Source organism: Ochrobactrum teleogrylli (assembly GCF_006376685.1).
GTDB lineage: Bacteria > Pseudomonadota > Alphaproteobacteria > Rhizobiales > Rhizobiaceae > Brucella > Brucella teleogrylli.
On record NZ_VEWL01000004.1, the window covers coordinates 1 to 55,765 of the forward strand.

Sequence of the window (55,765 nt, forward strand, 5' to 3'; positions counted from 1 at the left end):
CACCAGAACTCAAGGACGAAGCAACCTGCCGCTAGCAGCGTCGCCGCCCTCGTTGTGGCGCTATATAGGCCCCGCACACCAAAACTGTCAACACGGCTTTCGATAAAAAAGCGATTTTCTTTTCCACAGCCAATATGGTGTCTTTTAACGTAAATTCAACCGATGAAACCTGTCGATTCGAACAGTTGCGACAAACATATGACAATCACGCACATACCGTATCGCATTGCCGTCGATGGCGGCGGAACCGGATGCCGGGCGGTCCTGACGGACGAAGCCGGGACTATTCTCGGCCGCGCCACCGGCGGGCCGGCCAATATCGGCGCCGATACGCCGGGAGCACTTACGCATATAATAGAGGCAGCGGAACAGGCCGCTGTGAATGCGGGACTGGGCGTTGCGATATTAAGTGAGGCGCGCGCGGTGCTTGGGCTGGCCGGGGCCAATTCGCTCGCCAACCGCGAGGCGCATTATAATGCGCTGCCATTCGGGCAGGTCAGGATCGTGTCGGATGCGGTGACCGCGCTGCAAGGCGCGCTCGGCGATGGCGACGGGGCCATGGTCATTGTCGGGACTGGCTCTGCCTTTATCAGGCGAACCGGCGAGACCATTGAGATTGTCGGCGGGCGCGGCTTCATGCTGAGCGATCACGCGGGCGGCGCGCGACTGGGGCGCGAACTGCTGGAAGAAGCACTGCTCGCCGCCGATGGCATGGCTGCGCGCAGCGGATTGATCGATGCCGTATTGGCGCAGTTTAACAATGACGCGCGTACGATAACCGCTTTTTCTCGGAAGGCGACGGCCGCTGACTATGCCACCTTCGCGCCTTTGGTCTTCGAATGGGCCATGGAGGAGGATCCCCTCGGCCTTTCAATCACCAAGCGGGCCTGCGATTTCATCCGTCGTGGACTGGATCGTTTGGACGTAGAGAAGCTTGGCCGCTTCAGCATGACGGGCGGACTGGCGAACGCCTATGCGGCGCTAGCGTTTCTGCCGCACCGCGCACTTTATAAGCAGCCGCTCGGCGACGCCTTACAAGGCGCATTGGCGTTGGCCATGAGAGACGACTAATAAGATGAGCCGCCAGGGGCAAAAAGACTTGTCGCAACGCGGTTTAGTCGCTACGTTTTTTATCTGAAAGTCTCGCAGGGGTGGCATGCTTACCAAGAAAGGCAAATACGGCCTGAAAGCCATGGTTCATCTGGCGGGAATAGCCGATGGACAACTGGCCTCAGCCAGTGAGATCGCCGAAAAGCATCATATTCCGCGGAAGTTCCTCGACAATATCTTTACCGAACTGCGCAATGCCGGTTTCGTCGTCAGCCGTAAGGGCAAGGGCGGCGGATTTTGTCTGGCGCGTCCGGCCAATGAAATCGCCATCGGCAATATCATTCGTGCGCTGGATGGCGCGCTGGCGCCCATCGCCTGCGCAAGCAAGACCGACTATCACCCTTGCGACGATTGCGACGAAGAAGAATGCGAAGTGCGCCTGATGATGCTGGAAGTGCGTGAGGCCATTGCCAATGTGCTGGACCACCGCACGCTTGCCGACAGCAAGACGCTCGCCTCGCTGTCGGTTTAGCATCTCAATCAAGCCGCAACCGACCAGTTCGGAAACGGATCGGCCAGAGCCGACCAGCGTTCCGGCGCAAAGGTTTCGTCTTCCACCAGACATGTATCGAGTTCGGCGGTCAGCGCTTCCTCGCGCATCGGATCAACGCCGATAAAGACGATCTCCTGACGGCGATCCCCCCAGACCTTGTGGAAATACGGCGCCATCGCGCTCGTCCAGCCCGGTTCCGTCGGCCAATAGTTCTTCGGCACCGCCGACCACCAGCGCCCGCGCTTGGCCGTGTGCACCGATGCGCCTGCCTGGCTGATCTCGCCGACGAAATCCGGCTGGGTCGCCAACCAGAAGAAACCCTTGGCGCGAACAACGCCCGGCCAGCTCTTATCTATAAAGGACTGAAACTTTGCCGGATCGAAAGGCCGCCGCGCGCGATAAACGAAGGAACGAACGCCATATTCCTCGGTTTCCGGCACATGATTGTTGAAGCCGTAAAGCTCCTTATACCACAGCGGATGTTCATGCGCCTTATTGAAGTCGAACAGGCGTGTATCCAGAATGGCATCGAGCGGAACCTGCCCGAAATCAACCTCTTCGATACGCGCATCGGGATTAAGCGAGTGAATGACCTTGCGGGCCAGGTCGCGTTCTTCCGGCGAGGCCGTCGAAACCTTGTTCAGCACCACGACATCGGCAAACTCGATCTGCTCGACCAGCAGATCAACGAGAGTGCGTTCGTCCTCATCGCCCAGCGACTCGCCCCGATCGCGCAGAAAATCATTCGACGCATAGTCCTTGAGCAAATTGGCCGCGTCCACCACTGTCACCATCGTATCGAGCCGCGCCACATCGGTGAGGCTCTTGTCGTTCTCGTCGCGAAACTCGAAGGTCGCGGCCACCGGCAGCGGCTCCGCGATACCCGTCGATTCGATCAGGAGATAATCGAAACGCCCCTGCTCGGCCAGTTGCGAGACTTCCTTCAGAAGATCGTCGCGCAACGTGCAGCAGATGCAGCCATTGGTCATTTCCACCAGTTGCTCTTCGGTGCGCGAGAGATTGGCCCCACCTTCGCGCACCAGTGACGCATCGATATTGACCTCGCTCATATCGTTGACGATGACCGCCACGCGACGATTTTCGCGATTGTTGAGCACATGATTGAGAAGTGTCGTCTTTCCGGCACCGAGGAAACCGGAAAGAACCGTAACGGGAAGCCTTTTTCTCATGACACCGTTCCTTGAATTCGGAGGTTGGGTTGGGGTCAGTCGTGCTGATGCTGATCGAGATTGAAGGTCAGCGTGGTGAAATAGCTGAGCTTGTCGGCATCGCTGGAATCCGTCGTCGGGCTGGAGTGAGCGGCCCCGATGACATTGAGACCCGCATTGCGGATTTTGATCGTGGCGATGCCCTCGGCATTGGTTTTCACCGGCGCGGCGTGGCTGTCATTGACATAATCCGCTGTGACGGAAACGCCTTCCACCGGGTTGCCGTCGAAAAGAACCTGCACCGGCAATTCGCTGCCCGCCGTCAGGATTGTCGGGTCCATCAGGGGGACGATTTCGAATGGCAACCCCTGAGCCTGTGGCTTCTTGCGCAAATGATCGAGGATCGCGACCGCAAATTTCTGGCTCTTGCTGGATTGTTTTGCGCCCGGCACTTCGGCTTTCGACTTGTTGACCCATTTGCCATCCGGGCCTTCGGCCCAGAAACCGTTATCGAAGGTGCCACTGACCACCACCGCATTTTTCGGCACATCGAGAAGGGCATGGTCATCCTGCCGCCTGATCTCGACGGCGACTTTCTTGCCATCGACATCCTTTGCCGACACCGCCTTGAGCTTCTGCGGATCGTAAGCCTCGTCGGTTGCGCCGTGACCGTAGACCACGGCCTGCGTGCCGTGGCGCTCGGCGATCCAGATACCATGAGCGTTGGCGGCAACCGGCGCCACCAAGGCCACCGCCAGACCGACCGACCACAGTTTTGCGAAGTGACGCATCTCTTTTTCCTATATGTTATATCATTACATTATGGGTTCAAAAAACAGGCGGCAGCGCCGCCTTCGACGGATCATCCTGCGTCGGGCCATTCGAGGGATGGCCCGACGCCGTTACGGTTGCCGACAGGCTGACGGGCAACCGCAGCTGTCAGGAAGACAGGCAGGCTTTCAGCGAATCCGCCAGATTGCGGATCAGCTGCGGATAAAGATCGGGGCCGTCCTTCAATTCAGCACCAAGCGGGTCCAGAACGCCGGTCTTGGCATCGGTTCCATCGATGACCGTATTGACGAGCTTCGGTTCGAACTGCGGTTCGGAGAACACGCAGGCCACCTTGAGCGATTTGATCTTGTCGTGGATTTGCTGGATGCGAGCGGCACCGGGAGCCTTTTCCGGGCTGACCGTGATGGAACCGGCTGCTTTCACATCGAAGCGATTTTCAAAATATTGATAGGCATCGTGGAACACGACAAACGGCTTGTCCTTCACCGGCCGCAATTCCGTCGCGATATCCTTGGTCAGCGCATCCAGCTTTTCGGCATAGGCCTTGGCGTTCTGCTCATATTGCGCGGCATGGGCCGGATCGCTCTCGCTCAGAACCTTGGCAATATTGGTGACCAGCACCTTGCCATTCTGCGGATCGAGCCAGAAATGCAGATCATATTCGCCGTGGCCATGATGATGCTCGTGCGCGCCTTCGCCCGCTTCAGCAGCGTGATCGTGACCGGCTTCCGCTTCCTTCTTGTCGCCGTCATCGTGGTCATGCCCATGCGCATGGTCGTGACCCTCATGACCTTCGCCCTCGTGGCCATGGTCATGCGCCTCGAACGGCCCGCCTTCGCGGAATTTCAGCCGGGTCAGACCTTCCGATTCACCGAGCGCCACAACCTTGGCGCCCTCGCCCAGCGTATCGATCGGCTTGTCCAGAAAGGTTTCCATCGACGGGCCAGCCCAGAAGATAACCTTGGCATGTTCAATAGCCTCGGCATCCGAGGGCTTGAGGCTATAGACATGCTCCGAGCCTGCGCCCTGCACGATCAGTTTTGGCTCGCCGACGCCCTGCATGACTGCGGAAACAAGCGAGTGGAGCGGCTTGATCGAAACGACAACACCGTCTCGGTCTGCGGCAAAAGCAGTGCTGCCGAGACCGGCCAGAAATGCGGAAGCGAGCAGCAGGGAACGCAAATGTTTCATATTATCTCTCTTGAATGAGCGGGGTGAGCGGCACATCTGGTGATATGTTATTTTATTACATCAGTTGCGTTATGCTATAACGTCTGCCATAAGGTCTAGCAACCCCTTTTTGGAGAAATTCACCCGGCATCTTTTTGGCGATATCGCATTCATCCTGAAATTGCTGTCCTGTGTGACAGCTTGGGCAGGTGGATTTCACAAACGGGATATGGCGTTGCGCACCGCCCGAAAAAGACACTGGGAAAAACTCCGAATCGGCAGATGATCCGTTGGAATGCGCACTAAGCGAAATGAAGATGCAGGCAGCGAAAGCCCCGATTGCAATGGCCAGAAAGAATAGAATCCCCGCCGACAGGGCGCGGGAAACGCTGATTGAACTGAAAAACGCCGGTGTTTATCGCGACGGGCGCTGGCTTGTGCGCAATGTCGATCTGAAAGTCGAGCGCGGCGAGATCGTCACGCTGATCGGGCCGAATGGCGCTGGCAAAAGCACCGCGGCCAAGATGGCGCTGCGTATCCTCAAGCCCGACGAAGGCGAAGTGATCCACAAGTCCGGCCTGCGCATCGGCTATGTCCCGCAGAAGATCAATATCGACCGCACCCTGCCGCTTTCGGTGGAGCGTCTGCTGACGCTGACCGGCCCCTTGAGCAAGCAGGACATCATGGCGGCCCTTGAAGCAGTCGGCATCCCGCATCTTTTGAAAGCGGAGACAGCCCATCTTTCCGGCGGCGAATTCCAGCGCGCCTTGATGGCGCGGGCGCTGGCGCGAAAACCGGATATCATGGTGCTGGACGAACCCGTGCAGGGCGTGGATTTTTCCGGCGAGGCCGCTCTTTATGAACTGATTGCGCGGCTGCGCGACGAAACCGGCTGCGGTGTGCTGCTGATCTCGCACGATCTGCATCTCGTCATGGCGGCAACCGACCGGGTCATCTGTCTCAACGGTCATGTCTGTTGCAGCGGAACCCCGCGCGACGTGACGGCAAGCCCGGAATATATGCGCCTGTTCGGCAGTCGCGCTGTCGGGCCGCTCGCGGTCTATGAGCATCATCATGATCACACGCATCTGCCTGACGGGCGCGTGCTACACAGCGATGGTTCGGTGACGGATCATTGCCATGCCGATGACGGCCATCATCATGAGCATGAGCATGAACATGCGCACGAGCATCACCACCATCATCACGGGAAAGGCGAACACCGTGCTTGACGATTTCTTCACCCGCGCCTTGATTGCCGGCATCGGGCTGGCGCTGACGACCGGCCCTCTCGGCTGCTTCATCGTCTGGCGGCGCATGGCCTATTTCGGCGACACCATGGCCCATTCCGCCTTGCTGGGCGTGGCGCTGGCGCTCATCTTCGACATTAATCTGATGATTGGCGTCTTCGCTGTGTCGGTCGCGATTTCCGCGATCCTGCTGCTCTTGCAGCGCCGCCACACATTGTCGGCGGATTCGCTGCTCGGCATCCTGTCCCATGCCACATTATCGCTCGGTCTCGTGATCGTCGCTTTCATGACGTGGGTGCGTGTCGATCTGCTTTCCTTCCTGTTTGGCGATCTTCTGGCCGTTTCACGGCTGGATATCGTCTATATCTATGCGGGCGGGGCATTCGTGCTTGCCGTGCTGGCCTGGTTGTGGCGACCCATGCTGGCCGCGACCGTCAGCGAGGACATTGCGCGCGCCGAAGGCATGAACCCCGCCGTCTCGCGCGTCATCTTCATGCTTCTTCTGGCCATCGTCATCGCCATTGCGATGAAGATTGTCGGCATTTTGCTGATCACATCGCTGCTGATCATTCCGGCTGCAACCTCCCGCCGTTTCGCGACCACGCCCGAGCAAATGGCGGTACTTTCATCGCTGATCGGCGCTGCTGGCGTGGTCGGCGGGCTCTACGGCTCCATTCATTTCGACACGCCGTCGGGCCCTTCCATCGTTGTCGCTGCGCTTGCTATTTTCATTTTCAGTCTTCTGCCCTTACATAAGAGAGCAGAGGCCCCATCGAAACGGATTGCTGAACAATGAGCTCGCATCACCACCATCACCACCCGCAACAGGATCTGACCCGCAACCAGACCCTCGTTTTCGATGCTCTGTCCAAGGCGGAGGGGCCGCTCAGCGCCTATACAATTCTAGACCAGTTGCGGGATGACGGCTTTCGCGCGCCGCTTCAGGTCTATCGTGCGCTGGAAAAGCTGCTTGATTACGGGCTCATCCATCGCCTCGAAAGCCTGAACGCTTTCGTCGCCTGCGCGCACCCGCAATGCCACCAGCAGGGCCTCGTCGCTTTTGCGATCTGCGAGAAATGCGGTCAGGTGACGGAATTTTCCGACGCGGCGATCGAAAATCTCGTCAGCGCCTGGAGCCTGCAAAGCGGCTTCAAGTCGCGCAAGACGACGCTTGAACTGCGTGGTCTGTGCCAGTCCTGCGGCGATCACTAACCCTTTGGAAGTAAGGTTCTCTGGCGGTCAGACTTTAAAAGTAACGCTTCGGAAATCGAAATCTGCTAAAAATACCTATTCAGGGGATTAGTGGGTAAGATTTTCATATGGCGCGCATGAAGTCGCCGCAGGAGCGGCGCAAGGAAGAAAGACAAAGGACAAGGTTACGTTCGGGAAAACTTATAGACCTGGACGGGCAGTTTATCGTTGAGTGCCAGTTCAGCGACTTGTCTCCCCATGGCGCCAAGCTTAGAACCATCGAAACACCTGCCCTGCCCGACCGGTTCTGGCTGTTCGACGATTATTACAAGCGCGCGCTGCTGGCCCGCATCGCCTGGCGCAATGGTCGCGAAATGGGCGTCGAACTGATCACCGATCCAACGGTCACGCCGCTGGATGCCGAACGTCTCGCCCAGCTTGGCGGAAAATATTATTCGCTGTGAGCCGCCTGCCCATCATTGATACTTGCATTGGCTTGCTTTCCGGGCGTCTGGTGGGCTGGTGCTGTCGATGTCGGCTCACCGCGCATGTTCATGGCGCGGATTTCTTCAGCCGAAATATAGTTGAACTGCTCGACCAGCAGGTCCTTGATCACCGGCTCGGGGAACCGCCCGTTCAGGTCTGAGATGATCGAGGCGCGCACGTCCTCGAACTGCACTTTCTCCACCTCTTTCGTATCCGAATAGCTGCCATAGAACTTGCGGAAAATCTCGTCGCTGATGAAAAGCTCCAGCGGCACGCTGAGCTTCTTGCGGATATTCGAATCGACCGTATAGACGAGCTGCGTCACGACATAGCCAGCAACCGCGCCGTTCGAAATGATCGGCACGCTCATCACGTCCGTCTTGACGTAATCCACGCCGCCGAAGCCGCCGACAGCGGCCTGCGCCCCACCGGACGATGACGCGTTCTGACGGGTCGCCAGGAACAACGACCCGAAGGCGACAGCGCAAATCCACAGGCCAATGACGAAAATGCGGATCATCGCGCGTGACCGAGCCTCGCGCTCTGCATGGAATAGGTGCCATCGGCTTCTTGCGTTTCCAATGCGCTGCGGATCACATCGGCGAGTTCGCCGACCGCGCGCAGATGCAGCTGCAACGCTTCGCAGTTCTTCTCAAGCTTTTGCTTCAGGCTGTCGAGCAGCGGCTGCAAGCCTTTCAGTGTCGCAGGCTCGGCCAGAGCGGCAGCCTTCTTGATCGCCTTGTTGAAATCATAGAGACCGCGGCTTTTGCGTGAATTGATTTCTGCGAGATCGGGATTGCCGCCTTCCATCAGAAGGCGCGTTTCAGTCTCGATGACGTCCTCAAGACGCTGGATGGCGCGAACCACCGGCTTCAAAGTCGGGTTTTCTACCGGTTCCATTGCCAGTTCCGGCTTCGCCAGATCATGCACCTGTTCGCTCGCCTTCGCGAGAACCAGCGGTTCTTGCGGGGGCAGGCTGGTTTCAGAGCTTGTCTCGGTCATTTCAAGGGTTCCTCAATTTCGGTGGACGTCACGTCGCGCGCTGCGGTATTTATCGTTCAGCCGCGCGCGCTATCCGCGTCGTCATTTTTCTCAAGCTGCTTTTGGATGAGCGTGCGTTCGAACCCGTGTATCAGATCGTTCGAAACCGCATCGTTGCTCATAGTCTCTCCCAGATTGTTGATCACATCTCCTAGTGCTGCAGTGGTCGGCGCATCTGCCCGCCCTTTGCGCGCCGCCTGCTCCTCAAGCAGTCTGGCAATGCCGACACCGCCGCCATCCGCCATCTTGTTCGCCATGGCTTCCGCCATCATCGACTTCCAGTAGTCACCCGCGATGCCCTTGCCGAAAGTCGCTGTCGTGTCACTGGTGAACATCGACTGGACAAAGGATTGCAGCATGAAGGCCTCGAATTTCCGATAGGCCGGATTGATCGTATTCTGCGCGTCGGGCCGCATAGTCACGCCCGCCGAAAAACTATCGGAAAAGCTTGCGAAATTATCCCGCGTCAGTCCCGTACCGGACGACGCCATCGCCGTTTGCATGGTGCCGGAGACCGACTTCAATCGCTCCGCCGCCATGCGATAGGCCTGCGGATCGGCCGCGCGGGCCACATCCATCACCAGATCCGACGGCGGGTTGATCGCCATGCAAGGTTTCCTTCTTCATCCTATGAGTGCACCATAATGGGTCAAACTTGACTGAAACTTGTGGACGAGTTCAGCGTAGCCCAGAAGGCGCTTTCGTGGTTTTACGGCTAACGAATTCCTCGATCAGACTGGCCAGTTCGTGCCGGTCCAACTCGCTTTTGGCTTCTTCCAGCCGATCTTCCAGCAGTTCAACCCGCCGTTGTTCCTTCAAAAGCGCGCCGCGCTCTGATTCGAGCCGTGATTCGAGCGCCGCCGATTCGACTGCATTCGCACCAAGACGCTTGATGAGCAGCGACGGATCGATATCGAAGACAGCGCCGTCATACCGACGGTCCTGCATGGCGATGAGGGCCAGACGCTCCTCCTCCAGCGCAAGCTTGCGCGCATTGGAAACGGCCAATGCTGATTCGAGCCGGGCGCTGCCAAGTTTCTGCAAATCGATCAGCTTCTTCAGATTGCGTGTGTTGGTCTGGGCCATGGCCACCTCAAAACAAAGCGCGCATTTGCGTGGCGGTTTCGTTGGTGAAAAAGCGCAGCAATTCCGGCAGGATGAAATAGACCACGAGCAACCCGCCCCCCAGCACGAAGGGCATCGACACGAAATAGATCGGGATCGACGGCGTCAGCTTGTTAACAAGACCGATCGCGAAATTGACCAGAATCGCAAAGACGATGAATGGTGCTGCTATGCGCAGTGTCGCCATGAAGGCCAATGACAGCGCATCGGTAAAATCGATCATCGCCGCGTCCGGGCGGAATCGCCCATCTACCGGGATTGCCGAATAGGAATTGAGCAGCGCGCGCAGAATTTCCAGATGCATGTCGGTGACGAAAAACAGCAACAGCGCGCTGAAGGTCACGATGGTCGCCAATGTTGCCTGCGGCTCCGATTCGGTAATCGCATCGGCGGGCGAGCCGCTAAAGCCAATGGCCATCGCCATGGTGTTGGCCATGAATTGCAGCGCCCAGAAATAGATATGCGCCAGAATGCCAATCACCGCGCCGATAAACATCTCGCTCGCTATCAGGCGAAACAGGGTCCACGGCGCGCCGCTGTCGACAGCCGTGACAATGCGCGGCAAAACCAGCGGCAGCACCGCGAAGGAGCACGCCAGCGCGATGAAGAGCCGGACCTGCAACGGAATGCGCGCGCTCGAAAGCCCCGGCATCAGCATCAGGCATGCGCCGACCCGGCAAAAAGCCAGAATGGCTGCCAGAATGATGTCGTTGAGCGGCAGTTGCGCGATCGGCACTCAGGCCCCTTTCCGCGTTTCAATCATATAACCGTCCTCCTGATTCCCTCGTCCTGAGGAGGTGCCCTGAGCGCAGCGAAGGGAACCGTCTCGAAGGATCGAAGGACGAGGGATCGAGAGGTCGAGGAAATCAAAGAACCGAACCTACGAAACCGCGCCGAGCGATTTCACCTCGACGCCGCGCGCGATTTCGACATGCGACAGCACCGGCAAGGTTGCGAACAAGCGCTCGATGATCATCCGGATATAGGGCCGCGCTTCCGGCGACGACACGAGGACGAATCGCTCGCCATTGTCGAAATGCTTGCGAATGACGGTCGATGCTTCCGTACCGAACTGTTCCAGCAGGCGCGGGTCGATATCGAACTCGACGATTTCGCCCTTGGCGTCTCGCTTGAGGCTCTGGTGGAACACCAGATCCCAGCGATTGCCGAGACGCAGCACATTCAGCACGCCATTGTCGGAAAGGTCGCCGCAGATTTGCTGCGCCATGCGCATGCGCACATGTTCGACAATCATTTCCGGGCGGCGCACCATCGGCGCGATTTCCGCGATGGCTTCAAGAATGAGGTGCAGGTTGCGGATAGAAACCCGCTCGGCCAGCAGAAGCTTCAGCACGGCCTGCAAACCGGAATAGGAAATATGCGCCGGGCTGATATCTTCCACCAGCTTGCGATATTCCGGCCCCAGACGATCCAGCAGAATGCGCATATCCTTGTAGGACAGGAGCTGCGCTAGATTGTTGCGCACGATTTCGCTGAGATGGGTGAGCAGGACGGAGAGATTATCAACCGTCATATAGCCATCACGGCGCAAATCGGAAGCGAAGGTTTCCGGCACCGAATAAGCGCGCATGCCGAAGGCGGGCTCGCGCATTTCCTCGCCGGGGATAGACGGGATCGGACGCTCGCCCAGCACCACCAGAATTTCACCGACGCGCAATTCATGGCTGGCCACCGCCGTGCCGTGTATCTTTATGCGATAGCTTTTCGGCGGCAGGGCAAGGTCGTCCGTCACCTTGATTTCAGGAATCACGAAGCCGTATTCCTGCGCGAATTTACGGCGCATCTTGTTGACGCGATGCGCCAGCTCCTGCTGCGACGCCATCAGGCGCGCGGAAAGCTGCTTGCCGAGGCACAGTTCAATCTGGTTGGTTTCGAGCGATGCCTTGACGGAATTGCGCTCCTGATCCGCGGCCTCGCGCTGCTTCTTGTCCGCCTCAGTGGCTTCTGCCTCGCGCTGGCGCGCCTGGCGGCGGGGCACAGCGATACCGATGAAGGCCATTGCGCCGCCCAGCATGAAGAACGGAAATGCCGGAAGACCCGGCATGATGCCAAGCACGAACAGCAGCATCGACGCGACCAGAAGCGCCTTTGGATAAGCGCCAAGCTGGCCGAAAATCGCCTGATCGGCTGAGCCCCGGGTTCCGCCCTTCGACACCAAAAGACCGGCGGCGAGCGAAACAATGAGGGCTGGAATCTGCGTGACGAGACCGTCACCAACCGACAGCTTGGTGAAGACGTCAGCCGCGTGGGAAATGTTCATGTCATGGCGGGTGACGCCGATGATGATACCGCCGAAAATATTGACGGCAGTGATGATCAGACCGGCAATGGCATCGCCGCGCACGAATTTCGACGCGCCGTCCATGGAACCGAAGAAGGAGCTTTCTTCTTCCAGTTCGCGGCGGCGGCGCTGCGCTTCCTTTTCATCGATCAGGCCCGACGAAAGGTCGGCATCGATGGCCATCTGCTTGCCGGGAATGGCGTCGAGCGTGAAGCGTGCGCCCACTTCCGCGATACGCGTCGCACCCTTGGTGATGACGAGGAAGTTGACGATGATCAGGATGCAGAAAACGACGAGACCGATGACGAAATCGCCGCCCATCACGAATTGCGAGAAACCGTGGATCACATGACCGGCGGCCAGATAGCCTTCATTGCCGTGGGTGAGAATCACGCGCGTCGTCGCAATATTGAGCGAGAGGCGCATCATGGTCGCGATCAGCAGGACGGTCGGAAAGGCGGAGAAATCCAGCGGCCGCTGAATCCACAGCGCCACCATCAGGATAAGCACCGAAAAGGCGATGGAAAAGGCAAGACCGATATCCAGCACCACGGCTGGCACGGGCAGGAACAGCACCGTCAGGATGATGATCATGCCTGCCGCCAGCCCCATATCGCTGCCGGTCAGAAATCCGCTTTTTATGAAGGGTTTAGCCGTTGCCTGCTGCACGTCCGTCTCCTGTTACGAAGCGGACCTTAACTTGCGAAGCTTGCGCGAAACCTGAAAGGAGGAGAGGTAGAGCATGTCCAGCAAAAGTGCGCAGCGCCTACGCGGGGAAATCAGTCCACTGGACTGATTTCTGATCCCGCTTCGATGCGTAGGATAATGCGTAAAAACAAATAGATAGAGCGGTTCCCAGATTCCGTTTTAACCGGAACCGCTCTAGAATCCCTTTTCGATGCGCGAATAGACGAGCAGCGTAAAGGAATTGATCTGCGCGCCGACGAAAGGCGCGGTGACAGCCAGCACGACGAAAATCACGACGATCTTCGGAACGAAGGTCAGGGTCATTTCCTGCACCTGCGTCAGCGCCTGAAACAGCGCGATGCCGATACCGATCAGCATCGCGGCCAGAACCGCCGGGCCGCTGGCCATCAGCACGGTCCAGACTGCGGAATTGACGATATCCAGCGCATCGGCTTCGTTCACCGGGATCGTCCTTAGCTGACCTTGACGCCCTGACCGATGGTGACGGTCTTCCCGTCTTCCAGCTCGGCGAGCATGCCAGACTGCTGGATCGTGACCGATTTCACCACGCCGGAAATCGTGCCGTCGGCACTGGTCACCGTGCGGCCAATCCAGCCCTCGGCCTGCGACAGCGATGAGTTGGCGATCAGCGTTTCCAGCTTGGAATTCATCTGCACGGACTGCTCGACACCCGAAAAGGTCGCAAGCTGCGAGACATATTGTGTCGCGTCCATCGGTTGCGTCGGGTCCTGATTCTTCATCTGGGCGACCAGCAGTTTCAAAAACGAGTTGTAATCGACATCCGCCTTCGCCGCCGAGCTGGCGCTCGACGAATTGTTGGTATTGGTCGTGGTGTTGCCGACCGGTGGTGTCGTAGTCATAGGCTTGTCTCCCTGGCCTCAGCGGCATTCCTGACCGGCGGCACGGCGCTTTGTTCCGGCATCAATTCCGCCTCGCGCGGATATTGCGCGCGGATGGTTTTCAGCGCTTCGAAAATGCGCCCGTTATGCACCAGCTCGTCAACGATCTTCAGCGCGTTCAGGATTGCCGGATCGGAAAACGCCTTGAACATGCCTTTCAGCATTTGCGCAAAGGTTTGGCGCGCCTGATCGCGCAAGGAAGGCTCGATGAGCATCATCTGCGCGGCAAAATAAAGCTGGCGCAGCGGGGTCGTCGTCTGGTCCGGCTGGAGCACATGGTTTTCCAGAAGGAACGTCGCATCGTTGAGCAGTTCCAGCGATACCTTGCGGTCGGCTTTCAGCACGGCGCCGTTGATATAGATCTTCTCGCCAGCCCGAAGCGACAGGCGGATTGCCGATTTACCGTTGGCCGCCATCTTAAAGACCGTCCCGGATCGACCGCGTGATCTCGATCAGCGTATCGTAATCATTGCTCTCGCCCTGGCGGATACGCTCGATTTCCTTGAGCACGAAAATGCCCACGGAAATGATGGCGGCCTTCAATTCTTTCGGCAGCGCATTTTCTTCCGATCCCAGATCGTCAATGATCGTGGTCCAGAGCCGCATTGTGAAATAACCGGCATCGATGGCTTCGCGCGAACCGGCGCCATTGGCCTTGGCTGCTGCGAGCATGTCGATCGAACGGTCGAAAAGCATCCGTTCGCGGTCCTTGGCGCTCGCCATATCGTCATTCATGACATCTTCGTAGCGCAACTGATACATGTCGTCTCCGCTAGAGCGCCTTTGATCTGATCAAATCAGATCGGCGCTCTAAATGGTTGGTCTTACGCACATCTTATCCGAAAACCGTTTCACACTTTTCGGGATGTGCTCTTATGGGCATCATCTGCGCGGATCGCCTCATGCCACCGCCGTTATGATGCCGCCCGCTTTATTTTAAATAGTTAAGCAGGCTCATGCTCTGAAGCTGAACCGTCAGCTGATACGAGGTCTCGATCTGCGTCTTCAGATTGTTGACGCGGGTCGCCGCCTCGTAAGGATCGACTTCTTCAAGATTGAGAACCGACTGGTTCAGGATCTTCTGCTGTGCGTTGATGCGCGTGACGGCCTGCGAGGTGCGCGACTGGGCGAGACCAAGCGCGGTCTGTTCGGACGTGGTCTCGGCGATGGCCTGCGTCGTCGTCTGCATCGCATGGGTGGTCAGCGCCTGAAAGGCCGAATTGTTGAGGCCAATAGTAGAAAACTCGGCCATCATCGCAAGCGACATCACCGTCTTGCGAAAACCGTCGGCATTGGCGCTGATCGATGTATCGGCTGTTTCAGTCGGCGAAATACGGCTCTTGATGACAGTATCCGATGCATCCGACCAGTTGGCGTCCCAATTGGCATCGTTGAACTGGTCAGCATAATCGCCTTCCAGAAACGCCGTCATCTGGTCGGCGGTAATATTGGCGACCTGCGGATCATCCACGCCAAAGCCGAAATGCGCCGTGAAAGCGTCGCGGATAGCCGTCTGCGCCGCGCCGCCCTCGGTATAGTCTGCGATGGGCTTCACATCGGTATTGACGCCGGAGAAGATATATTCGCCGTTATAGCTCGTATTGAGCAGACCTGTGACGCTGTTCAGGATCGACCGCGCCGAGGCGGCAATGGTCGAGCCGCTCTCGCTGGTGCTGGTGGCGCCGGTGAGATTGGCCAGAAAATCCTGCGTATTGTCGATGATCGCGCTCGTCGCCGTCTGCGTCGTGGTCATGCGCTGCTGCACGAGATTGTTCATGTCCAGCAGCACGGTCAGCCGGTCATATTCCTTGCGCAGGGAAACGCTCTGTCCCGATTTGGTGCCGAGCGCCAGCCCCACGTCGAAGACGGTTCCCGTCGTTGCTTCCTGCTGGGCCTTGACCAGATCAGCCTTGCTCTTGCTGACAAGCGCCCGAAGGGCGGAAGCTGCACCATAGTTGGAAACTGATTGCGCTTTCATGAGCCTCACACCGCCGCGAGCAAATCGTCGAGCATCGCGCTGACCGTCGTCAATACGCGGCTCGATGCCTGATAGGAATGTTCCAGATCGAGAAGCAGCGCCATTTCGGTATCGATATTGACACCGTTGGCGTTGGACATGGCCTGATCGGCCTGGGCCGCTACCGTCTGGTTGTAGTTATATTCGTTGTTGGCCGTCTGACGCTTGCCTTCAAGCCAGCTAACCGAGGACGAACCATAATCCGTCAGGCTCGCATTGGCCTTGAGCCCGGCTGCGGCGTCGAAGGAAAATGGCGTCGAAAATGCTTCGTTCAGCGCCAGCAGACGGTCGGTGAAACCGGCGGCGTTTTCCGCATTATAAACATAGTCGGCGCCATTGGCGCCACCGTCACGCAGATAGGTCGGGCTGCCGCCCTGCGCGGTGACGAATGCGGAGGAAACCTTGATCGAGCCTGCAATGCCAGAGGTCAGGCCAGCGCCCGGCACTGCTGGCGAACCAGACCAGCCGAACAGGCCGGTTTGATCCGCGCCGCCACTGCCGGACTGGTCCGATTCGGAAAACATGGTGACAAGGCCGCGTGCGATCTCGTCAAGCTGCATCTGGTATTGCGGCGCAATCTGATCGCGCAATTGGAGAAGCCCGCTGAGCCGACCCGTGCCATAAGGCTGGTCGAAAGTATCGTGGCTGAGCGGCACGCCATCCACCAGCACGGCATTGCCGGCTGTGCCAGCCGTCAGGCTGCCCGATGGCGCAAAGGTCACGGTGCGCGCCGTGGTCTCAAACAGCGTCACGCCATTATCGGCGAAAATGACCATGTCATTGTCGCCGCGCGTCATGGTGGTGATGCCAAGCTCGCCGGAAATCTGCTTGAGGAGCGAATCGCGCTGATCCAGCGCATCGGACACGTCACGCCCGGCGCGCGTGCCGCTGACCACATCCTTATTGACCTGTTCGAACTTCGACAGAAGATCGTTGATACTGGCAACCGACAGCGCGATTTCGCTATCGGCATCCTCGCGCAGCGTCTGCACCTGCTTGGTGCCGTCATTCAGCGCATTGGCAAGCGCCTGCGCCGTCGACACGACGCTATCGCCGAGCGACGAATTGGACGGCGATGCCGCATAGGTCTGGAGCGCATCGCGCAAATCGCCCATCAGCGCCGATGGCGAACCGGAATAATTGTCGGCGGAATAAATCGACGAAAGGCGGTCAAGACCGCTTGCGAGAGCCGACGAAGAGGCCGCCGTGCTGTTGGACTGGATGTAGCGATTGAACAGCGCTTCATCCGCCGAACGGGTGACATTCACATAAAGCGAGCCATAAGGCCCGGAAACGAGGGAAGCAGTGCGGCGCGAATAGTCGGGATCGTTCACGCCAGCAATATTGCGCGAAACAACCGATGTCTGCTTGGACGTGGCCGCAAGCGAACTCTTGGCCGTCGATAGAGCAGAACTAAGTGACATCCTTTTCCCCTCATCCAAATCGCAAACCGCGACCCGTAATGTAAAATACGGCGTTTGCGGGAAAGTCGCCCTTCCCGCAAACGCTCAAACTATCTCTTCAGATTGACCAGAACGTCCATGAGTTCGGAGCCGGTCTGGAAGACTTTCGAATTGGCCGTATAGCTGCGCTGGGCTTCGATCATGTCGGTCAGCTCCTGCGCGATATCGGCGTTTGATTCCTCAAGCGAACCCGACATGATCTTGCCCATGCCATCGCCCTGCGGATAGCCGACCTCGATCCCGCCCGATGCGGCGCTTGGTGAAAACACGTTGCCGCTCACCACCGTCATGCGGTCGGGGCTGGCCACGGTTGCCAGCGGCAGACGATAGAGCACCTGCTGCGAGCCGTTTTCATAAATCGCGACGACCGAACCGTCCGCGCCCACATCGACGCTTTGCAGCGACGATGGCGCCTGACCGTTGATGGTGGCCTGCGAGATCGTGTAGTTGCCTGTACGCGCCGTCGACGCGCCGAGATTGAGATCGAGCGTACCGCCATTATAGCCGGTCAGATCGACAGAAATATTGCCGCCGGAAACCACCGCGCCCGTCGCGGGATCGAAGGTCAGCGTGCCCGTGCCGATTTCAACATTATCGGCAGCGTTCTTGACCGAGACCGACCAGGTATCATCCGCGTTCTTGGTGAAATAGACGTCGAGCTTCACCGCCTCACCGGCATTGTTGTAGGAGATGAGCGACGTCTTGTGGTTATAATCGCCTGCGGTCGCAGGAGGCGTGTCGGTCGTCGGCAGGTTGACCGTGAAGGTACCGGACGTGCTGCCGATTGCCGTGAGGTCCGGCGCGTTGACATTGACGATCGAGAGGCCGTTCAGGTCTGGCGCGACATTGCCGTCAGCCGATCCGAGCAAATAGTAGCCCGCCGTATTGACCAGATTGCCATCCTTGTCCGGCACGAACGAACCTGCGCGCGTCAGATAGGTTGCGCCATCCGCGCCCTGCACGAGAAAATAGCCGTTGCCGTCAATGGCAAGGTCGGTGGTGGACGACGTGGAGCGGATGCCGCCCTGATCTGAAATACCGTAACGCACCGAAGTCAGTACGCTGCCGGAATTGTACTGGCCGCCACTGCTCGGCAGAACAAGCGAGGAAAACTGCGTTTCGGCGCGCTTGTAGCCGATCGTGCTCGCATTCGCGATATTGTCCGCGACAGCCGAGAGACGGTTGGCCTGGGCATTCATGCCCGAAACACCCGTCCGCATCATACCGTAGAGACTCATTGCCAGCTCCTGAGAATTTTAGCCGAGAATTTTAGAACTTGTTACGATTCTAACGTGCCATGCTTGCGTGAAGCTGTAGCTTCGCGAGATTTTTGATTTTTTACCGGGAATGCAGTGCAGCTTTTGAGACGGAAATCCGTTTTAAAACTGCCCGAAGCCTTGAACGCGGAACACAAGCAAACCATTCACACAATGAACGGGGCACTACTCGATGCTGATGCAGTAGCCGAGGAAGCGCTTGGAATCGATGGGATCGAAACCAAGTTGCTCGCGCAACTTCTTGCGCAGCTTGCTGATGTGGCTTTCCACGACGTTTTCTTCGACTTCACTGTCGAAGATGCCGTAGATCGCACCAAAAATCTGCGCCTTGTTGATGCGGCGACCGCGATTGGCGATCAGATATTCCAGTATGCGGCGCTCGCGGCGCGGCAGCGGAAAATCGACGCCATTGATCTGTGGATCGCGCCCATCGGAAAAAACGCGGATCGGGCCAAGCTCGGTGCCGGTTTCCGCAACGCTCTGCGCGCCTGCGGCGCGGCGGCGGATCGCATTGATGCGGGCGAGGATTTCGCGCACGTGGATCGGCTTGCGAACGACATCGTCAACCCCGGATTGAAAAAGCTCCAGCGTATGCTCCAGCGAGGGACGGTCGTTAAGGGCGATGACGGGGGCCTTGCAGCGTTCACGAATTCGGGCAGGAAGACGATGCTGGGTTGCGCATTCGCCAATGAGGAACGCTTCGACGGCCATAATATCCTGCCGCGGAACAGTCTCTACCCATTCATCAAAATCTGCCGGTGTGAAGCCCGTCGTCGTGATGCCTTCACGGCCAAACCAAGAGGCATAGCCTTCAGTGACAATATCTCTGTCATCCACGACGACAATCATCGGCCCGCCTTCCGAATCAATATGTTAGCCCAAGCAAGACAGAGGTAACTGGCGGAGTGACTCGGCGACAATGGCAAGAAATTGCCCGCAATAAATTGGGAGGCATTTTAGCATTATCTAATTTTATGGGAATCGTGCAGATTGCATTGCACCTTGTAATGATAGCCAGGCGAACCTTAACGAGAGGTTAACGGCTCACGATGTTTTACGATTCATTACAAGGGGTTAATTATCGCTAACCTAAATTAGTCCCCAATCCTTATGACAATCACTGATTGCAGGGTTGCAAATGGCGTGTATGCGACACCGCTTTACAACCATTAAAAATTTAATGATTCACTGATGGTCCAGGGAGGCCGCCCGTTACGCTCCGCAAAATATTTTTGCGTCTGGCGTCCAGTTTCCGAAGCCCGTCGCGACCATATTTGCCATCACCCGGCAGACATATCGCTTCTGTGCGGGATTGTTGTTCGGGCCTGCATGATAGCGCGCGACAGCCATCGTCCAGTTGCCTTCACGGGTGTGAAGCTGCTTGAGAAAGCGCGCCGCGTAATCGACATTGAGGCTCGGCATCAGCATGGCTGCGACCGATGGAAATTCCTGCCCGTGATAGTAGTAGTTGATCTGCATGCAACCGAGATCGATGAGCTTGGCTCCCCCGGCGCGCACCTCGGTAAAACGCTTGAGGGCGGCCCCTTGCGACGGCAGAAATTCCGCCCGGCCCTCAATATTCATCGCATAGGGTTGCAGTGAATTCTTGCGCCCGGTTTCCGTCAGGCCGACAGCGTAGAGGATGCCGAGCGGCACGTCATAGCGCGCCGAAGCGCGATGCATTTCACGCTCGCAGACATTCTCCGCCAGAGCGGCACTGGCGTTACACAACCAGACCGCGACTGCGGCCAGCAGTGCCTGCAACAGTGTCGCGCGCCGCAGTTTCGGAACCTGTCTGCTTGCCGGACCGGTCTTGTCCCGTTTGGCTGGAATCACCATTCTGCCTGCCCTCGCCGCTTGCAAACTGAGCCTGTGCCTGAGATTGCGCGCCATTGCGGCCATCGAAGCCGCCTTGCATATTGAAGGCCTGTTGCTGGCCGGATGATTGCTGTTGCGCGCCGGCCTGCTGCTGGCCAGCGCCTTGCCCCGCCGCCGTGTGCTGGACCGCGCTTGCCGCAGTGCGGTCTGTAACCGTTACGGAGATGCGGGCATCGTCCGCGATACCGGCACTTTTCAGCGCCTTCTCGATGATCGAGCGGTCAGCGGAAAGCGCTTCAGCGGCCTGCGCCTTATCCGCGACCAGATGCACTTCTACACCGTCCGGCACAACGCGGATGCGCGCCGTCACCTGCCCCAGATCGACGGGATCAAGCCGTATTTGAAGCGTCTTCACCGAACCAAAGCTGCGCTCGGAAACCACCTGCACATCCGCCACGCGAACCGCCTGCGGCGTGGCAGTCGCCACCTTGCCATCCACCGGAGCAGCGGACTTGCCAGCGGCTTGCAGCGGCTGGAAGACACCGCGATCAGCATTGCTGGAATTAGCCGGCTGATTACCCGCTGGCTTTTCGGCTTTCATCAGATCGGTAAGGTCTGCATCGGCATTTTCAGTTGGCTTATCCGACTGCGCGTCGTTCGTGTCGCCCGACACAGCCTCGCCGGATTTGGAAGACGGCTTTGCACTGACACCAGGCTGGAGATTCTGAGCTGCCTCGGCCTTCCGCCTCATGTCGCTGACGGTATCCGCTCCGACCTCAGCACCCTCGCCTTCAACAGCGTTCGGATTCATGTCGTCCGATTGCGCCAAAGCAGCTTTTCCAGCCTTTTTCGCGAGATTTTCTGTGGCGGAATTGTGGCTTTCGCCGTTCAAATTGGGCATATTGGCGGCCAAAGAAAGGACATTCTGTGTCACGGCCCAGTTTGTCCCTTGCGTGGACGCATCCGCTTTCTGCTCATCGGGCTCATCGCTGAGCGCAGTATCGGCGTCATCGCCCTTCGCGACCGGCTTGCCATGCGGCTTTTCCAGAAGCGCGCCAAACAGCTGCGACGGCTCGGAATTTTCCTGCCCATCCACATTTGCCTTGCCTTGCCCATTGCTTTGCTGGGGCGCCAGACTGCGGGTCGGCGACGCCATCCGTCCGGCCTGACCGAGCAAAATATCCACGCTCATTGAATGGTCTCCCCTAGCAAAGCGTCGATCTCGGCAAGTTTGCGCCGGGCATCGTCCATGGTCTTCTGCAGATCGTCAGTTGGCTGCGCCGGTGTCGGTTTCCAGCCCGCAACCGGCGACGAAGCCGGTATTGCGGCGGGCGCGGTAACGGGTGCGTCCGCCACTGCCATAGCAGGCACCTTGCGGTCCTCCACAGCGGGTTCAGGCGCTGCTTTTGCTGGCGGCAGTGCGCTCGGCGCGCGGGTCACGACCGAGCCCACCGTCTCGGCTGCCTTCAACAGCTTTCGGTCAGGTTCCTGCAGGCGATCAGGCGAAATCTGCGACAGTTCACGCAAGGCGCTGCCCGCCGAATCGGAGGCGACATCGCTTGCCGCCGCATAGAGATTGGCGCGGGTCGGATCGGCTTTGAGTCGGTCGGCGAGCTTGCGCGCCTCCGCAGACATGAAACGCGCCCGCTCCGTCTGGCCGTCCACCAGAGCGCCGCGCGCAATCTGGAGATAGAGCGAATATTGCATCACCGGATCGGCGGCAGCGATCAGCTTCACCAGTTCGGCATTGCCGATGCGGTCATTGAGCTTGAGCGCCGCGCTGACGAATTGTCCCATGAAATCACGCATATAGGGCGAGCGGGGAAAGCGCTGCAGATAGTTGCGCGCCAGCATCCGGATCTTTTCCGCATCGCCAAGCTTGGCTGCAATCGGCATCGAACGGCGGATCGCCGCTTCCTCGAACAGCGTGCCCGGCGCTTCGAGCCGCACCTGATCAAGCCGCAGCAGCGCGGTCGCCGGATCGAAGGCTGTCATCTGGCTTGCGGTCACGAGCACGATGGAGGCTTTCAGCTCCGAAGGCACATCCGGCGACAGCGGAACGGAGAACAGCTTGACCACTTCGATCATCTGCCCGGAGGCATAGGCCAAGGCGCCCTTGATCAGTTCCTGCGGCACGACATCCGACTTGAAATCGGCCAGAACCTTGCGCACCGCGTCGGGATTACCGCCATTAAAAAGATAGATGATCGCCGCATAAATGTTTTCGGGATTATCCCAGGCTTCCTTCGGTGCGCGCGCCATGTCGGCGCTGATGAAAGCCAGAAGCTTGTTCAGCATGACCACGGCTTCGGGCTTTCCGGCCACCACCTGATCTTGCAACATGCGCAGCGAACGCACGAGCTTGTAAGGTTCAAGCACCGGCAAGGCTGCGCCCGCGCTGCCGCCCTGTTGCGCCTGTGCAAAGACATGCACCGGCGCTCCGGCCAGCGGCAGGCTCATGGTCAAGGCAATCATCAGTGAGCGCTGAACAAGCCGCTTCATGGGGCAGACTTGAGGAAAATATCGATGCGGCGGTTTTCAGCCGCATTCGGATCATTGGCGATTTTCGGCTGGCGGTCGGCATAGCCTTCAACGCGCAACACGCGCTTTTCATCCAGCCCGCCGCGCACCAGCATGTAATAGGCCATCTGCGCGCGCGCCGACGACAGACGCCAGTTGTCATAGCTTGCGCTTTTAAACGGGCGCGAATCGGTGTGGCCGCTGATGATGACTTCGCCGGGCTGGCGGGAAATCACCTGCGCTATGCGTTCCAGCATCTGCACCACGCGCGCATCAGGCTTGGCGGAGCCGATTGTGAACATGCCGTAGTCGATCTTGTCGGTCAGCTGGATCATCACGCCGCCCTCGACCGGAACCACCGTTACATCCGGCATCGGCTCAGCCTTGCTGCCCGGCCTGGCCGCAGTGGACTTTTCGCCTTCCGCAGCCTTTTTCAGTTCCGCAATGAGCTGTTCCTGATCTTTTGCCGGCGCTTCAGCGGGTTTTGCTTCCGGCGTTTCCGGCTTGGGCGGCGTGGAGGGCGCGGCATTCGGCGGCGTCAGCTCGTCCGCGGCCTTGCTCGACCAGTAATCCGGGCTGAAAGGATCGCGATAGGCATCGCCGCCGTCGGCGCCGGTGGCGGGACCGGATTGCGACGTACCGCCGTCACCCTTGGCTGACTGATTCTGCAACACACCGGTTTCATGCGCCAGTTCCGACAAAACCGCATAGGGTTCGCGGAAAAGCTGGCGCTCCTCCTGCTCGCTCGGCGGCACGGTCGTGGCGTCGTTGATGACCTTGGTGCTGTTTTCGACCTGCTGGTCGCTTTCATAGCGAACCTTGCCATCCTTCTCATCGACATCCTGCACGCCCTTGGGGCTGGAATGCCGGTCCATCAACTTGACGGGATTAAAATAGCTGGCGACAGCCGCCTTGGTTTCCTCATTGGCGGCATTGATCAGCCACATGACGAGGAAGAACGCCATCATGGCGGTCATAAAGTCGGCATAGGCAATCTTCCACACGCCGCCATGGTGGCCGTCATGGTCGTCATGCCCGCCACGGCGAACAATGATGATTTCGCGCTTGGTTTCGGGATCGATGCTCATTGGACCGCAGCCTTCAATTCATCAAGAAGCGGCGCGATGCGCGTTTCCAGCACCCGTTCGCCAAAGGAAAAGGACAATTCGTCCGACGCATTTTCGACAAACCGGCAGCCGGAGGGCAGCAGCGCTGCATGGTCGCGTAGCGGGGCCAGCAGTCCTGCCGGACCGGAGATTTCCGGCGCTTCGCCTTCCAGCGCCAGCGCCGCAATGCGGTGGGCAAATTCTGCAACCGCGTCCTGTTCAAGCTTTCCGACGAGAAGCGGCGCTAGAATCTCGGCAATCTGGCCGGAGAAGCTCTGTTCCAGCGCGGTCAGCGCTTCGGTCAGGCTGCGCGCCAGCAACAGCGCCTGCTCCCGCGAAAACGCGGCGCGAAGATTTTCGATTTCCGTCTCATGCTCGCGCAAAAGCCGGGCTTTCTCAGCTTCGTAAAGCGCCTCGGCTTCTTTATGGCCTTCCTCGCGGCCAAGCGTATGGCCTTCGGCATGACCGTTTTCAAAGGCGGAGCGCTTTTCTTCCTCGGCTGCGATGAGGGCCGCCATTTCCGCCTTTTCGGCAGCGGCAAGCTTATCCGCAAGGGCCGCCGCTTTCGGGTCAATCGCTTGGGCGCGACGAACCGGCTCTGGCTTCAACGGTTGCGACGGCGCAGGGGCGGCGATGATCTCCACAGCCTCATCCGCCACGCGATGGGTCGAAAAATCAGGAAGGTAACGGCTGAGGGAGAGCGCGCTCATTATCAGGCAGCCTCAAGCTCCGGTGCATCGGCCCGTTCGGCATGGACAGGCTGCTTCACGGCGTTTCCGTTGATCCACTGCTTGAGAACGGCGGCAACGCGCTCCTCATCCATCTCGATCATCTGTTCCAGACGAAGCTTGGCGGGCATGCGCATGCGCTGGCGCAAATCGCTGAGGCTGGTCTTCATCTGGTCGGCATAGGCTTCGGGCCCGCCGATCACAGCCTGCTGGCCCTCGCTGCCTGCCTGTGTGCCGACGAAATTCGGCGTGGCAACCTCACCCGCTTCGCGGATGGCGACTTCCGTGCCCACTGGTTTCGCGGTCTGGTCACGCAGCAGCGGACGCAGGCCAAACCAGATCAGAAGACCAACTGCGGCGAGGATGGCCAGCGCGTTGACATAGCTTCCGCTTTGGCGCAGCAGCGTATCGGTCCATGGCGCCGAAACCGGCTCCATATCCGCACCAGCCGGATCGAGGAAATTGACGGCGGTTACATTGATGACATCGCCGCGATCCGCATTGAGACCGGCAGCCGTGGCGACGAGATCGCGAATCTTGGTGATCTGCTGATCGACGAAATTGGCAGGCGGCGGCGTGGTGCCAGCCGTTTGCAGCAGGCGGGCCTGATCAATGACGACGGCAATCGACAGGCGCTTGACGGAATAACCGTCGCTCACCGTCGCAATCGTCTTGCTGTTCATTTCGTAATTGGTCAGTTCCTCACGCCGGTCGGTCTTTTCCGATGAGGTCTCGCCATTGCGGTTCTGGATTTCTTCCTGCGGGATGTTCTGTTCCACACCCGTCGCGTTGTTATCGCGGTTGTTGCGGGAATCGCCGCTTTCGCGCACCACGCGGACCGAACGTTCGACACGCGATTCGGGATCGAAGGTCGTCTCGTTGATCTGGCGGCGATCAGTGTCGAGCGTCGCCTGCACGCTGGTCTGGAAATGGCCAAGACCAAGATAGGGTGCCAGCGCCTTGCGGATGCTGTCGTCCACATTACCGGCAACCTGCTGTTCCAGCGAGGCGGTCATGAGAGCCGCGCCATTGGCGGCCTCGCCAGCGGAGGCGAGAAGCCGGCCATTGGTGTCGAGGACGGTGACCGACGATGCATCGAGCGACGGTACGGCGGCGGCAACGAGCTGGCGAATCGACTGCGCCGAATCGGCGGCAAAGCCGCCTTCCGCGCGAATGACCACCGAAGCGGACGGCTTCTGGTCGCCACGGCGGAACGAGCCTTTTTCAGCCAGAACGATATGCACGCGGGCGGCCTTCACGCCGCGAATCGCCTGAATGGTGCGGGCGATTTCGCCTTCAAGCGCGCGAACGCGGGTGATTTCCTGCATGAAGGAGGTGAGGCCCAGCGAGCCCATATTGTCGAACAGCTCGTAACCGGCATTGTTGGAGGTGGGCAGGCCCTTTTCGGCGAGATACATGCGGGCGGTTTCCGCCTTGCCGATCGGCACCAGAATGGAGGAACCATCCGACTTCACGTCGAAGGGAATGCCCGCTTCGCCGAGTGCCAGGCCCATGCGGTTCACGTCATCGCGCGACAGGCCGACATAAAGCGTCTCATAGGATGGACGGCTGAGATAGAAGCTCGTGTAGAGGATCGCTCCCATCAGGGCGGCCCCCACAAGCCCGAGCGCAACAAGCTTGCGCACGCCAAGCTTGCCAAGCGTTCCCTTGAGCTGTTCGATCAATTGCTGGATATTCTGCTGCATCGACACCACCGCCATCATGATGGATGCAAACTAGACCGCGAAGCTTGCGCGAAAGTGGCGGCTGATAAAGCACGTGCTTTCTGAACGCCGAAACGAAGCGGGGCGCGGAATTGATCCCGCGCCCCTTTTCCGCCCAAAGACATCCGGTCCGATCAGGTCGGTCCGGATGCGAACCCCTGATTTGCCTGAGAACTCGCGAGAGCCGGTGACCCGCCTCTCCGTTTTATCTACTCAGTTATCGATTAGCCGCGGAACAGCGACAGGATGTTCTGGTTCGACGAGTTGGCAATCGACAGAGCCTGAACGCCAAGCTGCTGCTGAACCTGGAGAGCCGACAGACGTGCCGATTCCTTGTTCATGTCAGCATCAACGAGCTGGCCAACGCCCTTTTCGATCGAGTCCGAAAGACTCGAAACGAAATCCTTCTGCATGTCGATGCGTGCCTTTGCGGCACCCAATTCGGCAGCAGAGGTTGCCATCGAGCCGAGAGCGGCTTCTACGTCGGTCAGAATCTTGTCAAACGCTGCGCCTTCGTCGGCTGCGTCATAGCCCGTAACGCCAGTCACGTCGCTGACGTCGATGGACAGGATCGACTGTCCCGACGCACCAGTGGTCTTGTCGAGAACGCCGGTGGTGCCACCGGTATCGATCAGACGGGTGCTGGAGTAGTTCACCGAAATCGTGCCGGTGGTCACATTACCCGAAGCGTCGCGGTTGTAAGAGGTGATGACGTTGAGCGCGTTGCTTTCAGCCACTGCCGGAGTTGCAGTAGGATCAGCAGTGTCCTTCGTCGAATCCGAGGTCAGCAGGTTCGAACCGGCGTAGTTGGCGCCAGCGACATTGTCCTTGAGCTGAGCAACATAGGTTGCAATTTCGCTCTGGATCTTGGCGCGATCTTCCGTGCCGGAGGTCTTCGCGAGAAGAACCTTCTGCTTGATCTGATCGACGACTTCAATCGCCTTGTTCATAGCCGTGTAGGCAGTGTCAACCTTGCCAGCGCCGAGGCCGAGGGAATCCTGAACGACGGAGTTGGCCTTGTTGTCCGAACGCATGGTCGTTGCGATGGACCAGTAAGCGGCGTTGTCGGATGCACCGGCAACCTTGAGGCCCGTCGAGATACGGTTCTGCGTTGCTTCCAGCGACTTGTTGGTCGTGGAAAGGGTCTGAAGTGCAGTCAGAGCTGCCGAGTTGGTCAGAATGCTAGCCATTATTTTGCCCCTTGGGAAAAATCATACAGAGGGACAGGCCGGACTTACCGGCATAGTGGAGCGGCATCATGCCTGTCTCCGCTGTCGCAGAGACCCACCATGTGCCGACGTTTAAAACCCAAATATTAAAGTAATGCTAATTTATTCTGCCGAATTTTACCGATCTCTCAGATTTTGACGCCGAATTTTGCCGGACGCCTTGGCAACTGTTCCAAATCGGGTCAGGAGAAGGAGCGTATCAGGCTTCCAACCAGAATATTCCAGCCGTCGATCAGCACGAAGAACAGAATCTTGAACGGCAGCGAAATCACTGTCGGCGGCAGCATCATCATGCCCATGGACATGGTGAGCGTGGCCACGACCAGATCGATCACCAGAAACGGCAGCACGATCAGGAAGCCGATTTCAAAGCCGCGACGAAGCTCCGAAATCATGAAGGCCGGGACCAGCACGCGGAAATCGACGATGCCATCCTCCCCGGTGCGGAAAGACGGATCGGCAAGGTCTTCGAACAGGCGCAGATCCTTGTCACGCACCTGACCCATCATGAATTCGCGAAAGGGCTGCGAAATCTCGGTGAGTGCTACCTGTTGCGTTATCTCGTTACGCATCAGCGGCTGCAAGCCATTGTTCCAGGCGCGGTCGAAGGCGGGCGCCATGACATAGAAGGTCATGAACAGAGCGAGCGAGATCATCACCATGCTGGCAGGCGCGGTCTGGAGACCAAGACCCGAGCGAAGCAGGGAAAAGGCTATGGCGAAGCGCGTAAAGCTCGTCACCATGATCAAAAGGCCGGGCGCGATGGACAGTACGGTCAAAAGACCGAAGAGCTGGACAATCTGGCCGCTGGCCGCACCGCTGCCTGCGGGCAGCAGATTATCCAGCGTCAATGGCTGCTGGGCCTGTGCCGAAACAGTGAGTGCGAGCGTCAGGAGAACGCCTGGACCAAGGAGTTTTTTCATTCTACGACCAGTGCCGAAATAAAGACCCGGTCCACCGCGCCTTCCGAGCGCAGGCGGGCGCGTTCTTCGAGATCGGCGCGCAGATAGGCAAGCCCTGCCGCGCCTTGCAATTGCATGAGATTGACACTGCGCAGGAAGCTCAGAAAATCATCGCCGACATTGGCCGCCATGGCCGCCGGTATTTCATGACCGGGCTTGGCGACCAGCGAAGCTTCCAGCCGTACCCAAGTGTTCTGCGGAATGCCGAGATTGGTGATGATCGGCTTTAGCGGCACAACCGCGCCGATGGAGCGCGATTCGAAATCGCCCGGCTTCGGCTTGTCTTCCCTGGCCGTGGTCTTGGCAAGCGCCTGCTGGTCGGCGGAAATCATGCCGCCCAGATACCAGCCGCCACCGGCGGCGATAGCGGTCAGAGCAACGACCGCCGCCAAAAGCCCCATCATGGAGCCTTTGGCCTTGCCGTCTTTCTTGTCCAGTGCCGTGTCGCTCATCGATGCTCAGCTTTAAAAAGGAGAAACCTGATCGAGAATTTGCTGGCCGTATGGCGGCTGCTGCACCTCGCTCAACCGTCCACGACCGCCGTATGAAATGCGGGCTTCGGCGATCTTGTCGTAGGAAATGGTGTTGGAACCGGAAATATCACGCGGACGCACGACACCGACGACATTCAGCACACGCAACTCATTGTTCACGCGCACTTCCTGCGAGCCGCGAATGATCATGTTGCCGTTCGGGAGCGTATTGGTGACGATGGCCGCAACCTGAAGACTGATATCCTCGCTGCGCTTGATTGTGCCCTTGCCCTTGGACGAGCTGTCCGAATGGGTGTTGATGGAACCGTCCATGTCGCCGCCAGCACCGGCGCCGGTGCTGCTGCTGGTCGCAAACGAACCGCCCGCGCCGTAAATGCCTTTCGACACCCGCTCGCGGTCGGTCTTGTTGTCGAGATTGGCGCGGTCATTGATGGAAATGATGACGGTCAGCACATCACCCGGCTCGGCCGCGCGCGGGTCCTTGAAGAAATTGGTCGAGCGCTGGTTCCAGAGCGAATAATCCGGCTTTGCCGGACGCGACGGATAACCATTATATTGCGGATTGTTGTTCATGCCGAGATTGGCGGCAACCGGCGACAGGTCCGGCGCACGACCGATTTCTTCCGGCTTCATGGCGCAACCGGCCAGAAGCGCCAGAGCGGTGGCGGCGAAAATGGTCTTGTTCATGCGTCCTGTCATTGCACCGTATTCCCGGTTTGCGCCTGAGCGCGCTGGTCCTTCACCGCCGGTGGCGTTGCGCCCGTGCGCTGCGATCCGACGATGATGCGTGCGAGCTTTGCTGCCTTTTCCGGCGGCATTTCATTCAGAATGATGCTCGAAACACGCGGGTTGAGCTTGAGGATCAGGGCTGCCGCCGCCTCATCGCCGATCATGGCCATCTGGGCTGCCGCTGCATCCGGCTTCATCTTGGAAATGATGTCGACCAGCGAATCCTGCGCCTTGCTGACGAACTCGTCGCGGCGCTTCAGCCACATCTCGTATTCCTTGCGCTTTTCTTCCAGCGCCTGCATCCGCTCGTCCACCTCGGCCTTGAGGTCGGTGAGCTGCTTGGCCTGCAACGAATAGCGGGCGTCTGCGGCCTGATTGTCGATATTGCCGCAGAACTTGCGGATTTCATCCAGATTGCCGAGGTTCGCAGGTGGCGCGGAAACAGGAACCGCCGCCGTTGGGGCCACAGTTGGCGCTTGCGGTGCAGGCGATGCCACCTCCTGCGCCAATCCCGGCAAGGCGCTGGCAAAAAGCAGCGCCAAAGCCGAACCGGTGCGGATTGCCAGTTTCACGATCATGTCTGCTGTCATCCCCGGCCTCATCATTGCACTACCAGTTCCGCGTGAAGCGCGCCGGAAGATTTGATCGCCTGCAGGATGGCGATGATGCCGGTCGGCTTCACACCCATCTGGTTGAGGCCCTTGACCAGATTTTCCAGATTGGCGCCGGTCAGAATCCCGATCTTGGCATTGGGCTGGTTGACGGCGATATCGGTGTTCGGCTCTATCGCCGTCACGCCGTCACTGAACGGTTCAGGCTGCACGACCATCGGCGTTTCCGTCACGCGCACCGTCAGGCTGCCATGGCTGATCGCCACTTTGGAAATGCGTACTTTCGAACCGATGACCACGGTGCCGGTACGCTCATCCACCACCACGCGCGCCACCTCATCCGTGATGATCGGCAGGCCCTCCAGCTCCGCAAGAAAGCGGGCGGCGGGCACATTTTTCGGACGGGACAGGCGAATGGTCTTGGCATCGCGGGCAATCGCCACACCGCGCCCATAGCGGCGCTTGGCGAAGATATTGATCGTATCGGCGGTGCGCACGGCAGTCGTGAAATCGGGATCGCGCAGCTCCACGATCATCTCGCTGTCCTTGCCGAAGTTTCCGGCAACCTCGCGCTCGACCAGCGCACCGTTTGGAATGCGGCCCGATGTCGGCACGCCCTGCGTCACGGTGGCTGCATCGCCTTCGGCGGTAAAGCCGGACACTATCATATTGCCCTGCGCAACTGCATAAATCTGGTTGTCGGCGCCCATCAGCTGCGTCATGACCAGCGTGCCACCCTGCAAGGAGGTGGCGTCGCCGATGGACGAAACCGTCACATCGATGCGTGAGCCGGAACCGGCAAAGGCGGGCAGATTGGCGGTCACGATAACCGCTGCCGTGTTCTTCGAACGCGTGGAATTGCGCGGCGCATTGATGCCGAGATTATCGAGCATGGCGCGCATGGACTGTTCGGTGAAAGGCGAGTTGCGCAGGCTGTCACCCGTGCCCTTAAGTCCGATCACCAGACCGTAACCAACGAGCTGGTTTTCACGCACGCCCTGAATGGTCGCGATATCCTTGAGGCGTGCCACAGCGCTGCCACGACCAAGCTCAGCATAGGCCATCTTGGACGGATCGCCGCCAGCACCCAGCCAGTCGGCGTCCGCTTCGACGGCGGTGCCGAAATCCTTCACATTCTTGGCCGACTCATCCGCCAGAACCGCAACAGGTTGAAGCGCGATAGCCAGAACGGTGATCAGCGTTGCCCAGGTTTTTCTCACCGCATCCCCACTTGAACACGGCCATCGGCCAGTATCGTGCCGGGCACGATGACGCCGCTGTCGCTGTTGCGTACCTTGATGAAATCGCCTGCCGCCCCGGACTCGAGCGGTATGCCGACAGCTGTGATCGTCATGACACCGGTGGAGAACACCATCGTCACCGGCTCGCCACGCTTGACCAGCGACGGCTCCGAGAGGGCGGCGACGAGGATCGGCTTACCCGCGATCAGCGTCTTGCGCGCGACCTTGCCGTCAGCCTGATCCACCGACAGCACATATTGCTGCGCGGCGGGCGCACTGATGTAAAACTTCTTCTCGACCAGCGCGACATTGCTGACGACCTGTCCGGGATAAACGGTCGCCGAAGGCACAACGAAAGCGATGCGGTCGGTGGCCGAAGCCCCCGAGATCGCAGCAGCGGCAAAACCGGCCACTGCGGCAGCAGCCAGTGCGGCGCGTCTGAACCGTGAACGGGCTTTGATGTCGTTTCCTTGGGCGCGTTTCATGGCGATCACCGTCAGCGCATGTTCTTCGATACAGTCGCCGCCATTTCGTCGGCGGCCTGAATGACCTTGGAATTCATTTCATAGGCGCGCTGCGCCGTAATCAGATCGGTGATTTCTTTCACCGGATCGACATTCGATGCTTCGAGATAGCCCTGCTTGACCGAACCGAAACCTGGATCACCCGGATCGCCAACCAGCGGCCCGCCGGAGGCTTCCGTTTCGCGATAGAGATTGTCGCCCAGCGGTTCGAGACCGGCTTCATTGGTGAAATTCGCAAGCTGAAGCTGGCCGAGCGGGGTGATCTGGATGCCATTCTGTTCCTGAATCTTCGCAAAGACCTGCCCGGTATCGCTGACGGTTACTTCAAGCGCATTTTCAGGAACCACGATGCCCGGCTGGACAATATTTCCGTCGAGCGTCACCAGCTGGCCATCGGCATTCTTGTTGAATGCGCCAGCGCGGGTATAAAGCGTTTCGCCGGTCGGGCTCTGGATCTGGAACCAGCCCTGCCCGGTCAGCGCCAGATCGAACGGATTGCCGGTCTGGTTGAAGCTGCCCTGAATATGCAGATTACGCACCGCCGCCGTCTGGACGCCAAGGCCGACCAGCGCGCCTTCGGGCACGATGCTCTCATTGGCCTGATTGGGAACGCCTGCCGTGCGCTCGGACTGGTAGAGCAGGTCCGAGAATTCGGCACGCGCGCGCTTGAAGCCCGTTGTATTGATATTGGCGATATTGTTGGCGATCACTTCCAGATTGAGCTGCTGGGCGTTCATGCCGGTTGCGGCAATCGTCAGGGCTTTCATGGTGCTTCCTTACTAGACCGACATACGGCTGATCTCGAGGTATGCCTGCACGATCTTGTCGCGGATCGCGATTGCGGTCTGGAGCGACTTTTCGGCTTCCATGACGGAGCTGACCACCTCATTCACCGGCGCATCACCCTTGATGCCCTGAATGGAGGTGGCTTCCGCCGCCTGCAATTTCTGGCCGACCGAATCCGTCATCTGCGACAGGACTTCACCAAAGGATGCGCCCGGCGTTGCGGGAACAGCCTGTGGAGCCGCCGTGGAAGCGGCAGAACCGACGCCATTCCCGGCGACGGTTTCGGAAAGGCGCGACAGGGCATTGCGCGCCGAAATGCTCATGATCGAGTCGTACATTATGTGCTCCTCAGGAGATCGATGGTCATCGAGATCAGCTCACGCGCCTGCCTGACGACCTGCAAATTGGCTTCATAAGAACGGTTGGCTTCACGCATGTCCGCCATTTCGACGACCATGTTGACGTTCGGGTAACGGACATAGCCGCGCTCGTCGGCGGCGGGGTGGCTCGGATCATATTGCTCGACGAAGGGCGAGGTATCCTTGCCCACTTCGGCCACGCGCACTTCTGCGGCACCCGTGCCATGTTCCAGCTCGGTGCGGAAGGAAACGGTCTTGCGGCGATAGGGATCGTCGGTCGCCGTCTGGCCCGTCGACTGGGCATTGGCGATGTTTTCCGAAACGATACGCAGACGTGTCGATTGGGCCGAAAGGCCGGAGGCTGCGATCTTCAGAGAATTCTGCAAGGCGTCGGAAGACATGGATTATCCCTTCGCGACCGACAGCATCATGCGGTGGAACGCTTTGACGATGCTGGTGTTGAGCGAATATTCGCGGGAAATCTCGCCTGCCTTCATCATTTCCTGTTCGACATCGACGGTATTGCCGGAATGGGTTTGCTCGGTGATGTCGTCGGGACGCAGGCGTGCGCCTGCGATGCCGTTTGCCTCGAATTCCAGATGCTGCGGACTCGTCGCAGCCATGGTGAGCTGCGTCTTGTCCAGCACATCGGTGAAGGGTTGAACGTCGCGCGCCTTGAAATCCGGCGTGTTCGCATTGGCGACATTGCCAGCGACGGTGGCCTGTCGGACCGACAGCCACTGCACTTGCCTTGCGGCCAGATCGAAAAGATGAATGGAGCTCATGGAGTTTCCCGCCTTTACCGTTGGTTAACTTACGGGGCGGAACTTGCGTCAAGCTTGCGAAGGTTAAGGGAGTAGGGGAATAGGGCAGTAAGGGAATATGTTTTTGGGGAATGGTATATCGTAGTTTCCAAGAGAGCGCTGATCGCGCAAGGCCAACATACTCCCCTATTCCCTTACTGCCCTACTCCCCTATCTCCGCATTTCAATCACGTCGCCTGACGACGTGGTCAATTGCCAGGTTCCCGACCCCCGACCGATGGAAACAAGGCGACTGCCATCGGGCAACAGCGATCCTTTTTCCACGAACCAGTAGCCGGATGTATCCTCGATCATTGCCATCCCGCCGACGACCTCGCGCAGCGCGAAGACCGGCTTCGGGAAAGCCTGTCCATCGCCGCCGCCTGCGCCGCCAGTGCCAGCGCCAGTTCCCGGCAGGCCCTTGCCGTTGGACATGACCGAACCGGTCATGGTGTTATCGATATCCGCACTGGGGGAAACGCGATCCGACGGGCGGAAGGACGGAAAGCGGCGCACCGTTTTCTGCTCCGAACGGTCCAGCGGATCGATGATCTTGCGTTCCGCCTTTTCGGCAGGCGCAAGCTCCATGCGCTGGAGATAGGTGATGAAGGGCAGCATCGCGCAGCCAGCCGCCAGCGTGACCGCTGCAATCTTCAGATATCGGTCAACCTTGCTGTGGGGTTTCTTGCCACCTTCCTGTGCGGCGGCGGCGCTCACTTCCGCTTCCAGATCGGCCAATAGCTTTTCTTCGGCGTTTTTGCGTCGGTTCTTGTTGCCCGTCATCATGGATTGGATGCCTGTTTTTCCCCGCGCAAGGCGGCGGCGAGTTTCTGATAGGGATCGTCTGAACGCGGTGTCTCTGGGGACTGCTGCAAGGCATCATAGATGCGCGGAACGAGATCCACCGCCTGATCCAGAATCCCGTCATGCCCCTTTTGATACGCGCCGATGGCGCGCAGATCGCGCGTTTCCTCGAAGCGGGCCACCATGCTGCGAAGCTGGCTGACAAGCTTGCGCTGTTCCGCCGTCCAGTTGTGCTTGGCGAGGCGTGAAACCGAACCCGGAACATCGACCGCCGGAAAGCGCCCCAGCGCCGCAATCGTCCGGTCGAGCACGATATGCCCGTCCAGCGTGCCGCGAATGGTATCGGAAACCGGGTCATTGTGGTCATCGCCATCGACGAGCACCGAGTAGATGCCGGTAATACTGCCGCCTGTATCGGCGCTGCCCGGCCCCGCCCGCTCCAGAAGGCGTGGCAACTGGCTGAACACGCTCGGCGGATAACCGCGCGAAACCGGCGGCTCTTCCGCCGCAATCGCCACCTCGCGCGCCGCATGGGCAAAGCGCGTGACGGAATCGACAATAAGCAGCACATTCTGGCCGAGATCCCGGAAATATTCCGCAATGGCCGTCGCGGTATTGGGCGCAAGACGGCGCATCATTGGGCTTTCATCGCCGGTAGCAACAACCGTGATGGTCTTGTCCAGATGGCCCGCCATGGTTTCTTCCAGCATCTCGCGCACTTCGCGTCCACGCTCGCCGGTCAGCGCCAGCACCACCGTGTCGAAATCGGCGGCGCGCGTCATCATGGCGAGCAACGTGGATTTGCCGACGCCGGAACCGGCAAAAATGCCGATGCGCTGGCCGAAGCAGAGCGGCGTGAAAATGTCGATCACGTCAACGCCGGTGCGAAGCCCGCGATCCACACGACCCCGACGCAGAGCGGCCGGTGCCAGATTTTCGGATGCCATCGGGCGTGGACCGGGCAAAAGCGCACCCCTCCCGTCAATCGGCTGCCCCAGCGCATTGATCACCCGCCCGCGCCATTCGAGCGCCGGACGGATGCTGAGCGGTCCTTCCTCGAAGACCGCTGCACCCAATGAGGGAATGATCCGGTCGTCGAAAGGTTTGACGAGAACCTGCCTGTCGGCAACGCGAATGATTTCCGCCAGACTGGTGCCGCCCGCAGCCCTTATCGCCACCGCATCGCCAAGCCGCGCATCGCGTGACAGCCCGCGCACGGCTATCGCCGAGCGCGACACGTCGCTGACCGTGCCGCCGATACCGGACACGGGCTTCGGCTCTACGGCCTGTTGACGGGCAAAGGCGGCAAGCCGCGCGAGCGGTAGGTCTGGCGTCATCCGTTTTTGGAGCCCAGCGTCTTGATCGCTTCAGACACGGTCGCTTCCTGCTGGGTCAAAAGATTATTGACCTGCTCAAAGGCCCGGCTGACGCTGATGAGACGCGTCATCTCGGTCATGGCGTCGACATTCGAGCCTTCGATCATGCCCTGCACAACGCCGATGCTGTTATCGTCGAAGATCGGCGCCGCAGCCTTGTTTGGGATCACACCGGAATTGCCTGCATATTTCAGCTCGGCATCGGCGGGAATGGAGTAAAGCCCGAGAGCGCCGATCTGCGCGCCATTCTGATAGACCGCGCCATCGGCGGAAATCTTCGGCGCGCCACCATCCGGATTGAGCATGATCGGCGCGCCGCCGACATCGAGCACCGAATAGCCCATCATTGAAACCAGCTCGCCGGTCGCCAGCATCTTCATACGCCCGTCGCGGGTGTAAATTTGGCCCTGCGGTGTGTTGAGCGACAGCCACGCATCGCCCTTGACCGCAATATCAAGCGGATTATCCGTCTTGACCAGCGGGCCGGGTTCGGTGCGGATATAGCTCTTGCCGGCGCTGGCAAAGCTCACATCGTCGCTTGCCTTTTTAGAGACAATCGAATCGAACTTGGTGCCCTCGCCCCGGAAACCGACCGTCGAGACATTGGCGACATTCTGGGCAATCGAATCCATTCGCCGTTCGAGCGTAATGAGCGAGGAAAGCCCGACATAGATCGAATTATTCTGCATGGATCAGCGACCGCCCGGCTTAAAGCTCTGCAAGGTGGTGAGAATATCGGTCGAGATGCCAACCGAAGACGCGCTGCCGAGCAGCAGCGAGGCGATGGATGCCGGGCTGCTTGAGGTCGGGTTGTTCATTTCATACATGGCCGTGAAACGCGAAATGAGTTTCGAGACATAATCGGGATCGGACATTTTGGAAAAGTCGATCTTGGCCTCAAGCATCTTGGCCTGCTTGTCCACATCGGCATTGGACATCGCCGCAGGCCAGCTGAATATCGTCTGCACCGTGGTCAGCAAGGCCTTGTCGCCGAGGATTTCATAGGCATTGGTGATCTTCGAAGCCTTGCGCTCGAAATAGAGCGCCAGACGCACGCCTTCGTTCTGGCCACCGGCTTCGGTTTCCAGCGTCTGGCGCAAATATTTGTCCACCACACCCTGCTGCGCCTCGGTGCTTTGGGTAGCCTCGGCGCCCTTGCCCGCAAAGTCGAAGACGGTCGCGAATTCCTTGTAGCGCTTGTCAGTCAGCTTGTTGGCCATGGCGTCGTCGCTCGTGACGCCTTCCGTCAGAATCTTGCGCACGAAAGCCTTTGCATAGGCCATGTCTTCCAGACCGAACGCCTTCATCGCATAATTGTAAAGGCGGCTGTCGGACATGAAATCGTCAATCGATTTCACATTGCCGATGTTTTCCTGGAAATAGGCCGTTTCGCGCGACACCAAAGGTTCTTTCGAAACGCGCTGCAAAGACCGCGTCATATCCGACGCGATCAGGCGATAGCTCGTCATCGTATCGACCATAGGCATGACCCCCTGCTGATAGTTGCGCCCTTTATGCGCGATCAAGCTTGTCCGAAGCTGATGGCGCCCAATAGTCCTCGGGCGACCTCGGCAAGCTTCGCGCAAGCCGCGCTGCCTATGTTCGGCTCAAAGAACTATTCTGCGGGAGTCTCGGGCTTTGGGCATTATCATCGGTCTCGCCATCACACTGGGCTGTATGCTGGGCGGTTTCATCGCCATGGGCGGACATGTGAGCGTGCTCATCCAGCCTTGGGAATTCGTCATCATTCTGGGCGCAGCGCTTGGCACGTTCTTCGTCGCCAATCCGTTTTCGCTGGTGAAGGATACCGGTCGCGCCTGCATGGAGGCGTTCAGCAACGCCGTGCCCAAGCAGCGCGATTATCTCGATCTTCTGGGCCTGCTCTACAGCCTGATGCGCGAATTGCGCGCCAAGTCGCGCAATGAAGTCGAAGTCCATATCGACAATCCCAAGGAATCGCCGATCTTTCAGGCCTATCCGAGCGTTCTGAAAAACGAAGACCTCACCCATTTCATCTGCGATTACTGCCGCCTCATCATCGTCGGCAATGTGCGCTCGCACGAAATCGAAGCGCTGATGGACGAGGAAATCCACACCATCGCCCGCGACAAGCTGAAGCCCTATCAGGCCATGGTCACCATTTCGGAAGCCCTGCCTGCGCTCGGGATCGTCGCCGCTGTTCTCGGCGTGATCAAGGCCATGGGCGCGCTGGACCAGTCGCCGGAAGTGCTCGGTCATCTGATCGGTGCGGCCCTTGTCGGCACCTTCGCCGGTATCTTCTTTTCCTATGGTGTTGTCGGTCCCATCGCGACCAAGATCAAATCGACCCGCGAAAAGAAGAACCGTCTCTATGTCGTCGTGAAGCAAACGCTGCTTGCCTATATGAACGGCTCGCTGCCGCAGATCGCCGTGGAATATGGGCGCAAGACCATCTCCGCTTATGACCGCCCGACCATCGATGTGGTGGAGCAGGAAACCATGGCGAGCGCGCCGACGCAGCAGGCCGCATAAGATGACGACGCCCGAAACCACCCCTGAAACGTCGGTTGAAACGACCATGGCGGAACAACACCGCAAGAATGACGTGCTGGCCGACAATCTGCTGCGCGCAGCTGGATTGTCCGGCGACGATCTGAAGTCGCTTGCCCATGTGTTCAAGGATGCCTCCACGCATTTCTGCGAGCGGCTGAAACATGGTTGCGCGGCGGCTTTCGAAGTGGAAGCCGGTGCGGTGGAAAGCACCGATGACGCGGGTTTCGCCGCCATTCTCGACAGCGCCGCCATCATCGCGCCGCTTAAAGTCGAACGCTGGGGCTCGACGCTTTATCTGACCGTCGATGCGCCGCTGGTCTTTTCAATCATCGAAGCCATGTATGGCGCGCAAGGCAATCTCGGAAATGTTGATGTCGAGCGCCCGTTCGGCATGGTCGAACACAAGATTTCCGCCCTTCTTTCCGGCCATCTCGCCGGTGCGCTGGATCAGGTTTTCAACGCCGGTTCCCTATCGGGCTGGGTGGGGAATGCGCAGTCGATGTTCGTGGCCGGTGAATGCATCGACATCGCCGAATTCGACCGCACCGATTTCGAACGGTCGCGGCTTTTCGCCTGCCGGATCGATGTGACGGCGGCGGGCAAGACCGGACAAGTCCACCTTCTGCTGCCCCGCAGCACCCATAAGCCAATGCAGGATGCCGTCGCCGCTTTTCTGCGCCGCCCCATGAATCAGGCCGATCCGAGCTGGGCCAAGAAGCTGCGTCAGGAAGTCAGCCGCGCCCGTATCGAGCTTGAAGGCTTCATCCAGCAAGGTTCGATGACGCTGGATGCGCTGTCGAAACTGGAGATCGGACAGGTGTTGAAGCTGCCTGCCGACGCCATGGAGCAGGTGCGCCTGCGCGCCGGCAACCAGCAGCTTTTCAAATGCTCGCTCGGCAAGTCGGGCATTCATTTCACCGTCAAGGTCGGCGACCCGGTCAATCAGGAAGAGGATTTTATCGATGAGCTTGTTGCTGGCTAATATTCTGTCCACGCTGATGGCCCTTGTTTCGCTGGGCGCGCTGATCGTGGTCGGGCGCAAGGCCAACGAAACGATTAAGCTTGGCAAGGTGCTGGCGCTGCGGGTCGCGGCGGCCTCCAACGGTCTGGAACGCGCCGTGAAGGCGATCCAGAGCGAGCGCACCGATCTCGTCGATGAAAATGTAAAACTCGAAGCCCGCCTTGGCGAAACCCAGCGCGTGCGCCGCGAGATGGAAGAAGCCATCGAGGAACTGAACCGCTTGCGCAAGGCGCTGACCCGCGACATGCGCGAAGCGCGCACCGTTGCCGACAGTGCCGTTCGCACCCGCGAACCGATTGTCGAGCAGAAAGAAAAGAATGCGCTGCCGGTGTTCGTGCATCGCGCGGTCCGCAAGGCAACCGTTGATATTGCGGGGCAGGCATGAGCGCTGACAACAAGGATAAGAACATGCAGCAGGAACTGGACGAAGCCATCGAGGAACTGCGCGAGGAAAAGCCGCGCAACGCGCAAAAAGGCGCTTCCAAGCCCAATCTCGAACTTATCATGGGCATTCCCGTCGATGTGCAGGTGGTGCTGGGCGGCACGACCATGCCGGTGGCCAATCTGATGAAGCTCGGTCGCGGCGCGGTTATCACCCTCGACAAGCAGATCGGCGATCCGGTCGATATCGTCGTCAACGGTCGCGTGATCGCTCGCGGCGAAGTCATCGTACTCGAAGATGATTCTTCGCGTTTCGGCGTCAGCCTCACCGAAATCATCGGCAAATAACGGATCGGCCCGGATATCTCCATGACCGAAAAAGAGCAGCAGGCCAACACTGAAGAAAGCGCGAGCGGTATCATCGATACGCTGAGCGGCGCACAAAAGGCGGCAGCCATTCTCGTGGCTATTGGCCGTCCGGCTGCGTCACGCCTTCTCAAGCATTTCAGCGCCGAGGACCTGCGCAAGCTTGCCGGTCATTCCCGCACGCTGGACCCGATCTCGCCGCTCGATTTCGAACAGCTGGTGAAGGAATTCGAGGATTCATTTGCCGAGGGCGCGCCCGTTTCGGAAGCCGCCCAGCGCTTCGAAGGTCTGCTGCGCGATACGCTGCCACAGGAGGAAGTGGATGCCGTGTTCGAAGAACGCGTGCAGCCGCAACTGGTACAGGAATCGGTCTGGGTGCAGCTCGGTCGCCTGCCGGTTGACAGCCTGCAAGCCTATCTGGCCGACCAGCATCCGCAGATCATCGCCTATATCGTCTCCAAACTGCCGTCGGACCTTGCCGCGCGCCTGTTTGTCGCCCTGCCGCCGCAGCTGCGCAATGCCGTCGTGCAGCGTTCGCTGCATATTGGCAATGTCGCGCCCGCCGCAGCCGAACTGCTGGAAGATGTGCTGCGCCGCGATCTGCTTGGCCGCAGCGATTCCGGCCCGGTCAAAGCCCATCACGGCCAGATCGCCAATATCTTCAACCAGCTCGACAAGAACGAGATGGAAGAACTGATGGCAAGCCTTGAAGATCTCAATCGCGACGACCTCAACCGCATCAAGGCCAAGCTCTTCACCTTCGAAGATATCGAGCGCCTGTCGCAGCGCGCGCGTCTGCTGCTCTTCGATGAAGTGCAGACGGAACAGATCGCAACCGCGCTGCGTGGTGCAGACGCCAGGCTTCAGGAACTCATCCTGTCCTCGCTCTCCACCCGTGGCCGCCGCATGGTGGAAACGGAGCTTGGCGCCGAGCAGGGCAATATCACCGCCCAGAATATCGCAGACGCACGCCGCACGATTTCGCGCATCGCCATCGACCTTTCCGAGCGCGGCATCATCACGCTTGACGCCAACGAAGCCTCTGCGTGAGTGCGCGTGTGACGCATGGCGGACGATACCGATAAGGAAAGCAAAACAGAAGAAGCGACCGAGCAGAAGATCCGCGACGCCTTGGAAAAGGGCAATATGCCTTTCTCCCGCGAAACGCCGATACTCGCTGGCGTCGCCTCGTTTCTGGTCATCGCCGTGTTTGTCGCCGCACCCGCCACGACAAAGCTCGCAGTCTTCCTGCGCGAACTGATCGACCGTCCGGAGGACTGGGTCCTCAACAGCGCCGAGGATGCTAGCCGCCTGTTCAGCGTGCTGGCGCTGGCGGTTGGCGCAGCCCTTGTGCCGGTCTTCATCATCATTCCACTGGCAGGCATTGCCTCGTCCGCCTTTCAGAACGCGCCCCGCATCGTCGGCGAGCGCATTCGCCCGCAGGCTTCGCGCATTTCGCCGCTCAAGGGCTGGCAGCGCATTTTCGGCCGCTCGGGTCAGGTGGAATTCCTGAAATCGGTCGCGAAGTTTCTCGCCGCCAGTCTCATCGTCTTCATCGTGTTCTTTCAGGGCAACAGCCTGTTCACGGATGCGATTGCGACCGAGCCAAGCGCGCTGCCGGAATTTCTGCGCGAGAACATGGTGCGTCTTCTGGTCGCCAATGTGCTGGCGATCACCGCCATCGCGGCTTTCGACCTTGCCTGGTCGCGCATCCACTGGCGTCAGGAACTGCGCATGACGCGGCAGGAAGTCAAAGACGAGCTGAAGCAATCGGAAGGCGATCCGCTGGTCAAATCGCGCCTGCGCTCGCTCGGACGTGACCGCGCCCGCCGCCGCATGATCAGCGCCGTGCCGACCGCCACGCTGATTGTCGCAAATCCGACTCATTTCTCCGTAGCACTGCGTTACAAGCCGAATGAAGACGCCGCTCCGGTCGTCGTTGCGAAGGGACAGGATCTGATCGCGCTCAAGATAAGAGAAGTCGCCGCCCAGCACTCGATACCAGTCTTCGAGGACGTGCCCTTGGCCCGTGCACTTTATAAGCAGGTGAATGTCGACCAGATGATCGCACCGGAATTCTATAAAGCCGTTGCCGAACTCATCCGCATCATCAATACGCGGCATGCGGTACACTAATGGTACAACTATGACTTTGCCCTATTCCCAAATATTATTGGCCCGTTCTTATGGATCGATGGTGACACGATGAAGAGCCTGCAATTTTCGAACGAACGCGAAGCGATCATCGCCGAGAACCTGCATGAAGTGGTGGCGGAGCTGCGTCTCGTCGATCCGGCTGACTATATCGCCTTCATCCGCTGCGAGCTGTTTGCCAATATTGCCGATGTCGTGAGCTCCGCGACCGAGCTTTATTTCTTCCCCGGCACACTGGAGTTGGGCCATGGCGGCGACTATCGCTGCGACTGGCAATCGCCTCCATCGGTCGTGCTGGATATGGAATTCCGCAATCAGGGTGTTTACGCCTATTTCCGCTTGATCCTCAGCGACAAGACGGCGGGTGTGGAGTTGAACCACATCACCTTCGAAGACGCCGATCAGGACCCGGCGAAGAACACGGCGCGTTTGCGAGCCGCTTTCAGCGCCGCGAGAATGCCGGTGAAAAAGAGGGCTTAAAGCATTTCCAGCAAAAGTGTGAAGCGGTTTTGCGTAGGACAATGCGGGCTTAAACGCAAAACACCGGACGCAAGCGAACGCATCCGGTGTCATGCAAGCAGTTCAAGCGGCTAGTGTATTTTCCAGCAGGGCTGGAACGCCCTGCGTTCGAAAATGCAATCAATAAACACAATAAATAAAGTAGCCTGCGCTTCCTTTTTACCCGGAAGCGCCATGTCTGGCTCGCCAACGAGCCGCGTTTGCCTGAATTACATGAGATGCTCGGTGCCCGGCATTTCGATGATGCCGAGCGACAGAGCCGTGGCCACCGCCGAAGTGCGGTTGGAGCAATTCAGCTTGATTTTGGCGTTCTGCAGATAGGTCACCACTGTCCAGCGGGCGATGCTGAGAATATCGGCAATCTCGCCATCGGTCTTGCCATTGGCCGCCCAACGCAGACAATCCACCTCGCGCGGGGTGAGCAGGCTTGCCACCGAGCTGGCGTCCTTATGGCCGCACAGCGCGTTGTGAATGACGCCCGAGACGCTCAACAGACGCGGACGCATCTTCGCCACGAACTGTTCGCGATCCTCGTCCTTGTCGATCTCGAACGAGAACAGCGTGCAGCCGGACGCGCCTTTCGGATTGCGCGCGGAAACGGCAATGAAAATATTGCCGAGCCCGTGCTTTTCAGCGTCCTGCAACAGTTCCGCAACCGCCGGGCAGATGGCGGCATCTTCCTGCAAATCGCGCACGATGCCGCTGCCGTCGTTTGAGAAATAGGGCGCATCCTCCTGGAAGATCGGATCGATGGCGAAGTAGTTCTTCGTCGAATAGCGCGCCGACCAGGCGGTCGGAACGGTCATCACCAACGTCAGATCGGAGGAATTCAGCTTGGCACACTCGTTCATGCGGCCACGATAGGCGTGCATGATGTGCCGGCAGCCGACTTCATCGCGGATGCGGGTCAGAAGTGTGAGCGTGTCGCTCTGAAATGCCGCTCCAAAAAACGTTTTCTTGAAATTAGGAAAATGAATCAGGTCAAGTGTCATGCGAAATATCCTTAAGAATCAAGCCGCTTAAGCTTTCGTTCTGTCGCCTTATGTCCTGCTGGCGACTATGTTTCGAATCGCGCCCGACAAACTGCTTAATTGTTTATAAGTGACAAAAAAAATACGCCTCATGGCAACTCGCAATTATTGTGCCGCAAGTTGTTACACACAAGAACAGAGTGAAAATAAGGCACAGTTTCGAAAAGCATGTTCCCTATTGGAACAAATACGTGATGTCAGCTTCTCTTGCCGTATGCTCTGAAGAAGAAATCGACCGCTGTTTCGACATTCTTGCGGATAGCTTCTTCTGTCGGCTCGTCAGCAATCACGCCGAACAGACGCGGACGATAAAGCCCGGCAAGGAAAAGATCGGAGAGCTGATAGGCAACCCGGTCAACCTCGAACGGCTCCAAAACGCCGTTCTCGATCATCTTTTCCAGATATTCGGCCATGGCGACCAGACTGCGCTTCGGACCCCGATCATAAAACCGCGCCGACAGTTCCGGCTTGCGCTCGCTCACGCCTAAAACGATGCGCTGGGCGCGAATGGCGGTCGATGAGGTTATTAACGTCACCAGCGCAATACCGAACTCCGTCAGTTCCTCACGATTGGAGAAACCATTGTCCAGCTTGCCGATCAGGGCGCTGAACATGGTATGACGGTAATGCTCGCACAAGGCGACGAACAGGTCTTCCTTGCTGTTGAAATAGACGTAGATCGTGCCCTTCGACACGCCCGCCTCACGGGTGATGTCGTTCATGCTGGCGGCGTCGAAACCCATGCGCAGGAACACGCTTTGCGCGCCTTCCAGTATCTGGCTGCGCTTTGCCGGATCTTGGCCAGCGCCAAGCCTCGTGCGTCCGCATTCGGTTTCAGGCGCGCATGCAAACGAACCGGCTTTCAACTTTTCCGATTTTGGCAGCTTTTCCGACTTTTTGCCCGTTCCGGCGAAATTGGCCGCAGCTCCGCCCGCATCATGCCGATCAAGATCAGGCGTGGTAAGCGTGTCGGGGCTTTCTTTGGTATGCCGTTCGGGCTTCATATCACAAAACTCTTACATATTTTTCGAACCGAGCGGTTCGATATCGCTTGATATGCGCATGTTATTGGATTATGTCAACATCGAACCGAGCGGTTCAATCCACTGGATGTGCAGAAAGTTTCACCTATGACTGCCAAGAAGTCTGTAGATCAGGCCGATATTCGCCAGTTTCCCACGGCCCAACTTCCCACGGCCAAGACCTTTGCGCCGGGTGATGCACCCGAGACCAACGAGGCGCCGCAGAACGAGAGAACGCAGCCTCATGCTGTTCCCAATGCGCGCCCGCAGGAAGCGCCGCATAAGGACACCGCAAAAGGTGGCGGGAAAAAGAGTTTCGGCAAGCGCGTGGTGCTGCCGGGCGTTTTGATCGTGGCTGTGGCCGCAGGCCTCTGGTATGGCTATGATTATTGGACCGTTGGCCGCTTCATGGTTTCGACCGACGACGCCTATGTGCAGGGCGACATTGCGTCCATCGCACCGAAGGTGACGGGCTATATCGACAATATTCCGGTTGCCGCAAACCAGCGCGTCAAGGCTGGCGATGTGATCTTCCAGCTTGATCCTGGCGATTACCAGATCGCGCTTGATGAAGCAGAAGCCAAGCTTTCCACGCAAAAGGAAACGCTGGCCCGCATCGTCGCGCAGACGACGGCAGCCCAGGCAACCCAACAGCAGGCGGAAGCCCAGAAGCAGGCGGCAAGCGCCGTTCTGACCAATGCGCAGTCCACCCTGACGCGCGTGCAGAAACTGCACGAAACGCGTTTTGTCGCCCAGGCCGATCTCGACACGGCGCAGTCGTCGCTCGACCAGGCACGCGCCAATGTCGCCAATGCCGATGCGCAGATCGCTTCCGCCAAGGCGAATATCGACGTTCTCAAAGCCCAATATAAAGAAACGGACAGCGGCACGAAATCGCTAGAACTTGCTCGTGATAAAGCTGCCCGTGATTTGGCTTTCACTACATTACGCGCGCCGTTCGATGGCGTGGTTGGCAATCTGTCCGGCAAGAAAGGCGACCTCGTGTCTCCCGGCCAGAAGATCGCGGCGCTGGTCCCGGTTGGTGAGCTTTATATCGATGCCAACTACAAGGAAACGCAGCTCGCCGAGATCAAGACCGGCGAGACGGCGCACATCTATGTCGATGCCATTGATGGCACCAAGTTCGACGGCAAGGTCGTTTCGGTGGCCCCGGCCTCGGGCGCGGTGTTCTCACTTCTGCCGCCGGAAAACGCCACCGGCAACTTTACCAAGGTGGTGCAGCGCGTGCCTGTTCGTATCGCCATCCCGCAGGATGCGCTGGACTCCGGCAAGATTCGCGCCGGCCTGAGCGTCATCGTGGACATCGATACGCGCACCGCCCCTGAAGACAAGGCGAACTAACCGTTCGGCGATACGACTGTCGCAAGAATAAGCAGCGGCGCGGCTTTTAACTCTGCGCCGTCTTCTCTTTCATTCCGGAGTGCGCCGTCATGGCCGCAGACACCACGATGGGGCCTATGACCCCGGCAGACGACCGTATCGACCCCAAAAAGGCCGTCGCCTTTCTGGCCATGGTCTTCGGCATGTTCATGGCGATCCTCGACATCCAGATCGTCTCGGCATCGCTTTCCGAAATTCAGGCAGGCCTGAGCGCCAGTTCCGACGAAATCTCGTGGGTGCAGACATCCTACCTGATCGCGGAAGTCATCATGATCCCGCTGTCCGGTTTCCTCGGGCGGCTTTTGTCGACGCGCGTGCTGTTTACGCTGTCGGCAGCGGGTTTCACGCTGGCCAGCATGCTCTGCGCCACCGCGACGAATATCGATCAGATGATCGTCTATCGTGCCATCCAGGGCTTCATCGGCGGCGGCATGATCCCCAGCGTGTTCGCGGCAGCCTTCACCATCTTCCCGCCGTCCAAGCGCTCCATCGTCTCGCCGATGATCGGTCTTGTGGCGACGCTTGCGCCCACCATCGGCCCGACAGTCGGCGGTTATCTCAGCCACGCTTTTTCCTGGCACTGGCTGTTTCTGGTCAATGTCGGACCCGGCATTCTCGTCACCATCGCCGCCTGGAACCTGATCGACTTCGATGAAGGCGACAGCTCGCTTTTGAGCAAGTTCGACTGGTGGGGCCTCATCGGCATGGCCGCCTTCCTCGGCTCGATGGAATATGTGCTGGAAGAAGGTCCGCGCAACGACTGGCTGCAGGACGAAGCCATCTTCATCCTGTCCATCGTCATGACCGTTGGCGGCATTCTCTTCTTCTATCGCGCCTTCACATCCGAAGAACCCATCGTGGATTTGCGCGCCTTCAAGAATGTCAATTTCGCGTTCGGCTCGCTGTTTTCCTTCGTGATGGGCGTCGGGCTTTACGGCCTCACCTATCTCTATCCACTCTATCTCGCCAGCGTGCGCGGCTATGATGCGTTGCAGATCGGCGAAGCGCTGTTCGTCAGCGGTCTGGCCATGTTCATGACGGCGCCGGTTGCGGGTTTCCTGTCCAATCGCATGGACCCGCGTTTGATGATGATGATCGGCTTCCTCGGCTTTGCTGCCGGAACGTGGATGGTCACCGGCCTGACCGCCGACTGGGATTTCCACGAGTTGCTGCTCCCGCAGATCCTGCGCGGCTGTTCGCTGATGCTCTGCATGGTGCCGATCAACAATCTGGCGCTGGGCACGCTACCGCCTGCCCTGTTAAAGAACGCCTCGGGCCTTTTCAACCTGACGCGTAACCTCGGTGGTGCTGTCGGCCTTGCGGTCATCAACACCATCCTGACGCGCCGCGGCGATATGCATTACGACCGGCTTGCCGAACATGTGCGCTGGGGCAATGCGGAAGCCGAGCAGATGGTGGCCAATCTGACGGCGAAATACAACGCCGCCGGTCTCGACGGCCCGACCATCGCCCTTTCCAAACTTTCCGGCATGGTCCGGCAGCAGGCAACGCTCCTGTCCTTCATCGACGTGTTTTTCATTCTGACGATGATGTTCTGCACGCTGGCCGTCTGCGCCATCCTGTTGCGCAAGCCAAAGCAGGTCGCCGGTGGTGGCGGCGGGCATTAACCCTCGAAAGCATCCTCCCAGGCTTTCATACGAAACCCGAAAGGTTCAAACACCTTTCGGGTTTTTTCGTTTTTCGCGGAGAAAAATACAACCGCGCCGCGAGCAGGCAAATCCTTGTCGTAGCGGGAACAGCTTCCGTTTAAAATGTGACAACCGCGAAAGCTCTGTCACATTTCTTGTCATAAAAATGTTCCTCCCCCACAGGGATGAATTGCTAAGTCACTGAAAACGTGTTTCACTTTCTGTTGTTGGCAATTTGTGACAAGCAGCAAACTGTCATCCAACCGTCATGTCGGGCGGGTAACGGGTAGGCGCGGGCTCCGGAATTGGCCGGGGGCTTTCGCCGACCTAATATTAGGGGAGTCAAACAATGCTTAGCTATACAGCGCGTCTGCTGTCGCTTTCGACCGCTATCGCCGTTGCCGGAGTTTCCATCGCCGCTGCCGAGCCGTCAGCCGAACTGATCGCTGCAGCCAAGGCAGAAGGCGAACTGACCACCATCGCCCTCCCGCATGACTGGTGCGGCTATGGCGAAGTCATCCAGAGCTTCAAGGACAAGTACGGAATCAAGGTCAACGAACTGAACCCGGATGCCGGTTCGGGCGATGAAATTGAAGCCATTAAGGCCAACAAGGACAATAAGGGCCCGCAGGCTCCGGACGTCATCGACGTCGGCTTTGCTTTCGGCACCTCGGCCAAGAAAGACGGCCTGATCCAGCCATACAAGGTTTCGACCTGGGACGAAATTCCGGATAGCGCCAAGGACCCTGAAGGATACTGGTACGGCGACTATTACGGCGTTCTGGCCTTCGAGGTGAACAAGGACATCATCAAGGATGTGCCGCAGGACTGGGCTGACCTCCTGAAGAGCGACTATGCCAACTCCGTTTCGCTCGCTGGCGATCCGCGCGTTTCGGCACAGGCTATTCTCGGGGTTCATGCTGCCGGTATCGCAGCCGGTGCAGAGCCAGGCGAAGCCGCGGGCAAGAAGGGTCTGGAATTCTTCAAGGACCTGAACGCGAAGGGCAACTTCGTGCCGGTCATCGGCAAGGCCGCGTCGCTGGCGCAGGGCTCGACCCCGATCATCATCCGCTGGGACTACAACGCGCTCGCGGACCGCGACACGCTGAAGGGCAACCCGGAAGTTGAAACCATCATCCCGAAGACGGGCGTGATTGCTGGCGTCTATGTGCAGGCCATCAGCGCCTACGCACCGCATCCGAACGCTGCGAAGCTGTGGATGGAGCACATCTATTCGGATGAAGGCCAGATCGGCTATCTGAAGGGCTATTGCCACCCGATTCGCTTCAACGCGATGAGCAAGGCTGGCAAGATCCCGCAGGATCTGCTGGACAAGCTGCCGGACGCGGCCGCCTATGAAAAGGCAATCTTCCCGACCCTGGAACAGATCGACGCCGCGCAGGCAACGATCACCAAGGAATGGGATAGCGTCGTCGGCGCCAACGTCAAGTAAGCGACTTCGTTCGTTTCTGACGATGGTTCTATGAAAAGGGCGTTGGGCTGAACGGGGATTTCCCCAATCGGTCCAACGCCGATTTTCCCTTTTTGTGGCCTCTACTCGACCGATCTGTCGTGTATCTTGCCTGTTTCCGCACGCTTCGCGCCACAAGCCGAAATGCAGTGCGAAACGAACAGCCGAAGAAAGAGCGCATGAGTTCAGTAGCCGATACTATAGCCCCAGCCAGTCCGGTCGGTAGCGCGCGCAAACGCCGACTACCGCTGACATGGCTTGGCGTGGCGCCGTTTTTCCTTTTCGCCATTCTCTTCCTGATCTGGCCGACCATGTATCTCATCGTCGGCGCGTTTCAGGACCCGGCGGGCAATTTCACGCTCCAGAACATCTACGATCTGTTCCAGCCGCAGATCATGAGCGCCTACTGGATTTCGATCAAGGTCAGCCTTGCATCGGCCATTGGCGGCGCGATCATCGGCTTCTTTCTGGCCTGGGCGGTGGTGCTGGGCAATCTCCCGTCCTGGCTGCGCCCGACCGTGCTGACCTTCTCCGGCGTGGCGTCCAACTTCGCGGGCGTGCCGCTCGCCTTCGCCTTTCTGGCGACGCTGGGGCGCACCGGCTTCGTGACGATCCTGCTGCGCGAATGGTTCGGCTTCAATCTCTACGCGACCGGCTTCAACCTTTTGAGCTTCTTTGGCCTGACGCTGACCTATCTCTTCTTCCAGATTCCGCTGATGGTATTGATCCTCACGCCGGCGCTGGACGGTCTGAAGAAGGAATGGCGCGAGGCCTCCTCGATCCTCGGTGCAACCAATGCGCAATATTGGCGCATGGTGGCCTTTCCGATCCTGTGGCCAAGCCTGCTCGGCACCACGCTGCTGCTTTTCGCCAATGCCTTTGGCGCTATTGCAACCGCCTATGCGCTGACCGGCTCGTCGCTCAACATCGTGCCGATCCTGCTTTATGCGCAGATCCGCGGCGACGTTCTGCATAACCAGAATCTCGGCTATGCATTGGCGCTCGGCATGATCGTTATCACCGGCATTTCCAATCTGATCTATATCTGGCTGCGTATGCGCGCCGAAAGGTGGCAGCGATGAAAGGCTCGACAGCCCAGAAAATCGGAGCATGGATCGCGTTTTTCATCGGTGCGGTCTATTTCCTCGTGCCGCTCATCGGCACGTTCGAATTCTCGCTGCGCATGCGGCGCGGCGAATATTCCTTCGACGCCTATCGCGTCGTGTTCACCGATCCGAACTTTCAGGCCACCTTCGGCTATTCGATCCTGCTCGGCATTCTGACCATCATCTTCGGTGTGCTGCTGGTTGTGCCGACCGCCTATTGGGTGCGCCTGCGCCTGCCGCAGTTGCGCCCGGTGATGGAATTCATCACGCTGATGCCGCTAGTCATCCCGGCCATCGTCATCGTGTTCGGCTATCTGCGCATTTATAACTCGTCGTCATGGCTGCCATTTACGGCGTCCACCCGCGCGACCGACCTTTTGTTGATGTTCGGCTATATGACCTTGTCGCTGCCTTACATGTATCGCGCCGTCGATACGGCGATGCGCACCATCGACGTCAACACGCTGACCGAAGCCGCCCAGAGCCTTGGCGCAAGCTGGCCCACCATCATGTTCAAGGTCATCTTCCCCAATGTAATTTCGGGCGTGATGAGCGGCGCTTTCATAACCTTTGCCATCGTCATCGGCGAATTCACGCTGGCTTCGCTTTTGAACCGTCCGGCTTTCGGGCCTTATCTCCAGCTGGTCGGCGCCAACCGCGCTTACGAACCGTCCGCGCTGGCGATCATCTCGTTTGGCATTACGTGGCTCGCTATCATCATGTTGCAGCTCGTTTCGCGCCTCAATAAATTCAAGACAACCGCCGGGTAACGTTCATGGCTTTTCTCAATATCAAGAACCTGAAAAAGAGCTTCGGCGCCAATACCGTCGTCCACGATTTCAACCTCGCCGTGGAAAAGGGCGAATTCGTCTCCTTCCTCGGACCGTCGGGCTGCGGCAAGACCACCGTTCTGCGCATGATCGCCGGTTTCGAAGACCCGGATAGCGGCTCCATCGAGATCAACGGCACCGACGTGGTGGACCTTAAGCCCAACCAGCGAAATATCGGCATGGTGTTTCAGGCCTATGCGCTGTTTCCCAACATGACGGTGGCGCAGAATGTCTCGTTCGGCCTGCGCGTCGCGGGCAAGCCGAAGGCGGAAATCGACGCCACGGTGAAGGAAATGCTCGGCCTCATCCGCCTCGACCATCTGGCGGACCGCTATCCCTACCAGATGTCCGGCGGCCAGCAGCAGCGTGTTGCATTGGCCCGCGCGCTCGCCACCAAGCCGCAGGTGCTGCTGCTTGATGAACCGCTCTCGGCGCTTGATGCCAAGATCCGCATCAGCCTGCGCGAGGAAATCCGCACCATCCAGCAAAAGCTCGGCATCACCACGGTTTTCGTGACGCATGATCAGGAAGAAGCGCTGTCGATTTCCGACCGCATCGTGGTCATGCATGAAGGCCGCGCCGACCAGATCGGATCGCCTTTCGACATTTACAACCGCCCGGCCTCGCGCTTCGTCGCCTCCTTCGTGGGCACGCTCAACATGCTGGAAGCTTCGGTCAGCGAACCGGACAAGAACGGCATCGACCTTGACGGGCGCATGATCACCGTGCGCGACACGCTCGGCCATCATCCGAAGGGCAAGCCGGTGACGCTGGCGCTGCGCCCGGAAGCTGTCAGCCTCGAAGCGCGCAAGAGCCACGACACGTCGCTGGATGCGACCATCGAGGATGTGCATTTCCTCGGTTCCGTCATCCGCACACGCGTGGCGCTCGGCAAGAACCGCCTGTCCTTCGATACGTTCAACGACCCGACACAACCACCGCCGCAGCGCGGGGATAAGGTGACGGTGCATTTCGCCTCGCACGATCTTCTGGTCCTGGCGGACTGAACCACAAAACCCCGCGCAAGCGGGGTTTTTGCATTCTGACGGTGCAATCACAGCCTGTCATACACGCGTCATGCAATCCGAATAGAAGCGGCGAAACCGTTTTGATTGCAGGCAAATGTTACATAGCCGTCCAGTTTCCGCAGATATTGCCGTTGAGACGGCAGGTCTCAGCCTTGCCTATGGCCCGGCGACCATTCTGAACGACATCAGCCTGACGCTTCCCAAGGGACAGACGCTTGCCCTGCTCGGGCCATCCGGTTGCGGAAAGACGACACTCCTGCGCCTCATCGCGGGCCTGCTCGCACCGACCAAAGGTTCCGTCACAATCAATGGCGTCACGGTTGCAGATGCGGCCAGCCGCAGTTTCGTGCCCCCGGAAAAGCGCCATCTCGGCATGGTGTTTCAGGATTATGCGCTCTGGCCGCATATGACGGTTTTCGGCAATGTGTCTTTTCCACTCGAAATGCGCGGAATCAACCGCGCCGACCGTGAAAAGCGCGTCACCGCCGCGCTGGATCGCGTCGGGTTGACCGGCTTCGGCAATCGCTCCATCAGCGATATGTCCGGCGGGCAACAGCAACGCGTGGCGATTGCCCGCGCCATCGTCGCCGAGCCGGGACTGGTTCTGTTCGATGAACCTTTGTCCAATCTTGACCGCGAATTGCGCGAAAACATGGTCACGGAAATCGGCCAGCTCGTTTCCAATCTCGGCCTGACCGCCATCTATGTTACCCACGACCAGAGCGAGGCTTTCTCGCTGGCCGATCAGGTTGCCGTCATGCGCGGCGGCGTGATCGAGCAGCTTAACGCACCCGAACTGCTGGTGGCCCAGCCGAAATCGCCGGAAGTCGCCGATTTTCTGCGTCTGGGCTGCGTCGTGCCGGTCGAACGGTATAACGACGCCTACCGCATCACCCAAACCGATATCCGCATCGCCCATACTGAAACCCCGGATGGGGTAACGCATGTGCTTTTGCCGTCGCGTTCCGTGCGCAGCGTACCACTCAATGACACGGCGATCCCGGCCACGGTTTTGCGCAGCCAGTTTCGCGGTGACGGCCATCTGACGACGGTCAGGATCGGCGACCAGAATGCCGGGCATGAACTGACTTATCTCGATGCCATCCGCCTGTCGCCGGGTGTTCCTGTCGGCATCGCCATCGATCCGGGCCAGCTGCGCTGGTTCTCAAAATAAGACCATCACAGGCAATATCTCAGGAGGCACACATGACGAAATCTATTCTCGGCGCAGGCGTTGCGCTCATCACCGCATTGCTCGGCAGCACGGCGGCTTATGCCGATATCACCGTCTATTCCGCCGGTCCCGGCAGCCTGATCGAAAAGCTGGCCACGGGCTTTACCGCCAAGACCGGCGCGAAGGTCAATGTGTTTCAGGCGACGACCGGCAAGATTATGGCCCGCATTGAGGCCGAAGCCGCCAATCCGGTGGTGGACGTGCTGATTTCGGCATCCTGGGACACGGCGACCGACTTCACCAAGCGTGACTGGCTGGTTGCCTATACCAGCCCCAATGCCGAAAAAGTGCCGGATTTCCTGAAGAACGAAACCGCCGTCGCACAGGGCGTTTCGGCGCTTGGCATCGCGTGGAACCCGGCCAGCAAGACCCCGAAGCCGACCGAATGGGCCGATCTCGCCAAGCCTGAATACAAGGATCTGGTGAACCTGCCCGATCCGGCCCAGTCGGGCGCAAGCTTCGAACTGGTCGCCGCCCTTCAGTCGCAGCAGGGCTGGGATCTGTTCAAGAACCTGCGCGCCAATGGCGCGACCGTCGCCGGTGCCAATGCCGAAGCGTTGAACCCGGTGCTTCAGGGTGCTAAGGCCGCCGTTTTCGGCGCGGTCGATTACATCTCGCTTGCGGGCAAGGCCAAGGGCGAATCCATCGACGTGATCTTCCCGACTTCCGGCACAGTTGTCGCACCGCGTCCGGCAATGATCCTGAAATGGTCGAAGAACCAGGACGAGGCCAAGCAGTTCATTGATTACATGCTGTCCGACGAAGGCCAGAAACTGGTTGCCGCAACCTATCTGATGCCATCGCGCACCGATATTCCGGCCAATCGTCCGCTGATCAACGACCTGAAGGTCCTGACCATCGACGCCAAGGAAGTCTATGGCAAGCGCAATGAAACGCTGAAGGAATTCGGCGCGATCTTCGCAGCCAGCAATTAAGAAGCATCGTCATGAAGACAAATAGCAGCGCTGGCGCCAACCCGCTCGGACTTGTCGCCACCGCCGGACTGACGCTGGTTGTGGCCGTGCCTTTTGTCTTCATCGTGCTTCAGGCTGTCTTTCCAAAACTGGGACAGGGCTCGCTGGCCGAGCCCTTCCTGCATCTTCCCGCATTATTCGCCGATCCGAAGCTTTTGCGCATGAGCGCCAATACCGTGTTGCTCGGCCTTAGCGTGGTCGTGCTGTCGGCGCTGATCGCGGTGCCGCTTGCGGTGTTTCGCGCGCTTTACAAAGTGCCCTTTGCTGTTGTCTGGGACGTGCTGATGCTCGTTCCATTCATGATCCCACCCTATATCGCAACGCTTGGCTGGATCATGACCTTGCAGCCGCGCGGCTATCTCGAACAGCTTGCCGGATTCCATCTGGCACCGTTCCTATTTTCGCTCGCGGGCATGAGTTTCGTTATGGCGCTCAACACTTTTCCGCTGGTTTATTTCGCGGTATCGCGCACCATCGAAGCGGTTGGTGCGCGATACTCCGACGTGGGGCGCGTCTTCGGCGCTTCGCCATGGCGGTCCTTCTTCCGCATCACCCTGCCGCTTGCCACCCCCGGACTGGCGGCAAGCCTGCTGCTCGTCTTCGCCGCGGCCATCGAGGAATATGGCACACCCGCAGCGCTCGGACGCCGCTCGGGCTTTGAAGTGCTGGTGACGGAGATCGACCTGCGTATATCCGACTGGCCGATTGATCTGGCCGGAGCTTCGGTCTTTTCACTGAC

At 58.9% G+C, this 55,765-nt stretch carries 62 protein-coding genes (1 of these 62 cut by a window edge); 22 read left to right on the forward strand and 40 right to left on the reverse strand.

Annotation, left to right across the window (positions count from 1 at the left end; all coding sequences use genetic code 11):
- Window positions 1-198: 198 nt before the first annotated feature.
- Window positions 199-1,071, forward strand: coding sequence for a glucosamine kinase nucleotide-binding domain-containing protein (locus tag FIC94_RS08450; protein ID WP_109367861.1), 873 nt, complete (start codon window positions 199-201; stop codon window positions 1,069-1,071).
- Window positions 1,072-1,156: 85 nt separating this feature from the next.
- Window positions 1,157-1,582: an RrF2 family transcriptional regulator gene (locus tag FIC94_RS08455; RefSeq protein WP_109367862.1), complete on the forward strand. Its 426-nt coding sequence runs from the start codon at window positions 1,157-1,159 to the stop codon at window positions 1,580-1,582.
- Between the two features lie 8 nt (window positions 1,583-1,590).
- Here FIC94_RS08455 and zigA read toward each other — a convergent pair whose 3' ends face one another.
- The 3 genes from zigA to znuA form a co-directional block, all read right to left on the reverse strand.
- Window positions 1,591-2,793 carry a zinc metallochaperone GTPase ZigA gene (gene zigA, locus FIC94_RS08460; RefSeq protein WP_109367863.1) on the reverse strand — a complete coding sequence of 401 codons (1,203 nt, stop codon included), beginning with the start codon at window positions 2,791-2,793 and terminating at the stop codon, window positions 1,591-1,593.
- Window positions 2,794-2,828: 35 nt separating this feature from the next.
- Window positions 2,829-3,563 carry a DUF4198 domain-containing protein gene (locus FIC94_RS08465; protein ID WP_140024564.1) on the reverse strand — a complete coding sequence of 245 codons (735 nt, stop codon included), beginning with the start codon at window positions 3,561-3,563 and terminating at the stop codon, window positions 2,829-2,831.
- Window positions 3,564-3,711: 148 nt separating this feature from the next.
- On the reverse strand, window positions 3,712-4,755 hold the full coding sequence (gene znuA / locus FIC94_RS08470) for a zinc ABC transporter substrate-binding protein ZnuA (RefSeq protein ID WP_140024565.1): 1,044 nt from the start codon (window positions 4,753-4,755) through the stop codon (window positions 3,712-3,714).
- A 323-nt stretch (window positions 4,756-5,078) separates the two neighbouring features.
- Here znuA and FIC94_RS08475 point away from each other — a divergent pair, with 323 nt between their 5' ends.
- The 4 genes from FIC94_RS08475 to FIC94_RS08490 all read left to right on the forward strand — a co-directional run bounded on the left by FIC94_RS08475 (window position 5,079) and on the right by FIC94_RS08490 (window position 7,639).
- Complete coding sequence (locus FIC94_RS08475) at window positions 5,079-5,966, forward strand: ATP-binding cassette domain-containing protein (protein WP_140024749.1); 888 nt, start codon at window positions 5,079-5,081, stop codon at window positions 5,964-5,966.
- The gene (gene znuB, locus FIC94_RS08480; RefSeq protein WP_140024748.1) at window positions 5,914-6,780 is read left to right on the forward strand and encodes a zinc ABC transporter permease subunit ZnuB; all 867 of its coding nucleotides are present in this window, start codon (window positions 5,914-5,916) and stop codon (window positions 6,778-6,780) included. The genes FIC94_RS08475 and znuB overlap by 53 nt, the downstream gene beginning before the upstream one ends.
- On the forward strand, window positions 6,777-7,196 hold the full coding sequence (locus tag FIC94_RS08485) for a Fur family transcriptional regulator (RefSeq protein WP_140024566.1): 420 nt from the start codon (window positions 6,777-6,779) through the stop codon (window positions 7,194-7,196). Before znuB ends, FIC94_RS08485 begins: the two co-directional genes overlap by 4 nt.
- Before the next feature lie 107 nt (window positions 7,197-7,303).
- A complete protein-coding gene (locus tag FIC94_RS08490) occupies window positions 7,304-7,639 on the forward strand; it encodes a PilZ domain-containing protein (RefSeq protein ID WP_109367868.1) in 336 nt (111 codons plus the stop codon).
- Here the strand turns inward: FIC94_RS08490 and FIC94_RS08495 are convergent.
- The 35 genes from FIC94_RS08495 to FIC94_RS08670 form a co-directional block, all read right to left on the reverse strand.
- Window positions 7,627-8,181: a hypothetical protein gene (locus tag FIC94_RS08495; RefSeq protein ID WP_140024567.1), complete on the reverse strand. Its 555-nt coding sequence runs from the start codon at window positions 8,179-8,181 to the stop codon at window positions 7,627-7,629. The two genes, FIC94_RS08490 and FIC94_RS08495, sit on opposite strands and share 13 nt — an antisense overlap.
- Window positions 8,178-8,561: a flagellar protein FlgN gene (locus FIC94_RS08500; protein ID WP_371830822.1), complete on the reverse strand. Its 384-nt coding sequence runs from the start codon at window positions 8,559-8,561 to the stop codon at window positions 8,178-8,180. The genes FIC94_RS08495 and FIC94_RS08500 overlap by 4 nt, the downstream gene beginning before the upstream one ends.
- Window positions 8,562-8,719: 158 nt before the next feature.
- Entirely contained in the window at window positions 8,720-9,310 is a 591-nt protein-coding gene (locus tag FIC94_RS08505) for a rod-binding protein (RefSeq protein ID WP_109367871.1), read from the reverse strand.
- Window positions 9,311-9,380: 70 nt separating this feature from the next.
- Complete coding sequence (locus tag FIC94_RS08510; protein WP_140024569.1) at window positions 9,381-9,788, reverse strand: hypothetical protein; 408 nt, start codon at window positions 9,786-9,788, stop codon at window positions 9,381-9,383.
- 7 nt (window positions 9,789-9,795) lie between these two features.
- Window positions 9,796-10,563: a flagellar biosynthetic protein FliR gene (gene fliR, locus FIC94_RS08515; RefSeq protein ID WP_140024570.1), complete on the reverse strand. Its 768-nt coding sequence runs from the start codon at window positions 10,561-10,563 to the stop codon at window positions 9,796-9,798.
- A gap of 144 nt (window positions 10,564-10,707) precedes the next feature.
- Entirely contained in the window at window positions 10,708-12,798 is a 2,091-nt protein-coding gene (gene flhA, locus FIC94_RS08520; protein WP_109367874.1) for a flagellar biosynthesis protein FlhA, read from the reverse strand.
- A gap of 213 nt (window positions 12,799-13,011) precedes the next feature.
- Window positions 13,012-13,278, reverse strand: a complete 267-nt coding sequence (fliQ, locus tag FIC94_RS08530) for a flagellar biosynthesis protein FliQ (RefSeq protein WP_109367875.1) — start codon at window positions 13,276-13,278, stop codon at window positions 13,012-13,014.
- A gap of 11 nt (window positions 13,279-13,289) precedes the next feature.
- On the reverse strand, window positions 13,290-13,697 hold the full coding sequence (flgD, locus tag FIC94_RS08535) for a flagellar hook assembly protein FlgD (RefSeq protein ID WP_109367876.1): 408 nt from the start codon (window positions 13,695-13,697) through the stop codon (window positions 13,290-13,292).
- The gene (gene flbT / locus FIC94_RS08540; protein WP_109367877.1) at window positions 13,694-14,152 is read right to left on the reverse strand and encodes a flagellar biosynthesis repressor FlbT; all 459 of its coding nucleotides are present in this window, start codon (window positions 14,150-14,152) and stop codon (window positions 13,694-13,696) included. Before flbT ends, flgD begins: the two co-directional genes overlap by 4 nt.
- Before the next feature lies 1 nt (window position 14,153).
- On the reverse strand, window positions 14,154-14,498 hold the full coding sequence (gene flaF, locus FIC94_RS08545; RefSeq protein ID WP_109367878.1) for a flagellar biosynthesis regulator FlaF: 345 nt from the start codon (window positions 14,496-14,498) through the stop codon (window positions 14,154-14,156).
- Between the two features lie 169 nt (window positions 14,499-14,667).
- On the reverse strand, window positions 14,668-15,714 hold the full coding sequence (locus tag FIC94_RS08550) for a flagellar hook-associated family protein (RefSeq protein ID WP_140024571.1): 1,047 nt from the start codon (window positions 15,712-15,714) through the stop codon (window positions 14,668-14,670).
- A gap of 5 nt (window positions 15,715-15,719) precedes the next feature.
- Window positions 15,720-17,177 (reverse strand): flagellar hook-associated protein FlgK, encoded by a 1,458-nt coding sequence (gene flgK, locus FIC94_RS08555; RefSeq protein WP_140024572.1) that lies wholly within the window; start codon window positions 17,175-17,177, stop codon window positions 15,720-15,722.
- Window positions 17,178-17,266: 89 nt separating this feature from the next.
- Window positions 17,267-18,454, reverse strand: a complete 1,188-nt coding sequence (locus FIC94_RS08560) for a flagellar hook protein FlgE (RefSeq protein WP_140024573.1) — start codon at window positions 18,452-18,454, stop codon at window positions 17,267-17,269.
- 204 nt (window positions 18,455-18,658) lie between these two features.
- The gene (gene ftcR / locus FIC94_RS08565) at window positions 18,659-19,342 is read right to left on the reverse strand and encodes a flagellar transcriptional regulator FtcR (protein WP_109367882.1); all 684 of its coding nucleotides are present in this window, start codon (window positions 19,340-19,342) and stop codon (window positions 18,659-18,661) included.
- 363 nt (window positions 19,343-19,705) lie between these two features.
- Entirely contained in the window at window positions 19,706-20,176 is a 471-nt protein-coding gene (locus tag FIC94_RS08570; RefSeq protein WP_319080433.1) for a transglycosylase SLT domain-containing protein, read from the reverse strand.
- Window positions 20,177-20,216: 40 nt separating this feature from the next.
- Window positions 20,217-21,503, reverse strand: coding sequence for a flagellar hook-length control protein FliK (gene fliK / locus FIC94_RS08575; protein WP_140024574.1), 1,287 nt, complete (start codon window positions 21,501-21,503; stop codon window positions 20,217-20,219).
- Window positions 21,500-22,813 (reverse strand): chemotaxis protein, encoded by a 1,314-nt coding sequence (locus FIC94_RS08580; RefSeq protein WP_140024575.1) that lies wholly within the window; start codon window positions 22,811-22,813, stop codon window positions 21,500-21,502. The genes fliK and FIC94_RS08580 overlap by 4 nt, the downstream gene beginning before the upstream one ends.
- Window positions 22,810-23,919 carry a flagellar motor protein MotB gene (locus FIC94_RS08585; RefSeq protein WP_140024576.1) on the reverse strand — a complete coding sequence of 370 codons (1,110 nt, stop codon included), beginning with the start codon at window positions 23,917-23,919 and terminating at the stop codon, window positions 22,810-22,812. Before FIC94_RS08585 ends, FIC94_RS08580 begins: the two co-directional genes overlap by 4 nt.
- Entirely contained in the window at window positions 23,916-24,647 is a 732-nt protein-coding gene (locus tag FIC94_RS08590) for a hypothetical protein (RefSeq protein ID WP_140024577.1), read from the reverse strand. The genes FIC94_RS08585 and FIC94_RS08590 overlap by 4 nt, the downstream gene beginning before the upstream one ends.
- A 2-nt stretch (window positions 24,648-24,649) precedes the next feature.
- Window positions 24,650-26,386 carry a flagellar basal-body MS-ring/collar protein FliF gene (gene fliF / locus FIC94_RS08595; protein WP_140024751.1) on the reverse strand — a complete coding sequence of 579 codons (1,737 nt, stop codon included), beginning with the start codon at window positions 26,384-26,386 and terminating at the stop codon, window positions 24,650-24,652.
- Window positions 26,387-26,613: 227 nt separating this feature from the next.
- Window positions 26,614-27,579 carry a flagellin N-terminal helical domain-containing protein gene (locus tag FIC94_RS08600; RefSeq protein WP_140024578.1) on the reverse strand — a complete coding sequence of 322 codons (966 nt, stop codon included), beginning with the start codon at window positions 27,577-27,579 and terminating at the stop codon, window positions 26,614-26,616.
- A 221-nt stretch (window positions 27,580-27,800) separates the two neighbouring features.
- Window positions 27,801-28,541, reverse strand: coding sequence for a flagellar type III secretion system pore protein FliP (fliP, locus tag FIC94_RS08605; RefSeq protein WP_140024579.1), 741 nt, complete (start codon window positions 28,539-28,541; stop codon window positions 27,801-27,803).
- Window positions 28,538-29,032, reverse strand: coding sequence for a flagellar basal body-associated FliL family protein (locus FIC94_RS08610; RefSeq protein WP_140024580.1), 495 nt, complete (start codon window positions 29,030-29,032; stop codon window positions 28,538-28,540). The genes fliP and FIC94_RS08610 overlap by 4 nt, the downstream gene beginning before the upstream one ends.
- A gap of 12 nt (window positions 29,033-29,044) precedes the next feature.
- Entirely contained in the window at window positions 29,045-29,773 is a 729-nt protein-coding gene (gene flgH / locus FIC94_RS08615) for a flagellar basal body L-ring protein FlgH (protein WP_371830820.1), read from the reverse strand.
- Window positions 29,770-30,393 carry a MotE family protein gene (locus tag FIC94_RS08620; RefSeq protein WP_235858966.1) on the reverse strand — a complete coding sequence of 208 codons (624 nt, stop codon included), beginning with the start codon at window positions 30,391-30,393 and terminating at the stop codon, window positions 29,770-29,772. Before FIC94_RS08620 ends, flgH begins: the two co-directional genes overlap by 4 nt.
- Before the next feature lie 11 nt (window positions 30,394-30,404).
- A complete protein-coding gene (locus tag FIC94_RS08625; protein ID WP_140024581.1) occupies window positions 30,405-31,634 on the reverse strand; it encodes a flagellar basal body P-ring protein FlgI in 1,230 nt (409 codons plus the stop codon).
- A complete protein-coding gene (flgA, locus tag FIC94_RS08630; protein ID WP_371830900.1) occupies window positions 31,631-32,155 on the reverse strand; it encodes a flagellar basal body P-ring formation chaperone FlgA in 525 nt (174 codons plus the stop codon). Before flgA ends, FIC94_RS08625 begins: the two co-directional genes overlap by 4 nt.
- Window positions 32,152-32,946 carry a flagellar basal-body rod protein FlgG gene (flgG, locus tag FIC94_RS08635; RefSeq protein WP_109367891.1) on the reverse strand — a complete coding sequence of 265 codons (795 nt, stop codon included), beginning with the start codon at window positions 32,944-32,946 and terminating at the stop codon, window positions 32,152-32,154. The genes flgA and flgG overlap by 4 nt, the downstream gene beginning before the upstream one ends.
- A gap of 12 nt (window positions 32,947-32,958) precedes the next feature.
- Entirely contained in the window at window positions 32,959-33,303 is a 345-nt protein-coding gene (fliE, locus tag FIC94_RS08640; protein ID WP_140024583.1) for a flagellar hook-basal body complex protein FliE, read from the reverse strand.
- Window positions 33,303-33,725 (reverse strand): flagellar basal body rod protein FlgC, encoded by a 423-nt coding sequence (gene flgC / locus FIC94_RS08645; RefSeq protein WP_140024584.1) that lies wholly within the window; start codon window positions 33,723-33,725, stop codon window positions 33,303-33,305. The genes fliE and flgC overlap by 1 nt, the downstream gene beginning before the upstream one ends.
- A gap of 3 nt (window positions 33,726-33,728) precedes the next feature.
- Window positions 33,729-34,109 carry a flagellar basal body rod protein FlgB gene (flgB, locus tag FIC94_RS08650; RefSeq protein ID WP_109367894.1) on the reverse strand — a complete coding sequence of 127 codons (381 nt, stop codon included), beginning with the start codon at window positions 34,107-34,109 and terminating at the stop codon, window positions 33,729-33,731.
- Window positions 34,110-34,298: 189 nt separating this feature from the next.
- Complete coding sequence (locus FIC94_RS08655) at window positions 34,299-34,913, reverse strand: hypothetical protein (protein WP_109367895.1); 615 nt, start codon at window positions 34,911-34,913, stop codon at window positions 34,299-34,301.
- Entirely contained in the window at window positions 34,910-36,268 is a 1,359-nt protein-coding gene (gene fliI / locus FIC94_RS08660; protein WP_140024585.1) for a flagellar protein export ATPase FliI, read from the reverse strand. Before fliI ends, FIC94_RS08655 begins: the two co-directional genes overlap by 4 nt.
- Window positions 36,265-36,996, reverse strand: a complete 732-nt coding sequence (gene flgF, locus FIC94_RS08665; protein ID WP_140024586.1) for a flagellar basal-body rod protein FlgF — start codon at window positions 36,994-36,996, stop codon at window positions 36,265-36,267. Before flgF ends, fliI begins: the two co-directional genes overlap by 4 nt.
- Before the next feature lie 3 nt (window positions 36,997-36,999).
- Window positions 37,000-37,788 carry a DUF1217 domain-containing protein gene (locus FIC94_RS08670; RefSeq protein WP_109367898.1) on the reverse strand — a complete coding sequence of 263 codons (789 nt, stop codon included), beginning with the start codon at window positions 37,786-37,788 and terminating at the stop codon, window positions 37,000-37,002.
- A 157-nt stretch (window positions 37,789-37,945) separates the two neighbouring features.
- On the opposite strand from FIC94_RS08670, the gene motA reads away from it, so the two are divergent.
- The 7 genes from motA (at window position 37,946) to FIC94_RS08705 (ending at window position 43,241) form a co-directional block, all read left to right on the forward strand.
- Window positions 37,946-38,818, forward strand: a complete 873-nt coding sequence (gene motA, locus FIC94_RS08675) for a flagellar motor stator protein MotA (RefSeq protein ID WP_109367899.1) — start codon at window positions 37,946-37,948, stop codon at window positions 38,816-38,818.
- Between the two features lie 46 nt (window positions 38,819-38,864).
- Window positions 38,865-39,821 carry a FliM/FliN family flagellar motor switch protein gene (locus FIC94_RS08680; protein ID WP_140024752.1) on the forward strand — a complete coding sequence of 319 codons (957 nt, stop codon included), beginning with the start codon at window positions 38,865-38,867 and terminating at the stop codon, window positions 39,819-39,821.
- Window positions 39,802-40,245, forward strand: a complete 444-nt coding sequence (locus FIC94_RS08685) for a BAB2_0123 family type IV secretion system effector (RefSeq protein ID WP_109367900.1) — start codon at window positions 39,802-39,804, stop codon at window positions 40,243-40,245. The genes FIC94_RS08680 and FIC94_RS08685 overlap by 20 nt, the downstream gene beginning before the upstream one ends.
- The gene (gene fliN, locus FIC94_RS08690) at window positions 40,242-40,589 is read left to right on the forward strand and encodes a flagellar motor switch protein FliN (protein WP_140024587.1); all 348 of its coding nucleotides are present in this window, start codon (window positions 40,242-40,244) and stop codon (window positions 40,587-40,589) included. Before FIC94_RS08685 ends, fliN begins: the two co-directional genes overlap by 4 nt.
- Before the next feature lie 21 nt (window positions 40,590-40,610).
- Window positions 40,611-41,657 (forward strand): flagellar motor switch protein FliG, encoded by a 1,047-nt coding sequence (locus tag FIC94_RS08695; protein WP_140024588.1) that lies wholly within the window; start codon window positions 40,611-40,613, stop codon window positions 41,655-41,657.
- A 15-nt stretch (window positions 41,658-41,672) separates the two neighbouring features.
- Window positions 41,673-42,743, forward strand: a complete 1,071-nt coding sequence (flhB, locus tag FIC94_RS08700; protein ID WP_109367903.1) for a flagellar biosynthesis protein FlhB — start codon at window positions 41,673-41,675, stop codon at window positions 42,741-42,743.
- Window positions 42,744-42,812: 69 nt separating this feature from the next.
- Entirely contained in the window at window positions 42,813-43,241 is a 429-nt protein-coding gene (locus tag FIC94_RS08705; RefSeq protein WP_140024589.1) for a BspJ family T4SS effector nucleomodulin, read from the forward strand.
- Between the two features lie 248 nt (window positions 43,242-43,489).
- Here the strand turns inward: FIC94_RS08705 and FIC94_RS08710 are convergent, their stop codons facing one another.
- Window positions 43,490-44,272 (reverse strand): helix-turn-helix transcriptional regulator, encoded by a 783-nt coding sequence (locus tag FIC94_RS08710; protein ID WP_109367905.1) that lies wholly within the window; start codon window positions 44,270-44,272, stop codon window positions 43,490-43,492.
- Between the two features lie 236 nt (window positions 44,273-44,508).
- A complete protein-coding gene (locus FIC94_RS08715; protein WP_109367906.1) occupies window positions 44,509-45,315 on the reverse strand; it encodes a TetR/AcrR family transcriptional regulator in 807 nt (268 codons plus the stop codon).
- 126 nt (window positions 45,316-45,441) lie between these two features.
- Between FIC94_RS08715 and FIC94_RS08720 the strand changes: the two genes are divergently transcribed.
- The 9 genes from FIC94_RS08720 to FIC94_RS08760 all read left to right on the forward strand — a co-directional run.
- Window positions 45,442-46,695 (forward strand): HlyD family secretion protein, encoded by a 1,254-nt coding sequence (locus FIC94_RS08720; RefSeq protein WP_124915241.1) that lies wholly within the window; start codon window positions 45,442-45,444, stop codon window positions 46,693-46,695.
- Window positions 46,696-46,784: 89 nt separating this feature from the next.
- Entirely contained in the window at window positions 46,785-48,362 is a 1,578-nt protein-coding gene (locus FIC94_RS08725) for a DHA2 family efflux MFS transporter permease subunit (protein WP_140024590.1), read from the forward strand.
- A 370-nt stretch (window positions 48,363-48,732) separates the two neighbouring features.
- Window positions 48,733-49,836, forward strand: a complete 1,104-nt coding sequence (locus FIC94_RS08730) for an ABC transporter substrate-binding protein (RefSeq protein ID WP_109367909.1) — start codon at window positions 48,733-48,735, stop codon at window positions 49,834-49,836.
- Between the two features lie 197 nt (window positions 49,837-50,033).
- Entirely contained in the window at window positions 50,034-50,936 is a 903-nt protein-coding gene (locus tag FIC94_RS08735; protein WP_140024591.1) for an ABC transporter permease, read from the forward strand.
- Window positions 50,933-51,730 (forward strand): ABC transporter permease, encoded by a 798-nt coding sequence (locus FIC94_RS08740; RefSeq protein WP_109367911.1) that lies wholly within the window; start codon window positions 50,933-50,935, stop codon window positions 51,728-51,730. The genes FIC94_RS08735 and FIC94_RS08740 overlap by 4 nt, the downstream gene beginning before the upstream one ends.
- 5 nt (window positions 51,731-51,735) lie before the next feature.
- Window positions 51,736-52,797, forward strand: coding sequence for an ABC transporter ATP-binding protein (locus FIC94_RS08745; RefSeq protein ID WP_109367912.1), 1,062 nt, complete (start codon window positions 51,736-51,738; stop codon window positions 52,795-52,797).
- 115 nt (window positions 52,798-52,912) lie between these two features.
- On the forward strand, window positions 52,913-53,992 hold the full coding sequence (locus FIC94_RS08750) for an ABC transporter ATP-binding protein (protein WP_140024592.1): 1,080 nt from the start codon (window positions 52,913-52,915) through the stop codon (window positions 53,990-53,992).
- Between the two features lie 32 nt (window positions 53,993-54,024).
- Window positions 54,025-54,987, forward strand: coding sequence for an ABC transporter substrate-binding protein (locus FIC94_RS08755; protein ID WP_140024593.1), 963 nt, complete (start codon window positions 54,025-54,027; stop codon window positions 54,985-54,987).
- A gap of 11 nt (window positions 54,988-54,998) precedes the next feature.
- Window positions 54,999-55,765: the 5' portion of an ABC transporter permease gene (locus FIC94_RS08760; protein WP_140024594.1), read on the forward strand. The gene runs 904 nt beyond the window's last position; 767 of the gene's 1,671 nt are visible here — the first part of the coding sequence; the start codon lies at window positions 54,999-55,001; its stop codon lies beyond the right edge, outside the window.

Coding starts and splice junctions, on each gene's coding strand:
- FIC94_RS08580 (WP_140024575.1), bottom strand. CDS start 22,813: ATGAAGCGGCTTGTTCAGCGCTCACTGATGATTGCCTTGACCATGAGC.
- flgD (WP_109367876.1), bottom strand. CDS start 13,697: ATGACTACGACACCACCGGTCGGCAACACCACGACCAATACCAACAAT.
- FIC94_RS08560 (WP_140024573.1), bottom strand. CDS start 18,454: ATGAGTCTCTACGGTATGATGCGGACGGGTGTTTCGGGCATGAATGCC.
- fliE (WP_140024583.1), bottom strand. CDS start 33,303: ATGTACGACTCGATCATGAGCATTTCGGCGCGCAATGCCCTGTCGCGC.
- FIC94_RS08570 (WP_319080433.1), bottom strand. CDS start 20,176: ATGCATCGCGCTTCGGCGCGCTATGACGTGCCGCTCGGCATCCTCTAC.
- FIC94_RS08495 (WP_140024567.1), bottom strand. CDS start 8,181: ATGATCCGCATTTTCGTCATTGGCCTGTGGATTTGCGCTGTCGCCTTC.
- zigA (WP_109367863.1), bottom strand. CDS start 2,793: ATGAGAAAAAGGCTTCCCGTTACGGTTCTTTCCGGTTTCCTCGGTGCC.
- flgB (WP_109367894.1), bottom strand. CDS start 34,109: ATGAGCTCCATTCATCTTTTCGATCTGGCCGCAAGGCAAGTGCAGTGG.
- flgF (WP_140024586.1), bottom strand. CDS start 36,996: ATGCAGAATAATTCGATCTATGTCGGGCTTTCCTCGCTCATTACGCTC.
- FIC94_RS08490 (WP_109367868.1), top strand. CDS start 7,304: ATGGCGCGCATGAAGTCGCCGCAGGAGCGGCGCAAGGAAGAAAGACAA.
- znuB (WP_140024748.1), top strand. CDS start 5,914: ATGCGCACGAGCATCACCACCATCATCACGGGAAAGGCGAACACCGTG.
- flbT (WP_109367877.1), bottom strand. CDS start 14,152: ATGGCGGCCAACGGTAAATCGGCAATCCGCCTGTCGCTTCGGGCTGGC.
- FIC94_RS08730 (WP_109367909.1), top strand. CDS start 48,733: ATGCTTAGCTATACAGCGCGTCTGCTGTCGCTTTCGACCGCTATCGCC.
- flhB (WP_109367903.1), top strand. CDS start 41,673: ATGGCGGACGATACCGATAAGGAAAGCAAAACAGAAGAAGCGACCGAG.
- FIC94_RS08710 (WP_109367905.1), bottom strand. CDS start 44,272: ATGACACTTGACCTGATTCATTTTCCTAATTTCAAGAAAACGTTTTTT.
- znuA (WP_140024565.1), bottom strand. CDS start 4,755: ATGAAACATTTGCGTTCCCTGCTGCTCGCTTCCGCATTTCTGGCCGGT.
- fliI (WP_140024585.1), bottom strand. CDS start 36,268: ATGACGCCAGACCTACCGCTCGCGCGGCTTGCCGCCTTTGCCCGTCAA.
- FIC94_RS08550 (WP_140024571.1), bottom strand. CDS start 15,714: ATGAAAGCGCAATCAGTTTCCAACTATGGTGCAGCTTCCGCCCTTCGG.
- FIC94_RS08755 (WP_140024593.1), top strand. CDS start 54,025: ATGACGAAATCTATTCTCGGCGCAGGCGTTGCGCTCATCACCGCATTG.
- fliK (WP_140024574.1), bottom strand. CDS start 21,503: ATGAGCGTGGATATTTTGCTCGGTCAGGCCGGACGGATGGCGTCGCCG.
- FIC94_RS08505 (WP_109367871.1), bottom strand. CDS start 9,310: ATGGCGATCAACCCGCCGTCGGATCTGGTGATGGATGTGGCCCGCGCG.
- FIC94_RS08590 (WP_140024577.1), bottom strand. CDS start 24,647: ATGAGCGCGCTCTCCCTCAGCCGTTACCTTCCTGATTTTTCGACCCAT.
- flgC (WP_140024584.1), bottom strand. CDS start 33,725: ATGTCTTCCGACGCCTTGCAGAATTCTCTGAAGATCGCAGCCTCCGGC.
- FIC94_RS08455 (WP_109367862.1), top strand. CDS start 1,157: ATGCTTACCAAGAAAGGCAAATACGGCCTGAAAGCCATGGTTCATCTG.
- FIC94_RS08745 (WP_109367912.1), top strand. CDS start 51,736: ATGGCTTTTCTCAATATCAAGAACCTGAAAAAGAGCTTCGGCGCCAAT.
- fliP (WP_140024579.1), bottom strand. CDS start 28,541: ATGAAAAAACTCCTTGGTCCAGGCGTTCTCCTGACGCTCGCACTCACT.
- FIC94_RS08670 (WP_109367898.1), bottom strand. CDS start 37,788: ATGGTCGATACGATGACGAGCTATCGCCTGATCGCGTCGGATATGACG.
- FIC94_RS08610 (WP_140024580.1), bottom strand. CDS start 29,032: ATGAGCGACACGGCACTGGACAAGAAAGACGGCAAGGCCAAAGGCTCC.
- fliN (WP_140024587.1), top strand. CDS start 40,242: ATGAGCGCTGACAACAAGGATAAGAACATGCAGCAGGAACTGGACGAA.
- flgH (WP_371830820.1), bottom strand. CDS start 29,773: ATGACAGGACGCATGAACAAGACCATTTTCGCCGCCACCGCTCTGGCG.
- flaF (WP_109367878.1), bottom strand. CDS start 14,498: ATGTATCAGTTGCGCTACGAAGATGTCATGAATGACGATATGGCGAGC.
- FIC94_RS08465 (WP_140024564.1), bottom strand. CDS start 3,563: ATGCGTCACTTCGCAAAACTGTGGTCGGTCGGTCTGGCGGTGGCCTTG.
- FIC94_RS08655 (WP_109367895.1), bottom strand. CDS start 34,913: ATGATGACGGGCAACAAGAACCGACGCAAAAACGCCGAAGAAAAGCTA.
- FIC94_RS08600 (WP_140024578.1), bottom strand. CDS start 27,579: ATGGCTAGCATTCTGACCAACTCGGCAGCTCTGACTGCACTTCAGACC.
- FIC94_RS08685 (WP_109367900.1), top strand. CDS start 39,802: ATGAGCTTGTTGCTGGCTAATATTCTGTCCACGCTGATGGCCCTTGTT.
- FIC94_RS08695 (WP_140024588.1), top strand. CDS start 40,611: ATGACCGAAAAAGAGCAGCAGGCCAACACTGAAGAAAGCGCGAGCGGT.
- FIC94_RS08715 (WP_109367906.1), bottom strand. CDS start 45,315: ATGAAGCCCGAACGGCATACCAAAGAAAGCCCCGACACGCTTACCACG.
- FIC94_RS08485 (WP_140024566.1), top strand. CDS start 6,777: ATGAGCTCGCATCACCACCATCACCACCCGCAACAGGATCTGACCCGC.
- FIC94_RS08500 (WP_371830822.1), bottom strand. CDS start 8,561: ATGGAACCGGTAGAAAACCCGACTTTGAAGCCGGTGGTTCGCGCCATC.
- ftcR (WP_109367882.1), bottom strand. CDS start 19,342: ATGATTGTCGTCGTGGATGACAGAGATATTGTCACTGAAGGCTATGCC.
- flgG (WP_109367891.1), bottom strand. CDS start 32,946: ATGAAAGCCCTGACGATTGCCGCAACCGGCATGAACGCCCAGCAGCTC.
- FIC94_RS08735 (WP_140024591.1), top strand. CDS start 50,034: ATGAGTTCAGTAGCCGATACTATAGCCCCAGCCAGTCCGGTCGGTAGC.
- FIC94_RS08725 (WP_140024590.1), top strand. CDS start 46,785: ATGGCCGCAGACACCACGATGGGGCCTATGACCCCGGCAGACGACCGT.
- FIC94_RS08510 (WP_140024569.1), bottom strand. CDS start 9,788: ATGGCCCAGACCAACACACGCAATCTGAAGAAGCTGATCGATTTGCAG.
- FIC94_RS08680 (WP_140024752.1), top strand. CDS start 38,865: ATGGCGGAACAACACCGCAAGAATGACGTGCTGGCCGACAATCTGCTG.
- flgK (WP_140024572.1), bottom strand. CDS start 17,177: ATGTCACTTAGTTCTGCTCTATCGACGGCCAAGAGTTCGCTTGCGGCC.
- FIC94_RS08475 (WP_140024749.1), top strand. CDS start 5,079: ATGGCCAGAAAGAATAGAATCCCCGCCGACAGGGCGCGGGAAACGCTG.
- FIC94_RS08620 (WP_235858966.1), bottom strand. CDS start 30,393: ATGACAGCAGACATGATCGTGAAACTGGCAATCCGCACCGGTTCGGCT.
- FIC94_RS08720 (WP_124915241.1), top strand. CDS start 45,442: ATGACTGCCAAGAAGTCTGTAGATCAGGCCGATATTCGCCAGTTTCCC.
- FIC94_RS08750 (WP_140024592.1), top strand. CDS start 52,913: ATGTTACATAGCCGTCCAGTTTCCGCAGATATTGCCGTTGAGACGGCA.
- FIC94_RS08450 (WP_109367861.1), top strand. CDS start 199: ATGACAATCACGCACATACCGTATCGCATTGCCGTCGATGGCGGCGGA.
- FIC94_RS08585 (WP_140024576.1), bottom strand. CDS start 23,919: ATGAGCATCGATCCCGAAACCAAGCGCGAAATCATCATTGTTCGCCGT.
- FIC94_RS08705 (WP_140024589.1), top strand. CDS start 42,813: ATGAAGAGCCTGCAATTTTCGAACGAACGCGAAGCGATCATCGCCGAG.
- FIC94_RS08740 (WP_109367911.1), top strand. CDS start 50,933: ATGAAAGGCTCGACAGCCCAGAAAATCGGAGCATGGATCGCGTTTTTC.
- fliF (WP_140024751.1), bottom strand. CDS start 26,386: ATGGCGGTGGTGTCGATGCAGCAGAATATCCAGCAATTGATCGAACAG.